This is a genomic window from Streptomyces sp. NPDC051243 (assembly GCF_044455405.1).
Lineage (GTDB): Bacteria > Actinomycetota > Actinomycetes > Streptomycetales > Streptomycetaceae > Streptomyces.
Genome location: NZ_JBITES010000001.1, coordinates 285,759 through 340,170, shown reverse-complemented (window position 1 = coordinate 340,170; position 54,412 = coordinate 285,759). Strand labels below are relative to the sequence as shown.

The window sequence follows — 54,412 nt, the reverse complement described above, 5'->3', positions numbered from 1 at the left end:
ACGACAGGCCGTTCGCCGCGTACGCGGCGGCCGTGCCGAGGAAGCCGACCGTCACACCGGCCAGTGCGGTGCCCACGAGCCGGCCCGCGTTGTGCACCAGCGCGCCGACGCCGATGGCCGAGGGGACGTCCTCCACCGGAACCAGATCGTTGCCGAGCAGGGCGCACGCCGGTCCGTCGACGGTGGCGATCATGCCGGTCACGGCGGCCAGCACCATCAGGGAGGTCATGTCCAGCTGGTCCAGCGCCACCAGCACGGCCGTGGTGAAGGCGACCGCACCGAGCAGCGCCTGACTGACGGCGGCCGTCAGCTTCAGGGGCCAGCGGTCCACGGCCGTGCCGCCCAGCAGGCTCATGAACAGCGCGGGCGCGGCCTGGACCGACATCGACAGACCCGTCGCCACCGCGGAGCCGGTGATCTGGAGGACGAGCAGGTTCTGCACCGTCAGCTGCATCCACGTACCGGCGTTCGACAGGAAGTTGGCGACGGACCACCACCGCATGCTGCGGTACCGCAGCGACCGCCAGGGCGAGCGGGACGCGCCCTTGGACGGGACGGAAGCGGTTTTCGGCGCAGACGGGGGCAGGGCAGGGGTGGTGGAAGACACAGTGCGGTACCCGACAAACCAGGAGGAGTCAGCGGAGTGACCGGGGAACCGGGATCACCGGCTGCGTTGCGCGGCGGGTTCCACCGAGTCGGTCACGGCGCGGACCATCGTTACAGACGAGACCCCCGAGTCGACGACGCCTGCCCTGCGCCGCATCGCCGCTCGGGGGTCAACTGCCCGGGAAACTCCCGTATTTGGTTGATCGAGTGTGGTTGCTCACAGCCCTCGGGCGGCCGGGCCGCACGGCCGTCCGCCCGGGTGGGGTCAGTGCTTCTTGCCGCGTCCCGTCAGCGCGTCGCGCATGCGGTCCACCATGCCGACACCCGGCGCCAGCAGCTTGTTGGCCGGCGGCTTGTCCGGGGCGGACGGGTGCGGGCGGGTCGGCGCCATCTTCTTCGCCTGACGCACCTTGTCGCCCAGCTCGTCGAGGGTGCTCGCGGGACATGCCGCGCGCAGCCTGGGGAAGAGGTTCTCCTCCTCGTCGGCGATGTGCGAGCGGATCTCGTTCATCAGCGTGTCGATGAGCCGGTCGAACTCGGGATCATCGGCGTCGCACCCTTCCAGGTCCTTCATGATCTGCTCGGCCTTGGAGTGATCGTCGATCTCCTTGTCGGCCAGGGCGTCCCCACCCGCGACGTGCTCGCGCACGGCCGGGTACAGATAGGCCTCCTCGGCGACCGAGTGCCGGACCAGCTCGATCGTGACCTGGTCGGCGTACACCTTGCGGTCCTTGTCGCCAGACGGGAGCCCCGCGATCCGGCCGAAGAGCTGCTCGACCTCGCGGTGATCGGTCACCAGCTCGTCGATGACGTTCCCACCATGACCCATGTCCTTCACCTCCACCGTCAACGGCGGTCCGGGCGGATCCGCCGCGGCTCCGAGTGCCCTCGGTCGGCGTGCTCACACGGGGAGTCGCGACTGTCTGCGAACCGTCGCATAGTGGGAATCAACGTGTGAAAACAACTGGCACGGGAACTACTGTCAGGGCGTCGCCGGAACCGGCGGCCCGCCAGAGCGGCCCCGCCGCTCAGCGCACGTCAGCGACATGTTCTTTCACTCTCGTTCATAGCTCCGGGAAACCTCGCCGAAGCTTTCCGCAGCTCTCAGAAACCCTCGTGTGCCGCGCCGTACGCGCGTGCCGGGCGCCGACCGCCTGACGCCTCCGTGCGCGGACGAAGGAAGTCCCATGAACGCACTCTCGTCATGTACATGGCAACGCGCTCTGGTGACAGGCGGCGCCGGCTTCCTCGGCAGTCATCTGTGCGAGCGCCTGCTGGATTCAGACGTCGAAGTCGACTGCGCCGACAACCTGTCCTCCGGGTCGCGCGCCAACATCGCGCAGCTCGAAGGGCGGCGCGGCTTCCGGTTCGTCGAGTGCGACGTCTCGGCGCCCGACGCCCCGCAGCGGCTGCCGGGCCCGTACGACCTGGTCCTGCACTTCGCGTGCCCCGCGTCACCGGTCGACTACCTACGGCTGCCTCTGGAGACGCTCGACGTGGGCAGCCTGGGCACCCGCAACGTACTGGCCGTGGCCGAGCGTGACGGAGCCCGCTTCCTGCTCGCCTCGACGTCCGAGGTCTACGGCGACCCCCTGTGCCATCCGCAGCGGGAGGACTACTGGGGCAACGTTAATCCGGTCGGCCCGCGCAGTGTGTACGACGAGTCCAAGCGCTTCGCCGAGGCGCTGGTCACCGCTCATGTGCGGGAGCGGGACGCGAACGCGGGCATCGTCCGCCTGTTCAACACCTACGGCCCGCGCATGCGGGCACACGACGGACGCGCCGTGCCCACCTTCGTCAGCCAGGCACTGGCCGGCGAACCGCTGACGGTGGCGGGGGACGGCCGTCAGACGCGGTCCCTGTGCTATGTCGACGACACGGTCGACGGTGTCCTGCTGGTCGCGGCGAGCCACTCGGTCCGCCCCGTCAACATCGGCGGCAGCGACGAGGTCACGGTCCGCGAGATCGCCCAGCGCGTGGTCGAACTGACCGGATCCTCCTCCCGCATCGTGTACGTCGACCGCCCCACCGACGACCCGCAGCGCCGCCGCCCCGACACCGGCCTGGCGCGCGAACTGCTCGGCTGGACACCGCGCGTGCCCTGGGAGGAGGGCATCAAGCAGACCATCGCCTACTTCGCCACGGCGCAGTCCGCGGCCGATCCGGCGCCCTAGGCGAGACAGCCCCCCTTCCCCTACGCCGCACGGAGGCAACGCATGCGCGTCCTGGGAATCAACGCCCTCTTCCACGACCCCGCCGCAGCGCTCGTGGTGGACGGAAGGATCGTGGCAGCGGCGGAGGAGGAACGCTTCAGCCGACGCAAGCACGGCAAGCGCCCCGTCCCCTTCTCCGCCTGGGAACTGCCCGAACTGTCCGCCCGATGGTGCCTGGACCGGGCGGGCCTGACCCCGTCCGACCTGGACGCGGTCGCCTACTCGTACGATCCCCGACTGGCCCGTCCCGCCGAGCAGTTGGGTCTGTACGACCCCTGGGACCACCTGCGTCAGGAATACGCTCGCCGCGCCCCCGAGTTCCTCGCCGAGGCGCTGCCCGGACTCGACCCGGACAAGGTCCGCTTCGTCGCCCACCATGTCGCGCACGCCGCCTCCGCCGGGCAGGCCGCCCCGTACCCCGACAGCGCCGTGCTGGTGCTGGACGGCCGCGGCGAGTGCGGCTCCCACCTCGCCGGCCGCTACGCGAACCGCGAACTCACCGTGCTGGGCTCCCAGTCGCTCCCCGATTCGATGGGCCTGTTCTACGAGGACCTCACCCAGCACCTCGGATTCCTGCGCAGCAGCGACGAGTTCAAGGTGATGGCGCTGGCCTCCTACGGCAAGCCCCGCTTCCTCGGCCAACTGCGCCAGTACGTCCACCTGGACGACCAAGGCGGATTCCGGGCCCGCCCCGTCCCCTGGGGGACGATCGTCCCCTCGCGTCTGCCGGGCGGCGCCTGGACGCAGGACCACGCCGACATCGCCGCCAGCGCGCAGGCGTGCCTGGAGGAGGTCCTGCTCGGCCTCGCCCGGTGGCTGCACGACCGTACCGGTGAGGACGTGCTGACGTTCGCCGGCGGTGTGGCGCTCAACTGCGTGGCCAACACCCGGATCCACCGCGAGACGCCCTTCCGCCGCGTGTGGGTACAGCCCGCCGCCGGAGACGCCGGCACCGCGCTCGGCGCCGCGCTCCATGTCGCGAACCAGAAGGAAGCCGTGGAGGCCATGCCGACCGCCGCACTCGGCCGCGGCTGGAGCGACGAGGAACTGCGTGCCTGGCTGGAGCGCGCGGCCGTGCCCTACGAGGAGCCCGACGACATCGCCGAGACCGTCGCCGCCGAACTCGCCGGGGACGGCATCGTGGCCTGGTTCCAGGGCCGCAGCGAGTACGGGCCCCGGGCCCTCGGCCACCGCTCACTGCTCGCCCACCCCGGACGCGCCGACAACCTGGAACGCCTCAACGCCGTGAAGGGCCGCGAGGAGTTCCGCCCCGTCGCGCCCATGGTGCTGGCCGAACGGGCCGCCGACCTCTTCGACGGGCCGCTGCCCAGCCCCTACATGCTCTTCGTGCACGACGTCGCCGAGGAGTGGCGCGACCGCATCCCGGCCGTGGTCCACGTGGACGGCACGGCCCGCATCCAGACCGTGGACCGGCAGGACGAACCCCTCGTCGCGCGCATGATCGACGGATTCGAGCGCCTCACCGGACTGCCCGTCGTGGTCAACACCAGCCTCAACACCGCCGGACGGCCCATGGTCGACGATCCCCGCGACGCCCTGGAGTGCTTCGGCTCCGCGCCCGTGGACCTGCTCGCCCTCGGACCGTTCGCGATCCGGCGGAAGAAGGTGTTCGCATGACCGACGCGCCCGCCTACTCCGTCGTCATCCCGACGATCGGCCGGCCCTGCCTCGCCGACTGCCTGCGCGCGCTCGCCGCGGCCACCGGCCACCCGCCCGACGAGGTGGTCGTGGTCGACGACCGCCCCGATCCGACCGGCGAACTGCCCCTGGAGGCGGCCGGTGAACTACGGGCACGGCTGCGCACCCTGCGCACCGGAGGACGCGGCCCGGCGGCCGCCCGCAACGCCGGCTGGCGCACGGTGCGCACGCCCTGGACCGTCTTCCTCGACGACGACGTCCAGGTGCTGCCCGACTGGTCACACCGCCTGACCGACGACCTCCGTGCGGCCGGCGCCTCCACGGGCGGCATCCAGGGACGCCTGCGCGTCCCCCTGCCCGAGGACCGTCGGCCCACCGACTGGGAACGCGGCACGGCCGGCCTGGAACACGCTGCCTGGGCCACGGCGGACATGGCCTACCGGACCGCGGCACTGGTGGACGTGCAGGGCTTCGACGAGCGCTTCGGCCGGGCCTTCCGCGAGGACGCCGACCTGGCGCTGCGCGTGCGCGAGGCCGGGTGGTCGCTGCACCGGGGAGGGCGTACGACCCTCCACCCGGTGCGGGAGGCCGACCGCTGGGTGTCCGTGCGGGCCCAGCGCGGCAACGCGGACGACGCCCTGATGACCCGGCTGCACGGCCCCGACTGGTGGACACGCGCCCAGGCACCTCGCGGCCGGCTGCCCCGGCACGCTGTCGTGACGTCCATGGCGCTCACGGCACCCGCCCTCGCGCTGGCCGGCCGGCCACGCGCGGCCGGTGTCGCCGGAGCCCTGTGGGCCCTCGGCACGGCGGAGTTCGCCCTGGCCCGCATCCGGCCCGGACCGCGCACCCCACGCGAGATCACCACGATGGTCGCCACCAGCGTGGTCATCCCGCCGCTCGCGATACGCCACTGGCTCGACGGCCTGATCCGCCACCGCCGGGCGACGGCCCTCAGGAGCACGCCGTGACCCCGCGGACCGGTCGGCACACACCGGTCGCCGCCGTCCTGTTCGACCGCGACGGCACCCTCGTCGAGGACGTCCCCTACAACGGCGACCCCGCCCTCGTCCGCCCACTGCCCGGCGCCCGGCGGGCAGTGGAACTGCTGCGCGGTGCCGGTGTCGCGACCGGCGTGGTCAGCAACCAGTCCGGCATCGGCCGCGGACTGCTCACGGAAACCGACGTCCGCCGCGTCAACGACCGAGCGAACACCCTGCTCGGCGGACTGAACACCTGGGTCTACTGCCCGCACACGCCCGAGGCGGACTGCCCCTGCCGCAAACCCCGGCCTGGACTGGTCATCGAAGCCGCACGACGCCTCGGCGTGCCCCCTTCGGAGTGCGTGGTGATCGGCGACATCGCCTCCGACATCCAGGCCGCGCACGCCGCGGGCGCCCGGGGCGTGCTCGTGCCGAACGCGGCCACTCTGCCGGGCGAGGTCGAGTCCGCGCCGAGCACGGCCCCCGATCTGCTCACGGCGGTGCGGCGGATCCTCGCCGAGACGCGGGGTGATCGTCCGTTGGCCGAGACCCGGGGTGATCGCCCGTGAAGGCACTGGTCGTACGCCTCGACAGCTTCGGCGACGTGCTGCTCGCCGGACCCGCGGTCCGGGCCGTGGCGGCGCACTCCTCCCACGTGACGATGCTGTGCGGACCCCGTGGCGAGCCCGCCGCGCGACTCCTGCCCTGCATCGACGACGTGATCGTGTGGGAGGCGCCGTGGGAGGGCTTCGACCCGCCCACCGTCCAGGAGGCCGACACCGACGGTCTCGTACGGCGCCTGAGGGACGAGGCGTTCGACACCGCGCTCGTGCTCACCTCCTTCCACCAAAGCCCGCTGCCCACCGCCCTGTTGCTGCGCCTGGCCGGCGTGCCGCGCATCGGCGCCGACAGCGTGGACCACCCCGGCCGCCTCCTCGACGTACGGCACCGGCGGCTGCCCGGCCGCCACGAGGTCGAGGCCGCCCTGGACACCGCGGCCGCCATGGGCTTCCTGCCGCCCCCCGGGGACGACGGCCGGCTGCGCGTGCTGCCGCCGCCCGACACCATCGCGCTGACAGGCAACGGCCCCTACGTCGTGCTCCACCCGGGCGCCAGCGCCGCCGCCCGGGCCTGGAGCCCCGAACGCTGCGCCGAGACGGTCGAGTTGCTCGCCGACGCGGGACACCGGGTTGTCGTCACGGGAGGTCCCGACGAGACCGAGCTCACCCGGCAGGTCAGCGGCGGCACCGCCGTCGACCTCGGCGGCCGGACCGAACCGCGCACACTCGCCGGAATCCTGCGCACCGCCGACGCCTTGGTGTGCGGCAACACCGGCCCCGCCCATCTCGCCGCCGCCGTCGGCACACCGGTCGTGTCCCTGTTCGCGCCCGTGGTCCCGGCGGAGCGCTGGGCGCCGTACGGCGTACCCGGCGTGCTCCTCGGCGACCAGCACGCGCCCTGCGCGGACACCAGGGCCCGGCACTGTCCCGTACCCGGCCATCCGTGCCTCGACGAGGTCACGGCCCATGACGTCGTGGCCGCGGTGCACAAACTCCTGGGGGAGTCCACATGAACATCCTTGTCTGGCATGTGCACGGTTCCTGGCTGACATCGTTCGTCCAGGGCGCGTACACCTTCCTTGTTCCCGTGACACCCGACCGCGGCCCCGACGGACTGGGGCGGGCCAGAACCTGGCAGTGGCCGTCCACCGTCAAGGAGTTGAGCCCCGCCGAGCTGCGCGAGGCCGACATCGACCTGATGGTGCTGCAACGGCCGCACGAACTCGAACTGGCCCGGCGGTGGACCGGCCGCCGCCCCGGCATCGACGTACCGGCCGTGTACGTCGAGCACAACAGCCCGCACGAGACGCCCGTCGACACCCGTCACCCGCTGGCCGGCCGGTCCGACATCACCCTCGTGCACGTCACCCACTTCAACCGGCTGATGTGGGACAACGGCCGCGCCCCGACCACCGTGATCGAGCACGGCATCATCGACCCCGGACACCTGTGGACCGGCGAGGAACCGCGCGCCGCGGTCGTCGTCAACGAGCCCGTACGGCGCGGCCGTACGACAGGAACCGACCTGCTGCCCGCGTTCGCCCGCGCGGTGCCGCTGGACGTCTTCGGCATGCGCACCGAAGGCCTCGCCGACCACGTCGGACTGCCGCCGGACCGCCTGCGCAGCCGCGATCTGCCGCAGAGCAGGCTGCACCCGGCGATGGCGCGCTGCCGCATGTACCTCCACCCCATCCGGTGGACGTCGCTCGGACTGTCCCTGCTGGAGGCGATGTTCCTCGGGATGCCCGTCGTGGCACTGGACACCACCGAGGTGCGCGAGGCCGTTCCGGAAGGAGCCGGAGTGGTGTCCAACCGGCTCGAGGTACTGCAGGACGCCATGCGCGGATTCCTCGCGGATCCCGTCGACGCCCGGCTGACAGGGGAGGCCGCCAGGGCCGCGGCACAGGCCCGCTACGGAGAGCGGCGCTTCCGGGACGACTGGGAGCGCCTGATCAAGGAGGTCACCCGATGAGCACCAGCCACCCCTCGGCCGGCCTTGTCGCCATGGTCTCCGAGCACGCCAGTCCGCTGGCCGCGCTCGGCGGGCCGGACGCGGGCGGACAGAACGTCTACGTGGCGCAACTCGCCGGGCGACTGGTCCGCCGGGGCCACGAGGTCATCGTGTACACGCGCCGTGACGACCCCCGGCTGCCGGAACGGGTCACCACACCCGACGGATTCCAGGTCGTCCATGTGCCCGCAGGACCGGCGGCACCGATACCGAAGGACGAACTCCCGCCCTACATGCCGGAGTTCGGCGACTTCCTGGCCCGCGAATGGGCGGCGGAGCCACCCGACGTGGTGCACGCCCACTTCTGGATGTCCGGCTGGGCGGCCCTGGCCGGGGCGCGCGGCCTCGGCGTGCCCGTCGTGCAGACCTACCACGCGCTCGGCACCGTCAAGAGGCGCTACCAGGGCGCCGCCGACACCAGCCCGCGCGACCGCACAGCGATCGAGACCGTCGTCGGCCGCGAGTGCAGCCGCATCATCGCCACCTGCAAGGACGAGGTGGCCGAACTCGAGGCCATGGGCCTGTCACGGCGGCACATCTCCGTCGTGCCCTGCGGTGTGGACCCCGACCGGTTCGCCCCGGTCGCCGGGCCCCGCAGGCCACGGTCCGCGCCCCGGCGGCTGCTCGCCGTCGGCCGGCTCGTCCCCCGCAAGGGCTTCGACCGCGCCATCCGCGCCCTGGCCGACGTCCCCGACGCCGAACTCCTCATCGCCGGCGGACCCGAGGCCGCCCTGCTCCTCGCCGAACCCGAGGCCGAGCGGCTGCGCACCATCGCCGACGAGTGCGGTGTCGCCGACCGGGTGACGCTGCTGGGCGGGGTGAGCCGCGAGCAGATGCCGGGGCTGATGTCCAGCGCCGACCTCGTGCTGTCCCTGCCCCGCTACGAGCCGTTCGGCATCGTTCCGGTCGAGGCCATGGCCTGCTGCGCGCCCGTCCTCGCCACGGCCGTCGGCGGGCAGCTCGACACCGTCGTGGACGGCGTCACCGGCGTCCTGGTCCCGGCCGACGACGACCACGACATCAGCGGCACCGTCCGTCGCCTCCTGGACGACCCGGAGCTGCTCGCCCGCTACGGCGCCCAAGGGCGTCGCCGTGTCCTGGCCCGCTACACCTGGGACCGCGTGGCCGAAGGCGTCACCCGCGCCTACAGCGCCGTCTCCAACGTCCCCTCGCTCTCGGGAGCCCTCCGATGAAACTCGCCACCGACGTCACGCACTGCGACGACCTGATGAAGGCACTCGAAGGATTCCGCGGCTACGCCGGGCCCGTGGTCCAGCGCTGGGGCAGCGACCTCGCCGCCCGTCTCGGCACGGGCTCCCGGCTCCTCGTCGCGGGCAACGGCGGCAGCGCGGCACAGGCCCAGCACCTCACCGCCGAACTGGTCGGCCGCTACCGGGACGACCGCCCGCCGTTCTCCGCGCTCGCGCTGCACGCCGACACCTCGTCCACCACCGCGATCGCCAACGACTACGGCGTCCAGGAGATCTTCGCCCGGCAGGTCGCGGCGCACGGGCGTGCCGGGGACGTCCTCGCGCTGCTGTCCACCAGCGGCGCCAGCGCCAACCTGCTCGTCGCGGCGAGCGAGGCCCACCGACTCGGCATGACCGTGCTGGCGTTCACCGGCCCCGCGCCCAACCCGCTGGCGGGCGCCGCCGACGAGGCCCTGTGCGTCGAGGCCGCGACCTCCGCGACAGTGCAGGAACTGCACCTCGTGGCCGTCCACATGCTCTGCGAGGCCTTCGACCAGGCGGTCGAACGCCGGGCGGCATGGGAGCGGCGGCACCCGACCCACGAACGGGCCGACACGACGGAGCGACGCCACCGGCCCCAGGAGCGCTGGGCGTTCCTCACGGAGGAGGGGAGCGCATGACCGCCCAGGCTGCGCTCCTGGTCGTCGGCGACGCCCTGCTCGACCGCGACGTCTGCGGCCGGGTCGAACGGCTGGCCCCCGACGCGCCCGTACCGGTGGTCAGCGGTCCCCGGCGCAGCACCCGCGCCGGTGGTGCGGCGCTGGCCGCCTGGCTCGCCGCGGCCGACGGCCGGCCGGTCACCCTGGTCACCGCGCTGGGCGACGACCCGGACAGCGCGACCCTGCGCAGGCTCCTGTCCGGCCGGGTCGACCTGGTGGAACTCCCGCTCACCGGAGCCCTGTCCAGCAAGACCCGGGTCCTCGCGGACGGCCGCCCCCTGCTGCGCCTGGACGACGGCGAGGGAAGAGCCCGGGAGGGAACGCGGGCGGCGGCCCGGGCGATCGCCGAGGCCACCGCCGTGCTCGTCGCCGACTACGGGCGGGGCACCGCCGAGGTGCTGCGCGAAGAGCTGGCAGCCGCCGCGACGCGGGTACCCGTCGCCTGGGATCCGCATCCCCGTGGCCGGCCACCGGTACCCGGGGTCCGGCTGGCGACGCCCTCCGCCGCCGAAGCGCACGCCTTCGCGGGCCCCGCCGCCGATGCCGAGGAGGCCGAGCACAGCAGCGAGCTGCACAGGGCGGCGCAGGACGCCGGCCGGCTCGTCCGCGCGTGGCGGGCGGCCTCCGTGGCGGTGACGCTCGGCGGGCGCGGGGCGCTGCTGTCACACGGCGCGACACCCCTGCTGGTGCCGACGCCGGTCACGGCCGACGGCGATGCGTGCGGGGCCGGGGACCGGTTCGCGGCGACCGCCGCCGGGCTCCTGGCCGACGGCGAACTCGTCGAGACGGCCGTGCGGGAGGCCGTCCACGCGGCCACCCGCTATGTCGCCGAAGGCGGCGCCCGGTCCCTGGCCATGGACGACCACGCGGCGGCCGAACCGGCGGGGCCGCCGGCCGACGCCCAGCCGACCTCACCGACCGGCCCGCCCTCCCACGCCGAACCCACCGACGACGCCTTGCGCACCGCCGCCCGGGTGCGGGCCGCGGGCGGGACCGTGGTGGCCGCCGGCGGCTGCTTCGACCTGCTGCACGCCGGCCATGTGGCCCTGCTGCAGGCGGCCCGGCGCACCGGCGACTGCCTGGTGGTGTGCGTCAACTCCGACGCGTCAGTGCGCCGGCGCAAAGGCGACGGCCGACCTCTGGTGCCGGAGGCGGACCGGATCCGCGTGCTGCGCGCACTGGAGTGCGTCGACGCGGTCGCCGTGTTCGACGAGGACACCCCGGAACGGCTTCTCGGTGAGCTGCGCCCGCACATCTGGGCCAAGGGCGGCGACTACGCCCTGGCCGGCCTGCCGGAGGCGCCGCTCGTGGAGAGCTGGGGCGGCCAGGTCGTCCTCTTCCCCTACCTCGACGGCCGCTCCACCACGGGCATCGCCGAGCGAGCGGCCCTGGCCCCCCGGACGGCGGACGCACGGCCGAAGGTCGCAGGAGGCGGACGGAGGCCGCGGTGACCGACTTCCGCCGAGCGGACGCAGGCCACGGTGCACGATCCGTGTCGAGCCGAAGGAGGCGACGGTGAGCGATCCGCCCGAGCGGCGCCGCGTGCTGGTGCTGCGGGCGCTTGGCCTCGGCGATCTGCTGGCCGGTGTGCCCGCTCTGCGAGGCGTCCGGCGGGCCTTCGCCCAAGATCACGTCGTACTGGCGCTGCCGCCCGCACTCCGCGAGGCGGCCCTGGCCACCGGAGCCGTCGACCGAGTCCTGGCGGCCGAGGCGCCGGGCCGTGCCGTGCCGGCCCTGGACCACTGGACCGGGCCGCCGCCCGACATCGCCATCGACCTGCACGGCAACGGACCCGAGAGCCGCGACGCCCTGGCCGCCCTCGAACCGCGTCGGCTGCTGGCGTACGCCGAACCGGATGAAGGCCGCGTCCGGCCCCTTGTGTGGCGGCCGGAGGAGCACGAGCGTGAGCGGTGGTGCCGCTTCCTCGGGGCCTACGGCATCCCCGCGGACCCCGACGACGTACGGCTGCCCCCGCCCGCCACGCCCTCCCCGGCGCCGCGCGCCGTCGTCGTCCATCCGGGTGCGGAGTCCGCCTCTCGCCGCTGGCCGGCCGAGCGGTACGCCGTTGTCGTACGGCGGCTGCGAGCCGTCGGCCGTCGCGTCGTCGTCAGCGGAGGGCCCATGGAGGACGCGCTGGTCGAGGACGTCGCCGAACGCGCCGGTCTGCCGCCGGGAGACCTGCTGCGCGGCGGACTGCCGTTCGGGGCGCTGTCGGCGCTCGTCGCCCAGGCCGCGCTCCTGATCAGCGGGGACACCGGCCTGGCGCATCTCGCGGTGGCCCACGGCACGCCGTCCGTGACGCTCTTCGGCCCGGTCTCTCCGCGGCAGTGGGGGCCACCGCGCGCCGAGCGTCACATCGCTCTGTGGAAGCCCGGTCCGCCGGGCGATCCCCACGGCGACGTCCCCGACCCGCAACTGCTGCGGATCGGGGACGAAGAGGTCGCCACCGCCGCGCTGAGACTGCTGCAAGCCGTTCGCCCGACCGCGCAGCCACGGGAAGGAGATGACGTTCGTGGCACATCAGTCCGCTCTTGACGCGCCGCCGGTTCCCGCGGACGGCCCCGACGGGCGTGTCACGGTCGCGGTGATCACCCGCGACCGCCCCGCGAGCGTGCTGCGCACCCTGGACGCCCTGGCCGCCCTGCCCGAGCGGCCCCATGTGATCGTCGTGGACAACGGGTCGGACGACGCGACCTGCGCCGCCGTGCACCGGCATCCCGCGGCGGTCCGGCTCCTCAGGCCCCATGAGAACACCGGTGCCCTCGGCCGCAATCTCGCCGTGCGGCACGCGGACACCCCCTACGTCGCCTTCAGCGACGACGACTCCTGGTGGACCCCCGGTGCGCTGCGGCAGGCGGCCGACCTGCTCGACGCGCATCCCCGCCTCGGCCTGCTGGCCGCCCGCACACTCGTCGGCCCCGACCGGGCCGAGGATCCGCTCAACGCCGTGCTCGCCGCCTCGCCGCTGCCGGACGAGCCCGACCTTCCCGGCCGTCCGGTGCTCGGCTTCCTGGGCTGCGCCTGCGTGGTGCGCCGGGACGCCTTCCTCAAGACGGGCGGCTACCATCCGCTGCTCTTCTTCGGCGGCGAGGAGACCCTGCTCGCCTACGACATGACGGCCGCCGGCTGGGGGGTGACGTACGAACCCTCCCTGACGGCCCGTCACCTTCCCGAGCCCGGCGGCCGCGACGGCCGCAGCCATCTGGTGCGGCGCAACGCGGTGCTGACCCTGTGGCTGCGCCGGCCCCTCCCGGTGGCCCTGCGAGCCAGCGCGCGCCTCGCGGCCTCGGCCGTCGCCGGTGAGCCCGGCGCCCGCCGGGCGTTGCGCGAAGTGCTCGAACGGTGGCCCGCCGCCGTCGCCCGGCGCCGGTGCCTGCCGACCAGCGTCGAGCACGCGGCCCGGTTGCTGGACGCGGACACCCCCGAGCGGGGAGGCAGGCCGTCATGAGCGAGCGTGACACGGCGCCCGCCGGGCCGGACGGCCGTACGACCGTCGTGGTGATCACCCACAACCGGCGCGCGGAACTCCTGCACACCCTCCGGCGCCTGCGGGAGCTGCCCGAGCGGCCCCAGGTCATCGTCACCGACAACGCCTCCACCGACGCAACCGCCGAAGCGGTCCGGCGCGACTTCCCCGACATCGTGCTGCTGCGGCCCGGCCGCAACCTGGGCGCGATCGGACGCAACCTCGCGGTGCGCCGGGTCCGCACCCGCTATGTGGCCTTCTGCGACGACGACACCTGGTGGGAACCCGGCAGCCTGCGGCGGGCGGCGGACCTGCTCGACGAGCGGCCGCGACTCGCGGCGGTCACCGCCCGCATCCTCGTGGAGCCGGACGGCACGGAGGATCCCGTCGTACCGGAACTCAGGGAATCCCCCCTGACCGGGCCCGACTGGCTGCCCGGGCCCGCCCTGGGCTCCTTCCTCGCGGCCGCCACCGTGATGCGCACCGACGCCTTCCGGGCCGGGGGCGGCTTCCACCCGGGCCTGTGGCTGGGCGGCGAGGAGGAACTCCTGGCCACCGATCTGCAGCGGCAGGGCTGGTGGCTGAGCTACGCCGAGGAACTGACGGTTCATCACCGGGCCTCGGTGCTGAGGGACAGCACGGCACGCAGGATCGTGGGGCTGCGCAACACGCTCTGGTTCACCTGGCTGCGCCGCCCGCTGCTGCCGGCCCTGCGGCAGACGGCCCACCTGATGGCCACGGTCCCGCACGACGTGGCCTCCGCCCGGGCCTTCGCCCGCGCGGCGGCCGGCCTGCCCTGGGTGCTGCGGCAACGCGACCCGGTGCCGCCGGAGATCGAGGGCAGGCTGACCGCGCTGCAGCGCGCCCGGCGTTCGTCACCCGCCCGCAGGTACGTCGGGTGACGGCGGTGCCGACGCCTTCAGGCCTCCTTGCCGGGGCCGCCGACGTCCTGGGTGGTTTCGGGGGTGTCGTCGCGCTCGCCCTCCGCCTGGGAGGGCGTCGTGTACTCCGGAGCGGGGTGTTGGGCCCAAGGGGTCTCGGCGTCCTCGCGCTCGCCCTCGGCCTGCGACGGTGTGTGGTGGCTCACGCTCATCGTGGTCCCTCCTGCGCACGGGACGGTCGGCCGGCCCTCCTCGGGGCGGGGGAGGGACCCGGCATGTCGAGCGCAGGACCGGGTACCCCGTCGCCCACCGGTGACACGGTGCCGCCCGCAGGCATTGCCGCCGCACGGCGGGTACCCGTCAGGCCGGGCACGGCGCGGCGGTGGAAAGGCCGGGCGGGGCGCGAGCACCCATACTGTCCCTACGGACGGGCACAGCCCTCGGCCCGTATACCGCTGCCGTGCCGGACCGGCGGCCACCGGAGAGCCACGTGGGTACCGCCCGCCTCCTTCGAACGGGAGTTCCGGATGACGATCAACCAGCACCCGTCGCCCCTCACGCAGGATCTGCGGATCGGCCTGCTCGGCTCGTACGGCGGCTGCAACATGGGTGACGAAGCGATTCTGATGTGTGTGCTGAGCTGCCTGCGCGCCCACCGGCCGCAGGCCCGGCTCGTGGTCTTCAGCCGCAACTCCGACCACACCCGAAGCCATCAGCCCGAGGCCGACGAGGTGGTCGACTGGGAGGGCGTCCCGCAACGGCCCGTCCTCGACGTCCTCGCGGGACTCGACCTGCTCGTGCTCGGCGGTGGCGGAATCCTGTACGACGGGGAGGCGCGGCGCTACCTGCGGCTGGTGAAGGCGGCTCACGAGCGCGGCGTGCCCACCTTCGCCTACGCGATCGGCGCGGGTCCCCTGCGTGACGCGGACGACCGGGAGGCGGTGCGCACCGTGCTGCCGGAGATGACCGATGTCGTGGTACGCGACGAGGAGTCACGGCTCGTCCTGGAGGAGGTCGGCGTCGAGCGTGACCTCACCGTCACCGCCGACCCGGCGCTCACGCTCACCCCGGAACCCTTCACCGAGGACATGATGCGGCGCGAGAGTCTCCCGACCGGTGGCCGGCTGGTCGGGATGTCCGTGCGCGAACCCGGCCGGGCCGCGGAGAAGCTCGACGAGGACGGCTACCACGCGCTGCTCGCCGACGTCGCCGACTTCCTCGCCCGCCGCCTGGACGCACAGGTGGTCTTCGTGCCCATGGAACGCCAGGACGTCCGGCACGCCCACGGTGTGCTGTCCCGGATGAGCGCCCCGGACCGGGGCCGCATCCTGAACAACTCCTACAGCCCCGGCGAGATCCTCGGCTTCATGAGCCACCTGGACATGGTCGTCGGCATGCGCCTGCACGTCGTGATCTTCGCCGCGCTCGCCGGCCTGCCCGTCCTGCCGCTGCCGTACTCCGGCAAGGTCTTCGACTTCGCCCGCCGCACCGGGGCACCGGCGCTGGTCGGGGTGGCGCGGGAACAGGCCGGGCTGCTGCTCGCCGAGGTGGACCGGCTCTGGGACGAGTTCCCGCAGCGGCAGGGCGACCTCAGGGCCCGGGTACGGGAACTGCAGGGCCTGGCCCGGGAGACCTGCGCCCGCTGCGGAGGCCTCCTGGACTCCATCGACGGCGGCGCGCGCGACGAGCGGCGGACCGAGGACGCCCAGCTGATCCTGAGCCGGGCTCCCGGACAGCCGACCTGAGGGACGACACCCGCCGACGGGAGAAGCGATGCCGATCCTGGAACCTCCTCGCCCCGCGCGCACCGTCACCCTGCCACCACGGGCGGCCCGCCACGGCGGCCGCACCGACGTCCTGGTCGTCGGCGGTGGCCCGGCCGGCACCGCGGCCGCCTACGCGGCGGCCGACGCCGGCGCCGACGTCGTCCTCGTGGAGCGCTACGGCTTCCTCGGCGGCAACGCCACGGCGGCACTGGTGATGCCGCTGATGTCGTTCCACAACGAGCAGAAACAGGCCGTGTTCGACGAGGCCGGACACGACACCCGGCTGCTGCCCACGGACCACGGCGAGGGCGACCCGGTGGTGGCCGGATTCCTCTGGCTCCTGCTGGACCGGCTCACCGCACGCGGCGGCTGCATCCCGCCGTCCCCCGACACCGGCTACACCGTGCCCTTCGACCCGGAGATCTACAAACTCGTGCTCCTGGACCTGATGGACCAGGCGGGCGTGCGCATGCTCTTCCACTCCTTCGCCTCCACCGCGCTGCCCCTCGACGACGGCTGGCGGGTCGTCTTCGAGACCAAGTCGGGCCCGGTGGTGATAGACGCCGGTGTCGTCGTCGACGGCACGGGGGACGGCGACATCGCCGCCGCCTGCGGGGCGCCGTACGAGATCGGGAGGCCCGAGGACGGGCTCGTGCAGCCGATGACCCTGATGTTCCGCGTCGTCGACTTCCTGCAACCGCACTTCTCCGAGTACGTCAGCGAGCATCCCGACCAGTGGCGGGGCGTGCACGGCCTGTGGGACCTCGTCCAGGAGGCCACCGAGGCCGGCGAACTGCGCCTGCCCCGCGAGGACATCCTGTTCTTCGGCACCCCGCACCCCCGCGAGGTCAGCGTCAACAGCACCCGGGTCACCCGGGCCCTCGGCACCGACGTCTGGGACCTCAGCCGCGCCGAGTACGTCGCGCGCCGCCAGATGGAGCAGATCGACCGCTTCCTGCGCCGCAAGGTGCCGGGCTTCAAGAAGTCGTACGTGGCACAGAGCGGCGTGCAGATCGGCGTACGGGAGACCCGCCGCATCCTCGGCGACTACCACCTCACCGGCCACGACATCCTCGCGGCGCGCTCCTTCCCGGACGCCGTCGCACACGGCGCCTACCCCGTCGACATCCACAACCCGAGGGGCAGCGGCACCGTCCTCAAACGTGTCCCGCGCGGGCACTTCTACGACATCCCCATGCGCTGCCTGCTGCCCCGGGACACCGACCGCCTGCTCGTCGCCGGGCGCTGCATCTCCGGCTCGCACGTGGCGCACTCGTCCTACCGGGTCATGCCCATCTCCATGGCGACCGGCCAGGCGGCCGGGGTCTGCGCCGCCCTGTCCGTCCGCCTCGGCCGCAGTCCGCGTGAGGTGCCTTACCACTTGGTCCAGCGCGCGCTACGGCGCCAGGGCGCCCACTTGCGCCTCGAACCCCGGGAGCCCATACCGCACCGCCGCTGACGTGCGAAGGTGCGGTTGTGCGACGCCCTCAGGGGGCGCGCGGCTGTATCGATGTGCGGCTCCGCCGCGCGGGCGCGACCAGCCAAGACGCGGCCGCAGTCGCACGACGACAGACGTGGCACCTACGTATCGCGGTACTTCGTCCACCGACCGCCGTCCATGATCAAGAAGCCCTGCGTCTGAGTCCCGGGCCGCTGGTCGTCCCAGGCCCGGTTGTCACTCACCTGCGCTCCCGTGACCGCTGCGGCGATCGTGATCCCGGCACGCGGACCGGAGGAATTCGGCAGCCTGTACACCGAGCCCGCCGCAGGGGTGCCGTCCGTCCAGGCCGTGCCCGCACCCGGGCGCACGGGGGCCAGGCCCAGTCGGTTCGATGTGTTGAAGGTGACCAGCGCGCACTGGCCGCCCACCGACAGCCGCTTGCCCCGGTGCCCGTCCGGCGGCCAGTCGGCGTTCTCGTCGGTCAGGGACAGACTCGTGAAGTGCACGCCCTCGCCACCGCCGGAGGCCGTCGGCGCGGCGCGCCGGCCGTTGTCGCGGATCCGGTTGCCCATGATCGCCGGGTCCCGCAGACCGGCGTCGACACGGATGCCGTCGAGGGCGTTGTCCCGGATGTCGTTGGACTCCAGCACCAGGTCCGTGACCGGCTCCTGGTCGCCGCCGGCGAGATTGTGCTCCCAGTAGCCGTAGCGGCCGTTGTTGCTGACGCGGTTGCCGCGGAAGGCGTAGGGGCCGGGCGTGTTGCCGAACCCGATGCCGTCGCGCACGTTCCCGTCGATCACGCAGCCGGTGACGATGCCGCCGCGTCCGCCGACGCCCGCGGTGCCCTGGGAGGACACGTCGTACCCGGCCTCGTGGTTGGCGACCATCGTCGAGGAGCTGACGATCAGCCCGTCGGCACCCCAGTCGGAGATGCCGAACCGGTTGTCCTCGGCGTGGCAGCCGGTGATGCGGATGCCCCGCGGCGGTGGCCACTCCTCCTGCTGCAACTCCACGAAGATGCCGTTGGTGCCGTTGCCGACGGCGGTGCACGCCGTCAGGGTCAGCCGTTCGACCATGCCCCAGCCGCCGATCCCGATCCCGAGACCGGCGCCGCCCATCCGGTCGCCGGGATCCTGCCGTCCGCAGCGGGCGGCCAGCACGCCCTCCACGACGGTGTCCTGCAGGAAGTCACAGCCGAAGCCGGTCGCCGGGGTGTCGTGGATGTACAGGTCGCTGAAGCGGCCGCGCAGCACGTACTGCAGCCCGAGCCCTTTGGCCAGGGGGTCGTACTCCCGCATCACCACGCCCGAGCCGTCGATCTCGAAGTGCGCGAAGGTGAGGTCCGCGAGGTGGTGGTCCGGGTCGGCGCCATGCAGCTGCGAGGTGAACCAGGCCAGCGGGACCGGTGTCGTCGGGGCGTCGGGATTGCACAGCACGAAGCAGGTGGCGCCCCGCCCGGCACCGATCAGCGACACACCGCTGCGCCATACGACGCCCTGGTCGCGGATCACATAGCGGCCGGGCGGCACGCGGATGACGCGCGGCCGGCCGTCCGCCTCACAGGCCGCCCCCAGCGTGTCCACCAGCTTCGCGAGCGCCGGTCGGTCATTGGTCGTGCCGTCGCCGACCAGACCGTGTTCCTGGGCGTCGACGGTCAACGGCATGGACATCGCGCCGCTCCTCTCTCAGCGGTGGGATCCGGGCGGTGGGGCTCCGCCGGTCCCGGGTACCGGGCATGCGCACGACCATGCGCGCTCCGGCCGGCCCGGTACGGCCCGGTACGGACGAGGCCCGGGCGCTGCCGCTGGGCGGGAGCGGCCTAGGCCGGACACGACCTAGGGTGCGGGCATGACGTCACAGAGGTATCTGTCGGACCTGTTCTCATTGGAAGGCCGTGTCGCCGTCGTGACCGGCGGTAGCTCCGGCATCGGCCGGGCCATCGCCGAGGCCCTCGCCCGCGCGGGTGCGAGTGTCGTGGTCGTGGCCCGTAAGGAGGCCGAACTGGCCGCGACGGTCGGCGAGCTGGAGGCCCACGGCTGCCGGGCCGCCTGGGTGAGCGCCGACCTGAGCACGCGCGACGGCGTGCGCGCGGCGGCCGAGGAGGCGGCCGGGGCGTTCGGCGAGCCCGACATCCTCGTCAACAGCGCCGGGATCAACCTGCGTCCCCCGATGGGCGAGCTGGGCGAGGACGTGTGGGACACCACGATGGCCGTGAACCTGGAGGCGCCCTACCTGCTGGGGCAGCGGTTCGGGCCCGGCATGGCAGGACGGGGCTTCGGGCGGATCATCCACATCACCTCCCAGCAGGCGCACCGGGCGTTCGTCCAGAGCGGCGCCTACGGGGTCTCCAAGGGCGCGCTGGAGTCGCTCGCCCGGTCCCAGGCCGAGGCCTGGTCGCCGTACGGTGTCACCTGCAACACGCTCGTGCCGGGGTTCGTCATGACGCCGCTCAACGCGCGCCTGTCGTCCGACCCCGAGAAGGTGGCCGCGCTGGCGGCACGGACGATGGTCGGGCGCAACGGCCTCGCCGAGGACTTCGCCGGTGCGGCCGTGTTCCTGGCGAGCCCTGCCGCCGCCTACGTCACTGGGCAGGCGATCTTCGTCGACGGCGGGTTCTCCGTTCACTGAACCCGCCGAGGAGGGTCCGTCAGCGCAGGTCGAGCCGCATCAGGATGCGTGGATGACCGGCGAGCACCGAGGTGGTGTCGGCGGCGTGGACGAACCCGGCGCGTTCGAAGTTCTTCCGGAGCCCGGCGTACGCCATCGTCAGGTCGACCCTGGCGGCACCGTTGTCGAGCGGGTACGCCTCGATCACCGGCGCCCCCTCGGCCCGGGCGAACTCGACCGCCCCGGCGATGAGGGCGTGGGTGATCCCCTGCTTCCGGTGGCCGGGGCGCACCCGGATGCACCACAGCGACCACACCGGCAGGTCGTCGACGTGCGGGATCTTGCGGTTGCGTGCGAAGGAGGTGGCCGAACGCGGCGCCACGGCGGCCCAGCCGACCGGCTCGTCCCCGTCGTAGGCGAGCACGCCCGGAGGGGGATCGGCGCGGCACAACTCGGCGACGTACTCGCCGCGGGCGGGCCCGCGCAACTCGTTGTTGAGCTTGGACGGGATCCGGTAGCTCAGGCACCAACAGACGTTCGCCGTGGGCGACTTCGGGCCGATCACCGCACGGACGTCTTCGAAGACCGAAGCCGGGCGAACTTCAATGGGCATGGGTCCACCATGGCACGCGGAAGGCTCGCTCGCGGTTCGCCGCGGACAGCTCGGGTACCCGGCGAGCACTGCACAGAGTGTGAAGCAACAGGGACGGAGGGCCGTGCGGATGCCTCCCCTGACACCGACCGCGGCGACTGATCCCAGGGTGAGCCGCCGTGCCGCCACCCGAACCGCACGCTCGCGCGGCCGGGTCCCCGAGCCCGACGAGGAACCGGATCTGCTCGGCCAGTACCTGGCCCAGATCGCGGCGACCCCCCTGCTCACCGCGCAGGACGAGACCCGGCTGGCCCAGCGCATCGAGACGGGGGTACGGGCGGTCCAGGAACTGCGGCAGGCCGACGCCGAGGCGCGTGACCTGCCGCCGGAGCGGCGCCGGGAACTGGACGCGGCCGCCCGGGACGGCCAGGCGGCCAAGGACCACATGATCCGCGCCAACCTCCGCCTCGTGGTGGCGATGGCCAAGCGGCACGCCCACCGCGGTGTGCCCCTGCTCGACGTCATCCAGGAGGGCAACCTCGGGCTGATCCGGGCCGTGGAGAAGTTCGACCACACCAAGGGCTTCAAGTTCTCGACCTACGCGGTCTGGTGGATCCGCCAGTCGATCGAACGCGGCCTGGCCCAGCAGGCCCGCGCCGTACGGCTGCCGATGCACGTCGTGGAGGAACTGCGCAAGCTCGCCAAGGCCGAACGGCGTCTGCGGCACGAGCTGGGGCGCGAGCCCACCGCCGAGGAGGTCGCCCGGGACAGCGGCTTCGCCGAGGAGCGCGTCGAATGGCTGCGCCGCGTCGGACGCCAGGAGGTCAGCCTGGACACGCCGGTCGACGAAACCGGTGAGACCGTGGTCGGTGACCTCATCCCCGACACCGAGGTGCTGCAGGCCGCGGACGTCGCCGAGTACCAGGCGCTCGCGGCGGACCTGAGGAAGGCCGTCGGCACGCTCGCGCCCCGCGAGGCCATGATCCTCAGCCTCCGTTACGGGCTGCACGACGGGGAACAGCGCACCCTCGAACAGGTCGCCCGGCACGTGGGCCTCACGCGTGAGCGCGTACGGCAGCTGGAGAAGCAGTCCCTGGAGCGGCTGCGGAAGCCGGAGACGGGGCAGCGCCTGTCGGCGTGGGCGAGCTGATGAGCCGAGCCCGCGTGTCACGCCGTCGAGCCCGCGTGTCACGCCGTGGCGTGGAACCTCTGCAGCGTGTCCGTGATCCTCGTGTCGGCGACCTGGCCGAAGTCCTCGTACCACTCGCCGACCGCGTGCAGCGACGGCGGCTGCTCCAGGCACACCACGTCGTCGCACTCGGGGCCGATGGCGGCCGTGGTCCGCGGGCTGCCGACGGGGACCGCCATGATCAGCCGGGCCGGGCCATGGCGGCGCAGGTACCGCAGCGCCGCCGTCGCGGTCAGGCCGGTCGCCAGGCCGTCGTCGACGAGGACGACCGTGCGGCCGTTGACGGACGGCATCGGGCGGCGGCCGCGGTAGACGTACTCGCGGCGGTGCAGTTCGTTGCGTTCGCGCGCCACGACGTCGCCCAGCCGGTCCTCGGACAGATGCATCATGGCCAGGCTCTGCCGGTCGTACAGCGGCGGATCGTCGGCGACGATGGCGCCGATCGCCGTGTGCGGCCGGATCGGGGTGCTGATCTCGCGGGCGACCAGCACGTCCAGCGGGGCGTGCAGAGCACCGGCCACCTCCGCGGCGACGGGAACGCCGCCGGGCGGCAGGGCCAGCACGAGCACATTGAGCAGGTCGCCGGAGTCGGCCCACTCGACCAGCCGCAGGGCGAGTTCCTGCCCGGCGTGGGTACGGTCACGGAACGGCACGGCTCTCCTCCCTCGACTTCGGCGCAGCCGCCGGGTTCCCGGCCCCCGCACGGCGAAACGCGGCACGGCCGCCACCCGGGGGCCGCCAGGCGCGCACATGAGAAACGCCGGATCGGGTACCCGAAGCGACCGGCGTATACCGCGAGAAGCAGGTGCGGACCGGAAGAACAGGCACGACAACGGTGACGGGACGAACCATGACCAACCCCCACTTCGAGAGCGATGCCTCCGCGACCCAGCAGGCCCTGCGCACGGTCGCCGAGAAGGGCGCGGACGAGAGCGCACTCAGCACGCTGGCGCACAGCGAGGTACTGGTGCCCACCGCGACGGACGCGATGGGGCCGGCTCCCACGGCGCTGACGCTTCCCGTGTTCGAGCAGGAGGACGGGACCGAACTGGTGCCGGTCTTCACCACGCGGGAACGCATGGAGCAGGCCATGCCGCGGATGCGGCGCCACCGCAGCGTGCTGCTCGGCGCCCTGGCCCACGACTGGCCCTCCGAGAACCTGTCCCTGATCATCGACGCCGGCACCCCCGAGCAGCTGGCGCTGACGGCACACGGCGTCAAGGCACTCCTGGACCGGGGCGACATCTGACACCCGGTGATCGGAACCTGGTGATCGAAACTCGGTGATCGAAACTCGGTGATCGAAACCCGGTGATCGCCCCGGCGATCGGAACCCGGCGACCGGAACCCGGTGGTCGACACCCGCGTTCGACATCCGGCGATCGAGCGGTGCGCGGCGGCGATGCGGCTGCGCCGGGGCCGCGGCTTTTCGTCCGGGGCACGGCGGGAACCCGGTCACGGCACGTGCCCGCCCAGCGTTCAGGAGGCCGTTGTGACCGACCCCCAGCACACCCGGCAGGACCCGACCACCCAGCATCCGCAGCCGGAATTCCCCGCACAGGACCAGCCCCACCCCGGTTGGACCGGCCCGATGGACCCGCCGCCCGATCACGGCGAGGAGAGCTACCGGGGCACCGGCCGGCTGGAGGGCCGCAGGACCGTCATCACCGGCGGCGACTCCGGTATTGGGCGGGCGGTGGCCCTGGCCTTCGCCCGGGAGGGCGCCGACGTGCTGTTCACCCACCTGCGGGAGGAGGCGGACGAGGCACGCGAGACGGCCCGGCTCGTCGAGGACGCCGGGCGCAAGGCGATCGCCGTCGCCTGTGACATCCGCGAGGAGGACAACTGCCGCGCCCTGATCGAGCGAGCGGTCGCGGAGTTCGGCGGCATCGACGTCCTGGTGAACAACGCCGCCTACCAGATGTCCCAGCCGGACGGCATCGAGGCGATCACCACCGAGCAGTTCGACCGCGTCATGCGCACCAACCTCTATGGCATGTTCTGGCTGACGAAGTTCGCCCTGCCGCACATGCCCAAGGGCGCCAGCGTCATCAACTCCACGTCGGTGCAGGCGTACAAGCCCAGTCCGCACCTGCTGGACTACGCCATGACGAAGGGCGCGATCGTGACCTTCACACAGGGGCTGGCCCAGATGGTCATCGACCGCGGAATCCGCGTCAACGCGGTGGCGCCCGGGCCGGTGTGGACGCCGCTGATCCCCGCGACGATGCCCGACACCGTCGAGTTCGGCAAACAGAGCCCACTGGGCCGGCCGGCCCAGCCCGCCGAGATGGCACCCGCGTACGTCTACCTCGCCTCCCAGGAGGCCAGCTTCGTCACCGCGGAGATCCTGAACGCGACGGGCGGGACACCCCTTCCGTAGAAGCCGGCGGTCCACCCACGGACGCACCGGGCACCTCGGTGCAGCGGCCGTCGGCGACCAGCGTCGCGAGGCGCCGTCCCCGGCGGGCAGAGCTGAACTCGGGTACGTCCATCTCGTGCGGCGGATCTCGGCCGCCCGCGCACCCGGGCAGCTCCAGCGGCTGCGCGCGGGTCCACTCGCCATCGGTGTCCCACGGCACGTCTCCCGGATCGGTTGTGCGCAACCCTGGTTCCCCGCCTGCCGGTCGGCTGACTCGCGGCCGGAACGCCTGCCCGGCGCCGTGTGTGGCCCGCGCCCGTGTGGGTACTGCGGCGCGCATGACCGGCATCGAACTCAACAGCTCCGCGTTCAACGATCACGCGATGATCCCGCGCCGATACGCCCTGGAGGGGGACAACGTCTCCCCGCCCCTGACCTGGTCCGGAGTCCCGGACGAGGCCGCGGAACTGGCCCTGCTGTGCGAGGACCCGGACGCCCCGTCGGGGACCTTCGTCCACTGGCTGGTGACCGGTATCGATCCGCACACGGACGGGGTGCCGGCGGGCAGGGCGGCCCCGGGCAGTCACCCGCACCAGAACGGCTACGGGGAGTCCGGGTGGGGCGGCCCCCAGCCGCCACGCGGCGACGACGCGCACCGGTACTTCTTCCGCCTCTACGCCCTCCCCGGCCCCGTCTCCATCCCGGAGGCGGCGACGGCCGACGAGGCACACCGGGTCCTGGACCAGCAGCAGTTGGCGAGCGGAACCCTCGTCGGGCTCTACCAACGCTGACGGTGATCCTGATCACCGGAAGGTGTGCAGAGCGCGTCGAGCAGCCCCTCCGTGCCGTCCCCGGGCGTTCCTTCGAGGAACTCCCGCTGACGGCTCCGGGCCGTTTCACGACCGCAGGTCAGGCACCAGTTCCACCAGCGGTCCAGCTCACCGGTGTCGAGCCGCTCTGCTGGGACGAGGGCCGGCCAGTGGCACGCGCGCGCCTGCGCGGTGACCTTGGCGCCGCCGACGACCGGATCGACGGCGAGTACCGGAGTCCCGGCGCGCAGCGCGAGCACGAGCCCGTGCAGGCGGTCGGTGACGACACAGTCCAACCGGGGCAGGACGGACTGGAACTGGTCGGCCGTCGTGTTCAGCCGCCAGTCACGGGAGTCGAGCCGCGTCTCCAGCTCGACCGGCGCGCAGTCCAGCCGGCCGAGCCAGCGTGTCACGGTGTCGGCGACCTCCTCGTGCCGGCGACGCCCGCCGTACTCCCGCTGGCCGTGCGTGAGGATCACCCCGACGACGGGGGAGGGGGCGATCTTGGAGGCGCTCGCGGAGAGGTCGCGCACCGGGGCTCCGCCGGGCGTGTCCCGGGCCAGGACGCGGTGGAATCCGGTGACGGCCGGATCCGCCGGGTCCACCACGGACGTGCCGACCGCGATGCGCCGGCACCGGGCGAACCGCCGGTGCAGCCGCGCCACCTGGGAGCCGTGCAGGGGACCGCACACGAACAGCAGATGCGAGTACGTCTCCGGGCGGACGTCCTCCAGGTGCAGCGCTTCAGGGAGGTATCCGGGACTCCACACCGTGTCATACGCGAGGCCCGCCCCGGCCAGCAGGTCCTGGACCCGCCTCAGGGCCAGCACATCACCGGCCGTGACCTCCCCGTCCTGGAAGCTGAACCACCCCGTGAGCAGGATCCTTCGCATTCGGTCACGCCTCGGTACCCGTGCGGTCATCGACGCCGCGAGTACCCGTGCCGCCGCGGGGCATGCGACCGACGAGAGGCAGCGGCCCGTACGCCGGGCTGCGTACAGGCCGGGCAGAGCGCATGGTGGTGGCATGAGCACGCGTCCCCCCGTGGTGGTGCTGCCGCCCGCGTCGGACGGCGGGCGTCAGGTGACCATCCACGGCAAGCCCGCGGGCACCGCGTACAGCCTGTTCGACGTGCTGGACCTGGTGCACCGAGCCGACCTGCCCGCCGAGGACCGGGCCATCGACGACCCCGAGCTGATCGAGTGGCGCGGCGGCGGTCCGTACGACTGGAACGAGGCCGGCACGTCCGACACGGCGGGCGGATGAGGGCAGGCGCCCCCGCGTGTCCCGGGCGCCACCCTCGTAAGTCCGAGGTTCCCGTCTGAGCGCCGCTGACCTTGACTTGGAGCAGCAACTCCGAACGGAACCACTACCTCACGGGGACACGCATGAACCGCAGGAAGAGCGTCTTCGCAGTCGGCCTGGCCACCACCGTCTCGGCCCTGGCCCTCACCGTCGGCGGCATGGCCGCCCCGGCGCAGGCGGCGGGCACCGTCGACTGCGACGGCCGGGTGCACCACAACAACCCGGACCACGGCATCGTGGGCTGCAAGAACAACAGCGACCGCACCGTCACCTTCCGGGCCGAGATCGTCTGCGGCCGCGCCCCGGACGTCTCCGGCCAGTGGGTGACCATCGCCCCCGGCCAGTACGACGAGTCGTCCGGCGTCTGCGCCTTCTACAGCTCGGGCGTCGGCAGCGTCGGCTGGACCATTGAGTAGGTCGATTCAGTAGTCCGATGCACCAGTCCGAATCACCAGGTCCGCTCAGTGGCTCCGGAAGCCCGGTGCCCGTTCCGGGTCCCGGATGGAACAGCGGGTGCAAGCTCTCCGGCGGTGCCAGGTAGGTGACCGGCAGCCCACGGGTGTCGACGACGATCTGATCGACGACGATGCCCGGGTCGACCATGAACAGCCGGAGCACATGCTCGCCGGGCTCGGTCACCGTCACCGCCGCGGTCAGCTGGTCGTCGAGCGCCAGGGCCAGCCGGCGGTGGCCGCGCTCGTCGAGGGAGGGTAGCCGGAAGACGGTGACCGGGAAGCGGCCGGCGCCTGCGAAGCGCACCCGGTACCCCAACTCCGGTGCCCTGTCGGCGAATTCGGCGGTCACCGGGGCAGCCGTCGAGGGCACCGCCTCCATGGCGCCGGTGTGCCGGCCCAGCCCGCGCAGCACACAAGGACAGGCCAGAAAGCGCTTGCTGACTCGTGGCCCTAGGACAGGCCCGTCCGACAGGTCGAGACCCGTGCGCCGCGCAGGACAGAGACCCGTGCGCCGCGCAAGACAGGCGAACCCCGTGGTGTGTCCGGGGCCGGTGGGCGGGGTACGCGGCCACGGACGGAAGGGGAGACCCATGCAGTTCCGAGACCGCGAGGAGGCCGGGCGGGAGCTGGCGGAGCAGCTGCGCATCCGGCACGACAAGGGCATCCTTCCGCACCCCGTCGTCCTCGCGCTGCCCCGGGGCGGTGTCGCGGTCGCCCGGGAGATCGCCCGGGAGCTGGACGCCCCGCTGGACGTGCTCGTCGTACGCAAGATCGGCGCACCGTTCCACGAGGAGTTCGGGGTCGGCGCGCTCGCGGGCGACGAGCCGCCGCTGCTCGACGAGGCGTCGCTGTACCGGCTGGGGCTGAGCGAGGCCGATCTGGCGCCGGTGGTCGAGCGGGAGCGGAAGGAGCTGCGGCGGCGCGAGGAGCGCTATCGGCAGGGCCGGCCCGCGCCGGAGCTGGGCGGCCGTACCGCCATCGTGGTCGACGACGGCGTCGCGACCGGCTCGACGGCACGCGTCGCACTGCGCGCCGTACGCAACCGGAACCCCGAGCGCCTGGTGCTGGCCGTGCCGGTCTGTGCGCCGGAGGCGGCCGAGGAACTGCGCCGGGAGGTCGACGAGTTCGTCTGCCTGCACGAGCCGAGGCTGTTCAGCGCGGTCGGCGAGTGGTACCAGGATTTCGGTCAGCTGACCGACGCCGATGTGCTGGAGGCGCTGCGCGGCGAATGAGATCCGGCGCGGACCGCTCCGGGCAGCCGCAGCGAGTAGGTGCGGCCCTCGACGCCCCACTCACCGGCCGGCGGCGTGAGCCCGGCGTCGATCGCCCGAATGCTGGGCCACCCGATGTGGGCGTACACCAGGCGCCGCACCCCGTGCCGTATGGCCTCCTCGGCCACGGCGTGCACATCGGCGTGACCGCCGACGCCGCCCCGGAACCGTATCGGCCGGTTCCAGGCGGCGGCCTCGGCGAACATCAGATCCGCCCCGGCGGCCCAAGCCGGGAACTCCCAGAACTCCGGTGCCCACACCACGAGCAGCTCACCGGCCTCGACGCGATAGCCGTACGCCGCGTGCGAGGTGTGCACCACGGGACGGCAGCGCACCCGCACCTCGCCGAGGTCCAGGTCACCGGCACGTATCACGACGCCTCGCCCGGCCGCGCTCGCGCAGTGGCGACCGCAGCTCCGCCTGCTCGTCGGTGACCAGCCAGGCGGCCGGCCGCCCCGGTGGCGGTTCGGCGCCGGGGCCGCCGTCGAAGGCGACGCGGTGCCCCGTGCAGCGCAGCAGCAGTCCGGCCGGGGCGAAACGGGGCGAGTTCATCGCGCCGACGCCCAGCAGGGTCAGCCGGAGCCGGCGGTTCACGGGGTGGCTCCGGTCGTGTGCTGGGTCAGGGTGAGCGCGCCTTCCGCGTCGAGGGCGAGGTGGGCGCCGTAGCTGATGCGGTCGAGGGTGGCCTGCAGCCAGGCGCGGTCCTCGGGCGGCGCCGGTTCCAGACGCATACGGCGGGCGAGCAGGGGCGACATGCGCAGGCCGGTGAGCGCGCCCGTGTCCGCCGCCACCGTCACGAAGTAGGCGATGCGCAGGTCGTCGCGGTACGCCTCATAGCCCGGGATCCCCTCGTAGTCGTCGACGAAGTCGCCGCAGCCGTGCAGGATCAGCCGGTTCCGGTAGACCTCGACCGGGCGGGGGTGGTGCGAGGAGTGGCCGTGGACGACGTCGGCTCCGCCGTCCACCAGGGCGTGCGCGAAGCGGCGTTGGTCGCGCGGGACGAGGTAACCCCAGTTGGAGCCCCAGTGCACGGACACCACCACGATGTCGCCGGCCCGCTTCACCTGCCGTATGTGCCGCACCGCGGCGGCGGCCGTGGCGGGCGACAGCTCGGGCACGTAGGCGACACCGGGCCGGTCCGCCCTCGCCGCCCAGCCCGCGGGGATGCCGCTGTTGCTCACACCCAGGGCGAAGACGAGCAGGCGGCCGCCGTGGGGGAGGGGGACCGCCACGGGCGCGTACGCCTCCTCGGCGCTCCGCCCCGCACCCGCCGTCCGCAGACCGGCACCGTGCAGCACGTCGAGCGTCTCCTCCAGGCCCGCGCGGCCGAAGTCCTGTACGTGGTTGTTGGCCAGGACGGTGACATCGGGCCGGGCCACCGTGAGGGCGGGCAGGTTGGCCGGATGCATGCGGTAGTGGACCGCCTTGCCGGGCTCGAAGGTGTCACTGCCCGTGACGGAGGTCTCCAGGTTGACGATCCGGACGTCCGGCGCGCTCGCCTCCAGCAGCCCGAGTGCCTCGCCCCACGGCCAGGACGGGTCGACAGGGGCGGGGATCGCACCGCTCACCGCCTCCGCCATGCTCACGTAGGAGCGGGCGTCCGTGACATAGCCCTCCCGCAGCGCCGGGTCGCCGGGCCGGGCCAGGATCTGGTCGACGCCGCGTCCGAGCATCACGTCGCCGCAGACGAACAGCGTGACCGTGCCGCCGGAGCCGCTGTGCCCCACCATCTCCGGATCTCCCGTTCCGTGGACCGGACTCGTTCCGCGTACCCATCGGACACGGGCCTGCACGCCCACGGGCCGCGCTCGCGTGCCGTCGGGTGCCCGCTGCGATACGGACGCCCCCGAGGGGGTACCCCGACGTGCGTACGCCGGGCGCGGGAGGCTGTCATGGAACTGGTCCAGGAAGCTCCCCACCGCTTCCGTATCGACCCGCACGGCCCCATGCGGGTGCCGGGCGTGGTGTTCGCGTCCAGGGCGTTGCTGAGGGACGCCGAGAAATCGCTGGAGCAGGTGGCCAACGTCGCCACGCTGCCCGGCATCGTCGGCGCGTCGTACGCCATGCCGGACATCCACTGGGGCTACGGCTTCCCCATCGGCGGCGTCGCCGCCACCGACGTGGCCGACGGCGGGGTCGTCTCGCCGGGCGGGGTCGGCTTCGACATCTCGTGCGGGGTACGGCTGCTGGCCGCCGACAGCGACGCGACGGCGCTGGAGTCGGCCCTGCCCGCGGTGATGGACGGCCTCGACCGGGCGATCCCGCGCGGCGCCGGTCCCGGCGGCGTATGGCACCTGACCGGCCCCGGCCAGCTGGAGCGGATCCTGCGCGGCGGCTCCCGCTACGCGGTGGAGGAGGGCCACGGCGAGGAGCGTGACCTGAGGCGGTGCGAGGACGGCGGGGCGGTCGCCGACGCCGACGTGGACCAGGTCAGCGCGCGGGCGCGGGAGCGCGGCCTCGGCCAGGTCGGCTCCCTCGGGTCCGCCAACCACTTCCTGGAGGTGCAGCGCGTCGACGAGGTGTACGACGAGACGGCCGCGGCCGCGTTCGGCCTCACCGCCGGCCAGGTGTGCGTGATGATCCACTGCGGTTCCCGCGGCCTCGGCCACCAGATCTGCACCGATCACGTCCGGCTGATGGACCAGGCGATGACCCGGTACGGCATCACGGTTCCCGACCGGCAGCTCGCCTGCACGCCGGTCGAGTCGCCGGAGGGGCGGCGGTACCTCGGCGCGATGGCCGCCGCGGCCAACTACGGCCGCGCCAACCGCCAGTTGCTGTCCGACGCGGCCCGCCAGGTCTTCCGGCGCACCGCGGGCACCCGGCTGTCGCTGGTGTACGACGTCTCCCACAACCTCGCCAAGATCGAGACCCATCCGGTGAACGGCGCCCGCCGCACCCTCTGCGTCCACCGCAAGGGCGCGACCCGGGCCTTCCCGCCCGGCCATCCGGACCTGCCCGGCGACCTGCGCGAGGTCGGCCAGCCGGTGCTGATCCCCGGGACGATGGGCACCGCCTCGTACGTCCTGGTCGGCGTGGCCGGCGGCGACGCGTTCTCCTCCACCTGCCACGGCGCCGGCCGGGTCCTCAGCCGCCACCGGGCCGCCCGCGCGGTGGGCGGCCGGGAACTGCGGGCCCGCCTGGAGGCGGCGGGGATCGCGGTGCGCCCACGCTCGCTGCGCGGCCTGGCGGAGGAGACGCCCGAGGCGTACAAGGACGTCAGCGAGGTGGTCGCCGCGAGCGAGGGCGCCGGACTGTGCCGGACGGTGGCCAGGCTGGTGCCGCTGGGGGTGGTGAAGGGCTGAGCTCGCGAGGGCGCGCGTGTGCCCTGCGCGGCGGGTGCACGGTCGTACGGCCGTGACGGAGGCCGCACGGTCGTATGGCCTTCACGGCGGCTGCACGGCCGTAGGACGGTTTTCACGGCGGCTGCACGGCCGTACCCGTCACGCGTCTCACACGTCCACGGTCACCGCGCACGACCACCCGTACGGACCGGGACCGATGTGCAGCCCGTGCCAGGAGATGCCCTTCGGGCTGGCGCCGGTGACCTCCACGTCCGCGAGGTCGGCGAGCGCGAGCCGCACGTCGAGGTCGCCGTCCGTGGTGTCGGCCTCCAGGTCGACGGGGACCCGGCCGTCCACGTCGAGGCGGAAGACGACCTCGTCCAGGAGTGCGGTCAGCAGCTCCTCGTCGCTGTCCTCCGCGAACCGCACCCGCTCCACCGAGGTCGGCCGTACCGCTGTGACGTCCGCGAAGCACTCCACCATCCCGAGCGCGGCCTCCACCAGGCAGCGCTCGCGGCTCACGGCCCACGCCTCGATCCGCACGTCGGCCGTGTGCGGCACCGCCCGATGGCCGCTGCCGCCGCTGCGACGTGTCTGGATGTCGTCGTCCGGGTCTCCGACCATCGGCACCACCTGATCCGCCGAGTCATCCCCCGAAGAGGGCGTTACACGGATAGGGGTACCCGAGTCGGGGCACGCCGTACCGCCAGGACCGAAGGAGCCGTCATGCCGGACATGGCGCAGGGCGAGGCACGCGTCCGGTTCGCCGGGGCAGCCGTCGCACGGCTGGCGACGGTCGACCCCGAGGGCCGTCCGCATCTGGTGCCGGTCGTGTTCGCGGTGCGCGGCGACGAGATCGTCACCGCCGTGGACGGCAAGCCGAAGCGGTCGCGGCGGCTCAGGCGGCTGCACAACATCGCGGTGAGCCCGGCCGTCTGTCTGCTGGCGGACGAGTACGACGACGACTGGGACCGTCTGTGGTGGGTCAGGGCCGACGGGGGCGCCCGCATCCTTCCGCCAGGCCCGCCCGACGCAGGCGAAACACTCGATGAATCCGGCGCGTACGCCTCCGCGATCGAACTCCTGCGGCGGAAGTACCCCCGGTACGAGCGGCAACCGCCGGACGGGCCGGTGATCGTGATCACCGTCCTGCACTGGAGGGGCTGGCAGGCCTCCGAGTCGGCCGGCGACTGAATCCACGGGCGCGGATCCATTGACCTTTCTCCGTCCTCATTGCAGACAGCGTCTTCACACTCTTTGCAGACAGCGTCTTCATATGAGGATCTCATTCAGGTAACTGAACGGAAGCGGCCGACGTTCATAAGGAGAACCGGCATATGCCGCTCATGGTGGTCGGATCAGTGTCCTGGTCCTGCTCGTCCTGATGTCAGAGGGCGAAGACGCGGCGGGCGTTGCCGTGCAGGAACAGCTCCCGCGTCTCCTCGTCCAGCTTCAGAACGTCCAGGTGCTCCAGAGCCCGACTCGGCGTGATCATGGGGTAGTTGGAGCCGAACAGGACCTTGCGGCGCCCCCGGCCGCGCAGGTACTCCACCAGTTCCGGCGGATAGCGGTGGGCGGTGTAGGCGCTGGTGTCGACGAAGACGTTCTCGTGCTTGTCGGCGACCGCGATCATCTCGGTCGTCCACGGGTAGCCGATGTGCCCGCACACGATCGTGAGCTCGGGGAAGTCCAACGCGACCTGGTCGATGTACGGGATCGGCCGCCCCGTCTCCGACGGCCGCAGCGGGCCGGTGTGGCCGACCTGCGTGCAGAACGGCACGCCCAGGTCCACGCAGGCCGCGTACAGCGGGTAGTACAGCCGGTCGGTGGGCGGCAGCCCCCACAGCCACGGGATGACGCGCAGCGCCACGAAACCCAACTCGTCGACGGTGCGCCGCAGTTCCCGTACAGCGGCCATGGGCCGGGCGAGATCGGCGCCCGCCACTCCGCGCAGCCGCCCGCCGGACTGCGCGACGAAGGCGGCCACCTCGTCGTTGTCGATCAGCGTGCCCTGCGGCCCGTACCAGGCCGCCGCGAGCCCGACCTCCACGTCCGCGGCCTCCAGCGCGGCCACCGTGACCTCGACGGGCAGCGGCTCGTCGAGCGTCCGCATGCCGGTCCAGCGGCGCAGCGACTCGAACATCTCATGATTGGCGTGGCGCGGCGTCGGATGCTGCATCCAGGCGTCGATGACGGGCACGTGTTCCGCCTCTCTGCGCGGTGGGGGAGCGGTCGGGGCCCCGTCCACATCGTCTCGTGGCGCCCTCGGTTCACCAAGCGGGCGCATCGCCTACTGGCCCACTGGGAAGCCCCGGGACGCGAACACGTTCCCTGGCGTCCGGTCTGCCCGGCTGCGTTCCCGATGTCGTGGCCGAGCAGGACAACGAGACCGGGAAGCGGATGGCGCCGGCGAACCCCGCCCGGCTCGGCGTGACCGGAAACTGATCGGCAACCTCGAAGCGGTCGGCGGCGACTGCGGGTCGAGGGGTCTTCCCGCCTCCCCCCCCCCGAGACCGAACGAGAGCCATCGCATGAACACCGGAACGCCTTCGCGCAGGCGCAGTCAGCGCCGTAGGAGACCCGACCGCCGCCCCCTGCTGATCGGCGCGCTGACCATCACCGTGGTCACGGCCGCCGTACTGCTGCCGGCCAGGCCCGACTCGGGAGCGGGCACCGCGAAGGGCGGGAACCCGACGCTCCTGGAGGCGGGCAGCCCCGACCCGACCCCGTCCTCGACATCCACCTCTGCCTCCGCCTCCCCGTCGCCGACCAAGTCGTCGACGTCTCCCTCCCCCTCGAAGGCGTCGCCCCGCAGGAGCGCGGACCCCTCCGCGAAGCCGACCGCCGCCGCCCGTCCCGCCACCGGCTTCGCCGCCTGGCCGAGCCCTACCACCGACCGGCCGGTGACCGCCACCATCCAGGTCACCGGCAGCTACGACGGCGGCCTCCAGCGGCTCCACGGCTCCGGCGCCCTCGGCCGCGACGGTCAGGACGAGGACCAGGACCCGCTCTTCGAACTCGCCGACGGGGCGGTTCTGAAGAACGTGGTCCTGGGCGCCCCGGCCGCCGACGGAGTGCACTGCCTGGGCAGTTGCACCCTGCAGAACGTGTGGTGGGAGGACGTGGGCGAGGACGCGGCGACCTTCAAGGGCGAGTCCGCGTCGGCGACGTACCGCGTCCTCGGCGGCGGTGCCCGGCACGCGGACGACAAGGTCTTCCAGCACAACGGCGCCGGGACCGTGACCATCCGCGACTTCCAGGTCGCGGACTTCGGCAAGCTCTACCGCTCCTGCGGCAACTGCGACACCCAGTACGAACGCCACGTGGTCATCAGCGGGGTCAAGGTGACGGGCCCGGCCGGCACCATCGCCGGGGTCAACGCCAACTACGGCGACACGGCCACCCTCTCCGGCGTGACCATCAGCGGGGACGGCGGCAGGGACATCGCCGTCTGCGACCGCTTCCAGGGCAACGACAACGGGGACGAGCCGAGCAGGACCGGCAGCGGACCCGACGGCGTGTACTGCCGGTACAGCGCGTCGGACGTCACCTATAGCTGATCTTTGCCTGGGGTTCGCCGGGCGTACGAAAGCGCTCGCTTGCATCGGTGTATGGATACCGAACTGTTGTCAGGGCTGCGCGTCGACTACACCGATCAGGACGACCCCGTCCTGATCAGGCCGGACGGCAGCCCCGTCGACACCTGGCGGGAGAACTACCCGTACGAGCAGCGCATGGAGCGCCCCGAGTACGAATGGCACAAGCGGCTCCAGCAGATCGAGCTGCTGAAGCTGCAGAGCTGGATCAAGGAGAGCGGCCGGCGTCTCGTCATCGTCTTCGAGGGACGGGACGCGGCCGGCAAGGGCGGCACGATCAAGCGCTTCACGGAGCACCTCAACCCGCGCGGCGCCCGCGTCGTGGCGCTGGAGAAGCCGACCGAGCGGGAGCGCGGGCAGTGGTACTTCCAGCGGTACGTCGAGCATCTGCCGACCGCGGGTGAGATCGTGCTGTTCGACCGGTCCTGGTACAACCGGGCCGGCGTGGAGCGCGTGATGGGCTTCTGCAGCGACGACGAGTACCGGCGCTTCATGCGGCAGGCCCCCGCCTTCGAGCGGATGCTCGTCGACGACGGCGTCGACCTGGTCAAGTTCTGGTTCTCGGTGTCCCAGGGCGAGCAGCGCACCCGGTTCACCATCCGCCAGGTCGACCCCGTACGCCAGTGGAAGCTCAGCCCCATGGACCTGGCCTCACTGGACCGCTGGGACGACTACACCGCCGCCAAGGTCGCCATGTTCCGTGAGACGGACACCGAGCACGCGCCCTGGACGGTGGTCAAGAGCAACGACAAGAAGCGGGCCCGCGTCGAGGCCATGCGCAGTGTGCTGGCCCGTTTCGACTACTCCGACAAGGACGAGGAGGTCGTCGGCACCCCCGATCCCCGGATCGTCGGCGCGGCGGCGGGACTGCTGGAGGCGGGGGAGGACGACTCCGCGGACGAGCGCTGACCGCCGGACGTCCCGGCGCCAGGACCGGGACCGGACACGACCTAGCCCCGGGGCAGCACCGTCACGCGACGGAAGTTGCACTCGTCCCCTGCCGGGTGCCCGGCAGGGGACGGCCGGTTCTGATGGGCCTTGAGGGCCGCGCTGACCAGGCTCATCAGCAGATCGACGTCCGTGTCGCAGTCGAGGTGGACGGTCACCCAGTTCGAGCCCGGGACCAGCCGTATCGCGGTCGACTCCTGCAGGTCGTCGTGGAACCGCTGGATGGCCGAGACCGTCAGGTGCAGATCCACGTCCCGGTCGGAGTGGAAGTGCACGATCTCGCTGTGGACGGTGCGCAGTGCCCGCCCTGCACCGCAACTGGCCGCGCCCGCGTTCAGATCGGGCCAGAGTTCCAGTTGTTCCATGGCGCGCTGGGCCAGTGTCATGCCCCCATAGTCACCCGATCACCGCGCCGCAACCAGAGGTTGAGCGAACTGTAACCGGGGCGTGAGGTACCTCTCGGCCACCCTGGCTCATTCGGGAGGTGTCGGGGTGTCGTGCGTGCGGTACATCGCCTGTACGTCCAGCTCCAGCTGGACCGTGGGACCGACCACCGCGATACCGCGCGCGAGCATGCTGCGCCAGTTCAGCGTGTAGTCCTCCCGGTGGAGCTCCGCCTTGGCCAGGGCCGCGCAGCGCAGCTCCTCGCCGTAGCCGCCGTTGACCGACCCCAGGTAGGTGGTGTCCAGCTCGACGGAACGGCTGATCCCGTGCATGGTCAGGCTGCCGTACAGCGTCCACTTGGTGCCGCCCCGGAACGCGAACCGCGTGCTGGTGAAGTCGATGTACGGGTAGCGCTCGACGTCCAGGAAGTCGCCGGAGCGCAGGTGGTTGTCGCGGGTGTTGTTGCCCGTGGTGATGCTCGCGGCCTCGATGCGCACCGACACCCGGGAGGCGGTCATGTCGGGTTCCACGTGTATGCCGCCGGTGAACCGCTCGAAACGGCCGTGGACGTGGGCCATGCCGACGTGCTTGGCGATGAAACGGATCGCCGTGTGCGGCGGGTCGAACAGCCAGGTGCCCGGCGCGGGGAGGTCCAGCTGGCGTCCCGACAGCAGCTGGACCCGCGCGGTGGGGGGCGTAGTACCGCCGACGACGTCCAGGGTTTCCTGGTGTGGTGTGAGGCCCTCCGCCGTGATCCGCATGCCGTAGCGGCCGGGCGGAAGCGCGGCGAAGAACAGCCCGTACGGATCCGTGGTGCCCCGCACCACGACCTCGTGCGAGTCCATCGCGGTCACCGTGACGTCGGCGCCCCGCATCGGCAGCCCCACCGGATCCACGACCTCGCGGGCCACGCCGCCCGCGCCGGACGGCACGGGAAACCCTGCGGCGGGCACCCCCCGGGAGCGTCGACTCCTGAGCAGTCCGAGGGGCATGGCGATCACCTTTCTTCGGGAGTGGGGGAATGTGAGTGGGGGGTGGAGGGGCTTGCCGAACAGAAGGGCTTGCCGAATGGAGGGCCTTACGGAGCGGCGGCCGTCGGCGGTGCGCCCTCGTACGCGGCGCGCAGCAGCGCGAGCACGCCGTCGGCCGTGACCGGGCGGGGGTTGGCGTAGGCCTGGCCCGCGGTCCGCGCGGCGGCCGTGGCCAAGTCGGCCTCCTTGAGGCCGAGTTCGGCGAGGGAGCGGGGGGCGCCGAGGCGTCCGGCCAGTTCCCACAGGGCCGCCGGCGCGTCCTCGGCGTCCAGGGCGCGGGCCACGGTGGCGGCCGCGTCCGGTGCGGCGGGGGCATTGTGGGCCAGCGCGTACGGCAGGACGACCGTGTGCGTCTCGGAGTGCGGCAGGCCGAAGGTGCCGCCCAGGACATGGCACAGCTTGTGGTGCAGGCCCATGGTGGTGGCGCCCAGGCAGGACCCGCACAGCCAGGCGCCGTACAGCGCACGGCCGCGCGCCGCCACGGACGCCGGCTGCGCGGCCACCTCCGGCAGGGCACGCGCCATCGCCCGTACGCCCTCCTCGGCCATCAGCGCCACCAGGGGCGAGGTGTCCGGCGCGTACAGTGCCTCGACGGCGTGCGCCATGGCGTTGACTCCGCTGGTCACGGAGAGCGGCACGGGCAGGGAGAGGGTGAGCTCGGGGTCGTAGACGACGCTTCTGGGCAGCACCTTCGGGTCGCGGCCGGTGCGCTTGGCGCCGTGCTCGGTCAGGCCCCAGACGTCCGTCATCTCCGAGCCGGAGTAGGTGGACGGCACCGCGATCAGCGGCAGCCCGGTGCGCAGCGCGATCGCCTTGCCCAGCCCGATCGACGAGCCGCCGCCGACCGCCACGCACCCGTCGGCCCCGGCCGCCCGGGCCACCTCGACGGCCCGGTCGGCGACCTCCACGGGCACATGCATCCGAGCCCCGTCGTGCAGCTCCGCGCAGGCCGGGCCCAACGCGTCCGCGACCGCCCGGGCCGTGTCCGCCCCACGCGCCCCGCACACCACCAACAGCCGCCGCAGACCGAGGCGTTCGGCCTCAACGGGCGTCGCCGACACGGCCGCACCCGGCCGGAGGACGACCCGCCCGGGCCGACTCTCGTACGAGAAGTCGAGGAAGTCCGTCACGCCCGCTCCAGCACGAGGTCGAACCGGGCGTGCCGGAAGGGGTTGCCGACGCCGAACTCCCCGGCCCGTGACGGATCGTCGATCTCCTGGAAGTCCTGCACCAGGCTCGGCTTGACGGCGAACACGGCGTCGGAGTCCAGGTACTCGCTGCCCGCCACGAAGATGTGCGTGGTCACCGGAGTGTGGCCGGCGGCCGAGGCGATGAAGTGGATGTGGGCCGGGCGGTACGGGTGCCGTCCGGTGGCCCGCAGCAGGTCGCCGACCGGGCCGTCCGTCGGGATCGGGTACGGGCTCGGCACACAGGTACGGAACCAGAAGCGGCCCTCGGCGTCCGCCGTGAACAGGCCCCGGCCGTTGCCCGGCGGCTGTACGTCCGGGCGCTGCACGTCGTAGAAGCCGTGCCCGTCGGCCTGCCACACGTCGACCTTCGCGCCGGGCAGCGGACCGCCGTCCGGGGACAGCACCCGTCCGCTGACCACGCACGGCTCGCCGTCACCGACCAGGTCGATGGTCGCGCCGAGCTCGCGGACGGGGGACTCGGTCATGTGGAACGGGCCCAGCACCGTCGACTCGGTGGCGCCCGGGCCCTGGCGCTCGTTGATGGTCTCCACCAGCATCGACAGCCCGAGCACGTCCGACAGCAGGATGAACTCCTGCCGGGTGTCCGTGCACGCCTGCCCGGTCGCGGTCAGGAACCCGATCGCCCGCTCCCACTCCTCCTGCGTCAGCCCGGTCTCCCGCGCGAAGGCGTGCAGATGCCGGATCAGGCCGGTCAGCAGCTCCCGCAGACGGGGATCGGCGGTCCCGCGCAGACTGGCGACGGCCTCTTCGGTGACTGTCGGCTCGCCGGTCATGTCGGCTCCTTCCCCGGCGTCCTGTTCCCCGGTTTCGTGGGCGCACATCTCAACCGTGCCCTCTCAACCGTGCCCGAGAATCCGCCGCAGCGCGTCCGTGAGCAACCGCTCGGCGTCCTCGGCCGAGGACGCGTCGGCGTACCGGAACGCCACATACCCGTCGGGGCGTACGAGGAGGGCGCCCGCGTCGGAGATCTCGCGGAGGTTCGCCCAGTCGCCGTACGGGTCCTCGTACTCCTGCCCCGGTCCGATCACCACGGCGGCGATGTCGAGGGGCTGGGCCGCGGCAGCCCGCACCCAGGCGTCGCCGCCGATGCCGGTGAGCAGCGTGAAGCGGCCCTTGCCGACGGTGTCGAGGGTGGACAGGGTCCGGGTCCCGGAGGTGATCCAGGCATGGGGGAGCTTGGCGCCGGGGCGTGAGGTGGGCTGGTGGTACAGCTCCGGGTCGCGGGTGAAGCCGGGATCGGGAGTGCCGTCGGGGACGACCGCGTCGGAGGCGTAGCGCTGGTTGAGGTCGACGCCGTGCGCGTTGAACTCGTACGCCTTGAAGGCGATCGCCTCGCGCAGCGCGGTCCGCTGCTTCTCGGCGGCCTCCGTGGCGTCCTTTCGGGCGGCGATGTTGGCCCACAGCTGCTCGGGTGTCTGCGGCGAGAGCCCGTCCAGTGCCTCGAAGATCGGGGCGGTCTCGGCGATCGACTTGTTGGCGCGGGTCACGATCTGCTTCCCGACCGGAGCCCGCTCGGCGTCGTACGTGTCGAGCAGCTTCGGCGACGCCACGCCGTCGAGCACGAGCTTCAGCTTCCACGCCAGGTTGTAGGAGTCCTGGATGGAGGTGTTGGAGCCGAGCCCGTTGGACGGCGGGTGGCGGTGCACGGCGTCACCGGCGCAGAAGACCCGGCCGTTGGCGTACGTCTCGGCGTACATCTCGTTCACCGTCCACGCCGAGGACGACTTGACGGTCACCGGGATCTCGTCGTCGCCGACCAGTTGCCGTACGACGGACAGCGCGTACTCCTCCGTGAGGTCGGGAGCGCCCGCGGTCACGTCGTACCCCCAGACGATCAGCCACTCGTTCCAGGGCCGCACACAGCGCACGAGGCCCGCGCCGATGCCGCCGACCGTGGCGCCCGGCGCGAGCACCCAGTAGAGGGTGGAGGGGCGGTGGGCCGTGTACTTGGTCAGATCCGCGTCGAAGACGATGTTGATGCTGCCCGCGACACCCATCTGACCGCCCATCGGCAGCCCGGCGTCCTCGGCGACCTTCGAACGGCCGCCGTCGGCGCCGATCAGGTACTTGGCGCGGATCGTGTACTCGTCGCCGCGCAGCCGGTCCTCGACCGTGACCGTGACGCCGCCCTCGTCCTGGACGAAGGACCGGTACACCGTGCTGAAGCGGAAGTCGGTGCCGCGGGCGATGGCCGCGTTCACCAGCACCGGCTCCATCAGGTGCTGCGGCATGTCGCACATACGGGTCGGGCTGGCGAGGTCGTGCGCGGCCTGCACGAGCGGATCGTTGCCCCAGGAGCGGACCCGGCCCAGCTCCTCGCCGGCCAGGCTGGTGCAGAACGTCGTGTTGCCCATCAGCTGCTGGGGCGTGGCCTGGGCGACCACGTCCTCCTCGACGCCCAGATCGCGCAGCACCTCCATGGTCCGCTGGTTGGTGATGTGCGCGCGGGGGGTGTCGGCGAGACTCGCGTACCGGGTGACGACCATGTTGCGCACGCCGTAGGTGCTCAGGGCGAGCGCGGCCGACGCGCCCGCCGGGCCGCTGCCCACGATCAGTACATCGGTCTCGACGACGGTGTGCACGACAGAACGCTCCAGGAGATGAGACAGGGGAGGGGGACGGACCCGACCTTTCAAGATCATGGAGCTGGGCGTCCGGTCGTGGGTGTCTCATTACGAGACAGCCCGCCATCGCCGCGTGTGCGACGCCCCCGATACGGTGAGGAACGCCATGACCACCGCGGAACATCCCCCTGCCCTCGCCCCTCTCCGTCAGGCCCGACAGCGGTTCCTGACGGGGCGCCCGCTCCCGGACGGTGTACCGGACGACGTCGTCGCCGCCTGGCGGCGCGCACGGTTCTTCGGCGTACGGCCCGATCTCGAGGGCCCGATACGGGAGTCGGTGGCCGACCCTGTCGACTCGCCGCTGCTTCAGGCGGCGCGTCCGGCGCTCACCCGCCTCGCCCCGGCCCTCGACGTCGAACGGTCGGCACTGGTCCTCACCGACGAGCGGCTGAGGGTGCTGTGGTCGACGGGCAGCGCACCCGGCGACGACACCTGCCGCGACCTGTCCGAGCGCGAGGTCGGCCACAACAGCGCCGCGCTCGCCCTGCGCACGCGACGCCGGGCCGAGGTGCACGGTCCCGAGCACTTCCTCGACATGTGGCAGGACGTCTCCGCGGTCAGCGTGCCGCTGCTCTCCCCGCAGACGGGAAAAGCCCTCGGCACGGTGACGGTCGCTTCCGGCCTGTGCGCGGGGCGCCGTCCGCACCCCGGCGCCGCCCTCGCCGAGGCGGCGGCCACGGCGGTGGAGGCGGAACTGCGGGCACGCGCGCGTACCGCGGAACGCGCGCTGCTCGACGCCTACGAGCGGGCCGCGCGCGGGCGTGAGCGGGCGGTCGTCGCGCTGGACGGCCGTAACCGGCTGGTCAGCGAGGCGGCGGTGCGTCTCGCGTCGCCTCAGGTGCTGGAGGCCCTGGAGCGGCGGGCGCGAGCCTGGGGGACGGGAGCCGGTGCGGGTAAAGGCGCCGGGGAGGGGACGGGCGCCGAGGAGGGGACAGTCGCCGGTGAGAGGAGCGGGCTGGATGAGTCGTACCGGATCCCGCTGCCTGAGGACGCCGGGTGCACGGTCGAGATCACTCCGGTACGGCATGAAGGCCGCGTTCTCGGGCTGGTCGCGGTGCTCGAACCACGCTCCGTGGAGCCGGCGCCCTCGCCGCCGCGTCCGCTGAGCTCACTGGTGGGCGGCTCGGTGCCGTGGCGGCACGCTGTCGCGCGAGCGGCGGCGCTGGCCCGTACGGCGGGACCCCTGCTGGTGGTGGGCGAGCGGGGAACCGGCAAGACCACGCTCGGCCTCGAACTCCTCGACGGCACGGCCCCGTTGGTGGTGGACGCCGCCGAGTCACCCGAACCCGGCCTCGACGACGACGACGGGCGTGGCGAGACTGGCGTCCCCGCGGCCGAAAGCCGGTGGAGGGCAGGCGACCGCCCGCTGCTGCTGCGCCACGCCGAACGGCTCGCCCAGCCGGACGTCGCCGCCCTCAACTCCCTCCTGGACGAGCGTCCGGACGCCCGTCTCATCGTCACGTACACGCCCGGAACCTCGCCCGGCCCCTGCCTCCAGCGCCTCCTCGACACCCTCGCGGCCCGCTCGGTGACACTGCCCGCCCTGCGGGAACGCCCCGAGGACATCCGGGAGTTGCTCCCCGCGCTGGCGCCCGGGCCGGCCCCCGGCAGCCCTCCGCTGACCTGGACCCTGGACGCGTTGCGGGCGCTGGAACAGCATCCCTGGCCCGGAAACGTCACCGAACTCGCCCATCTCGTGAGGGCCCTCGCGAGCCAGCGCCGGTTCAGCGGACCGGTGCGGCGCGGCGAACTGCCGGATCCTGTCCGGGAGGGACCCGCGGGACGGAGCCTGAGCCCCATGGAGCTCGCCGAACGGGCCGCGATCCTGGAGGCGTTGCGCCGCCACGGCGGCAACAAGGCACGCGCCGCGGCGGCGTTGGGGATCGCCCGGGCGACCCTTTACCGGAAGCTGCGGGAGTACCAGGGGCGGGACGCCCTGACCGCCCCGCAGCCCTGATCACAGCGACTCCGTCAGGGCCTCAGCGTGCCCCGGTCCAGTTGCGCGCGACGTCCACCACGACCCGGTCGGGGGCCACCCACACGCGGAACGGCAGCCGCGCCCGGACGCCGAGCCCGATCTGCGTGTCCCCTTCGAAGCTGCCGGCGAACCGGGCGTCCCGGAAGGTGCGGTAACCCGTGAGGTCCACGCCCGGCAGACGCTGACCGGCCCGCACGGGATACGTGGGCTTCCCGGTGTCGGGGTCGTAAGCCGGGGCGGCCACCCGCACCTCGATGACGGCTCCGCCGCCGACCGGGATGTGGTTGCCCGAACCGTCCTGGTGGAGGCGGCTGACGTACCTGACGGAATAGCCGAGGGCGCTGGTGCCCGCGCCGGGGACGTCGACGACCATGCGGTCGAAGCAGGCGTGCCGGCCGGTCCTGATGTTCGTCACCGACTCCGACGTGGCGGCGGAGCGGGTCTTGGCCTGACTGCCCCAGCCGGTGGGGCAGGCCGTGGCCCGGGTGGTGGCCGTGGTGGCGCCGGCCGGAACCGCCGCGACACCCAAGGTGGCGGCCATGAGCGCGACGGTCGTCGCCCAGGCCACTCGCTTTCGTCCCATTACGTCCCCCTGGAGGTGATGTGCCTGATATTAGAGGAGACATTCGGGTTGCCGGAATGGTTGCATGCATTCCGGTTCGGTGTACCGGTTCGGTGCGGCGGTCGGGGTGCCCGCTCGGGAACCCGGGCCGGACCTGGGACGTTCCACGAAGGACGGCGGCGACCGGCAGGGGCCGCACGCGCGTTCAAGGGGGGCGATGTGACGCGGTTGATTGTCGTAGGGGGCGGGATCGCCGGCGCGGGCGCAGCGCTCGCCCTGCACAAGGCCGGATTCGACGTCGCCGTGTACGAGGCGCATCCGGACTCCGCCGAGGACATCGGCGCGTTCCTCACCCTCGCGAGCAACGGCATGCGGGCGCTCGCGGAGGTCGACGCCTCGGACGCGGTCACCGCCATCGGCTTTCCGCTCACCTCGATGCGGGTCCTCGACGACACGGGCGCCGAGGTGGCCCAGGTGCCGCTGGGCGAGGCGGGCACCGCACACCTGCGGTACCGGTGCCTGCGGCGCGGCGACCTCAACGCCGCCTTACAGGCCGAGGTCGCGCGCCGGGGCATCGGCATCCGGCACGGCGCCCGCCTGATGTCGGTCGAGGACGGCCCGGACGGTGTGACCGCCCGCTTCGCCGACGGCAGCACGGCCACCGGCGACCTGCTCATCGGCGCCGACGGCCTCAACTCCACCGTCCGCCGCCTCATCGCCCCGGACGCCCGCCCGGAGTACGCCGGTCAGTACGTCTTCTACGGCTATACGGACACCGCCCCCGAGGCCGCCGGGGCCGAGACGATCACCATGGTGCGCGGCAGCTCGGTCGCCTTCGGCTACGCTCTGTCGCCCGCGGGGGAGACGTACTGGTTCGCACGCGTCACCGACGCACCCCTGGCCGCCGACGCCCTCGCGGACGGCACCCCGGCCCGCTGGCGCGACCTGCTGCTGCCCCTGCTGCGCAAGGACGCCACTCCGGCCGCGGACCTCGTCGCGGCGACCCCCGACCGGCTCATGGTCACCAACGCCTGCGAACTCCCCACCGGGACGCCCTGGCGCTCCGGCCGCACCCTGGTCATCGGCGACGCGGCCCACGCGGCTTCCCCCGCCACCGGGCAGGGCGCGTCCATGGCGCTGGAGGACGCCGTGATCCTGGCCAAGTCCCTGCGGGACGCGCCGGACACGGACGTCGCGCTCACCCTGTACGAGTCCCTTCGCCGCCCTCGCGTGGAACACAACATCACGGTCAGCGGCGGCATTTCCCGCGGCACCCACGCCCCGTCCGGTCCCGGCGCACGGGGCGGCAGCGGGAACCGGCAGGGCGAGGACGAGCTGGTGCGACACCTGGAGTGGGGCACCGACCTCTCCCGCCTCGGCCCGTAGATCGATGCAGCGGCCAACCGGCGCAACCCCGGCGCGCACCCGCCCCTCATACAGGTCGAACCACCCCGGGTTCTCGGAGAGGAGCGTCTGTTGGCCAGTCAGTTGTCCCGCAGGCAGTTCGTGGTGTACTCGCTCGCGGCGACCACCCTGACCGTCGCGGCACCGCTCGGCTGCGACGGCTCGACCGCGCAGGGCGCCGAGGAAGCCGCGGCCGACGGCCGCGCCGCCTCCGACGTCCTGGTCACCGGCACCGACGAGGAAATGCTGGTCCTGGAGATCACCCCGGCCAACAGGGTCGTCGTACGGCTGCCGCGCGTCGAGGTCGGCCAGGGCGTCACCACCGCCGTCGCGATGATGATCGCCGAGGAGCTGGACGCCCGCCTCGCCGACGTCGACATCCCGCTCGCGGACGCCCGCGGCAAGGGCAACCAGTTCACCGGCGGCTCGAACTCGGTCAGTTCGCTGTACGGACCGGCCCGGCAACTGGCCGCCACCGCCCGCGCCAAGCTGGTGACGGCGGCGGCCCGGCAATGGCACGTCCCCGCGCGGACCCTGCGCACCCGGGGCACCCGGGTCTTCGCACCGGACGGCCGCTCGGCCGCCTTCGGAACGCTGACCAGAGCCGCCGCCCGGATCACACGCCCGGCCGTGTCGACCGACCCCAAGCCCGCGTCCAAGCACCGCCTGATCGGCCGGCCGACGACCCGCATCGACGCCCGCGACATCGTCACCGGCAAGGCGAAGTACACCGGAGACCTCGCGGTGGCCGGCGCCAAGCCGACCGTGGTGGCCCGGCCGCCGACGATCGGCGGCAAGGTCGTCTCGGTCGACTCCGCGGCCGCACGCACCATGCCCGGCGTGCACGCGGTCGTCCGGATCGACGGCGGTGTCGCCGTGGTCGCCGACACCTTCCACCACGCCTTCCAGGCCCGGGACGCGCTCCGGATCAAGTGGGCGCCGGGCCCGCTGGCCAACCTCTCCGACGCCGGGATCCGCTCCCGGCTGCGTGCCGCCGTGCCGAAACTGGAGACCCCGCCGCGCGGATCGGCGCAGACGGAGGCCGAGTTCGAGTTCGCCTTCGTCAGCCACGCGCCGATGGAGGTGCTCACCGCCGTGGCGGACGTACGCGCCCAGCGCGCCGAGATCTGGTTCTCCTCCCAGACACCGCAGTCGGCGCGCGAGGAGATCGCCTCGACGATCGGCCTGCCGGTGTCGAAGGTCCGGGTCCATGTCCTGCGCGGCGGCGGCTCGTTCGGACGCCGGCTGAACTACGACGCCGCGATCGAGGCGGCCCTGATCTCCAAGAAGGCGCGCCGGCCGGTGAAGCTGATGTGGAGCCGGGCCGACGACATCCGGCACGGCCGCATGCGCCCGGCCTCCCACCACCGGATCCGGGCCAGCCATGCCCGGGGCAGGGTGGTGGCCTTCGCCCATGCGACGGCCTCGGTCAACGAGTCCCTCGGCAAGCAGGGCCTGTCCACCCAGGGCGGCGTGGGCTCGGCCGTACGTGCCGCCCCCGCGGCGGCCCCGCTCCCCAGCGACAGCGGCCTGTACAACTTCGGCCGGCTCTCCGGTGATTCGGGCTCGGTGGACCTCGCGATTCCCCTCGGCGCCTGGCGTTCGGTGGACTCCGGCACGGTGCGCACCGCCGAGGAGATCGTCGTCGACGAGGTCGCCCGCAGCCTCGGCAAGGACCCGGTCGCCTTCCGCCGTACGACCCTGCGGAGCAAGGCCGTCAAAGCCGTACTGGACAAGGTCGCCAGGGCGGGGGACTGGGGCCGGACCATGCCCCGGGGCCACGCCCAGGGTGTCGCCGTGCACGAGGAGTACGGCTCCTGTGTGGCCTGCCTGGTCGAGATCGACGCCGCCGATCCGAAGAACCCCCGGGTGACCAAGGTGGTGATGGCGGCGGACGTCGGAACGGCCGTCAACCCGCGCGGACTCGAGGCCCAGCTGATGGGCACCGCGGTCGACGGGATCTCCACGGTCCTGCGGGCCGGGCTGCACATCGACAAGGGCGCCGTTCGCGAGAGCAGCTTCGCCGACTTCCACTACGCCCGCCAGCGGCACGCCCCGCAGCACTTCGAGGCGCACATCATGCCCGCAAAGGGCGATCCCGGCGGAGCCGGCGAACTCGGCGTCCCCGCCGCGGCGGGCGCCGTCGCCAACGCCTACGCCCGGGCCACCGGCACCAAGCCGCGCCGCTTCCCCCTCAATTTCTGAGCCTTCGAGAAGGTACCGATGCCGTCCTACTCCTTCACCCTCAACGGCAAGCGCGTCACCGTCGAGGCACCCGCCGACATGCCCCTGCTGTGGGTGCTGCGCGACCTGCTGAACGTCACCGGCCCCAAGTACGGCTGTGGTGTCGGCGCCTGCCGCGCCTGCACCAGCCATCTCGACGGCGACGAGATCCAGCCCTGTGTCGTCCCCGTCGCCGACTGCGCCGGCCGTGAGGTCACCACCATCGAGGGCCTGGCCGACGGCGACCGGCTGCACCCCGTGCAACAGGCCTGGCTCGACTGCGACGTCGCCCAGTGCGGCTTCTGCCAGCCGGGCCAGATCATGGCCACGGCCGCTCTCCTGAAGAAGACGCCCCGGCCGACGGACGCCGACATCGACCGGATCGAGAACGTCTGCCGCTGCGGCACCTACTCCCGGATCCGTGAGGCGATCAAGAAGGCGGCGGCCGGTAGTTGACCCGGGTGACGTCGCCGACCGGCCGACTTCAGTGCCGCCGGGGCCCGCCGTAACCTGATGCCCGTGCACAACTCCTTCGACGGCCCGAGCGCCGCGGCCGCGCGGTTCACCGGTCTGCCCGCCATCGGTGAACGCCGGCTCTCCGGGGCGCTCGCGGAAGTGACCCTCGACGGCGGCCGGGTGGTGATGGTCAAGCGCGGCGACGACCGAGCCGCACAGGCCGAGGCGGCGGGACTGCGCTGGCTGGCCGACGCCGGCACGGTCCGCATCCCGGCCGTGCACGGTCACGACGGGCGGTGGCTGGTCACCGACCGGGTGGCCACCGGCCGGCCCGGCGCCGCGGCTGCGGAGCGCCTCGGCCGCGAACTGGCCGCCCTGCACGCCACCGGCGCACCCGCGTTCGGCGCCCCACCGCCCGGCGGCCCCGAGGACGCGTACATCGGCCTCGCCCCGATGCGCAACGTCACCGGCCCCGACTGGCCCCGCTGGTACGCGGAGCACCGGGTGCTGCCTTATCTGCGCCGCGCGGTCGACGAAGGCACGCTGCGCAGCGCCGAAGCATCCGTCATCGAGCGGGTGTGCGAGCGTCTGCCCGAACTGGCGGGCCCTGCCGAGCCGCCCGCCCGGCTGCACGGCGACCTGTGGAACGGCAACGTCCTGTGGGGCGCCGACGGGCACGCCTGGCTCATCGACCCGGCCGCGCACGGCGGCCACCGCGAGACAGACCTGGCCATGCTCCACCTCTTCGGCTGCCCCCACCTGGACCGGATCCTGGACGGCTACCGGGCGCTCGCGCCCCTCGCCGACGGCTGGCGCGACCGCATCGCCCTGCACCAGCTCTTCCCCCTCCTGGTGCACGCCGTGCTCTTCGGCCGCGGCTACGCCGAACAGGCCCTGGCGGTGGCCGAGTCGGCCCTGACGGCGTGAGCTGCGGCCCGCCTCGCTCCACCCGAGACCGCGCCGCTTCCTCTGGCCGCTGATGTGGTCTCCGACAGCGCCCGGTGCACCCCTGGTGCCTCGCCCGCAGCTCGAAGGCCTGTCCAAGGCCACCCCGGGTCCTGTCCCTGGCGTGCCGTCGCGGAACCCACTCACGGCGGCGCGGCCTTCTCCCGCCCCGGAGAACCGGGGATATGAAGGTCCTTCAGCCACGGTGAGTGGCCGGCGGGAATCGTCAGCGCCAGCTGGGGGACGGCCCCGTGAGGTTGCCGTGCGGCACCGGACGGCCCGTGAACGCGTCCAGCAGTATCCGGTCGCCGAGTGGACGGTCCAGCTCGACCCTCACCTCCTTGACGCGCAGGTCGGAGGTGCAGATGCCGTCCCGCGCGCCGACGACGTAGGCGGACAGGACCACGCTGCCGTCCGTCTCCAGCACGTCCACGGCGGGTCCGTCGTCGCAGGACCCGTGGTAGCCGTGCACGGTGACGGACCGGTAGTCCTCGGCCACCGCGACCAGCTCGGCGAGCTCCCCCACACCGTTGGCCGGAGTGTCCCCGACCGGCCCGATGGGCGGCTCGGGAAGCTTCGACGGTTCGAGGGCGACGCGCTTGAGCGGGGTGTCGTAGCCCTCGATCGTGAACAGCCACGCCGGGACGGTGGCCGGACCGCGACTCGTGGCCAGCGTCGTCTCACCCAGCTTCGCCCCGGTCACGGTGAGATACGGTCCCGGCCCGCTGCTGCGGCCCACGCTCTCGTACGCCTGCCGCGCGCCCATGAGCGGCAGCGTGAGCGCGCCGCCGCGCTCCCAGGTCACCTCGGCGTCCTCGCGCGGAGAGTCGGGGAGTTCGCCGCGCAGCCGGAAGTTCTCCGTGATGTACGCCTCCTTGTCGGCGTCGTTGTGGAAGGCGTCCTCCGGCAGCTGGACCGCGTCCGCCATCGGGTAGTAGCCCTTGCGCCATGTCTCGGCGGCCGGTGAGCCGTCCCAGGCCTCGGCCACCTCGAGGGCGCGGGGCCTGGTGTCCGGCGCCGGCTCGGATTCGCCCGAGCCTGTCGCGCCTGAGCCTGAGCCTGCGCCGCATGCGGCGGTGAACAGGCCCAGGGCGGTGAGCAGCTGGACGGTGCGTGAAGCGGTCGTACGCATGGATCCCCCCGAACGGGCGGCGACGGGCACGGCAGGGGCGGGTGTCGCGCTCGCCCCGACACTGTGACGTACGAAGGGCCCGAAACGTTGGGGTCACACCTCGGGCTGTGTGCCGAGCACGGCGACCAGCGCGAGGCGTTCGACGTCCGCGATGCCCGGTTCGGCCGTGTAGACCATGAGGCGCAGATCGCTGCCGGCCACGGTGAGGATGTCGCAGTTCAGGGTCAGGGCAGGGACCTGCGGTTGCTCGACGACCTTGCGGCCGGCCTCGTGGCGACCGACTTCGGCGTCGTGCGTGTCACCCACGCCTTACTGCCGCTGCTGCAGCGGTCCCCGGCGCTGGTCGTGGTGAACGTGAGCAGCGGCCTCGGTGGAGCCGGGCTTCACCGCCACCGACCTCAACGGGCGGACGGGTACGCAGCCCTAGACAACGGCGTCCGCGCGCAGAGCCGCGATCTCCTCTCCGGTACGCCCGAGTTGGGCGAGGATCGCCTCCGTGTGCTCGCCCACCTCGGGAACCGGGTCCATGCGCGCGGGCACTCCCGCGAGGTCGGCCGGCGGAAGCAGGGCCCGCGCCGTCGCGCCGCCCGGCACCGCGACCTCGCGCCAGCGGCCGCGGGCGGCAAGGACGGGGTGGTCGAGGAACGCGGCGACGTCATTGACCCCGGCACAGGCGATGCTGACGGCCTCCAGGTCCTTCAGGATCTCCTCGGCATCGGAGCGGGCACAGCGCTCGGCGACGACGGCGTTGAGCTCGTCGCGGTGGGCCACACGGGCGGAGCTCGTGGCGAAGCGCGGGTCGTCCGTGAGCTCCGGCCGGCCCAGGAACTCGGCGCACAGGACGGCCCACTCGCGCTCGTTCTGGATGGAGAACAGCACTTCCTTGCCGTCGGCGGCGGTGAAGGCGCCGTACGGAGCGAGGGTCGGGTGCTGGGTGCCCAGACGCGGCGGCTGCGTGCCTCCGTACTGCGTGTAGTAGGCGGGCTGCCCCATCCACTCGGCCAGCGCCTCGAACAGGGACACCTCCACCGGATGGGCCGTACCGGTGGTGGCGCGCGTGTAGAGGGCGGTGAGGATGCCGCTGTACGCGTACATCCCGGCGGCGATGTCGGCGACGGAGATGCCGACGCGCGCGGTCTCGTCGGGGGTTCCGCTCAGCGACACGAGCCCGGTCTGGCACTGGACCAGCAGGTCGTAGGACTTCCGGTCGGCCCACGGCCCGGAGGTGCCGTACCCGGAGATCGTGCACGGAACCAGCCGCGGCCACCGCTCCCGCAGCGCCTCGACACCCAGACCGAGGCGGTCGGCGGCACCGGGCGCCAGATTCTGTACGAACACGTCGGCACCGTCGAGGAGTTGGTGCAGGATTTCCCGGCCCCGGGGAGCCTTCAGATCCAGCGTGAGCGACTCCTTGGACCGGTTGAGCCAGACGAAATAGCTGGACTGCCCGTGCACCGTCGTGTCGTACCGGCGGGCGAAGTCCCCGTCCCCGGGCCGCTCGACCTTGATCACGCGCGCGCCGAGGTCGGCGAGCTGCCGGGTGGCGTACGGGGCGGCCACTGCCTGTTCGAGGCTGACCACGGTGATGCCGGACAAGGGGAGACTGGGCGCGCTCATGCGGGCCATTAGTACGTGTCCGTGCGAGGAGCCGTCAACGGCAGCCCGGACCGATGCGACAGCGCACCGGTCGCCGGGCCGGCTCAGACAGGGACGCGGAGGGTCTCCACGGCTCGTACCAGTGGGGCCAGTTCGGGATTCTTGGCGGCTTCGTCGAGGGCTTCGCGCAGCGCGGCCTCGTTGGTGGGGCGGGCTTCTTCGAGGAGTTCGAGGCCGGCTTCGGTGACGTCGGTGTAGATGCCTCGGCGGTCGGTGGGGCAGAGGTAGCGGGAGAGCAGGCCGCGGTCCTCGAGTCGGGTGACGAGGCGGGTGGTGGCGCTCTGGCTGAGGACGACCGCGTCGGCGACCTGTTTCATCTGCAGGTGGCCGCCTTCGCCGTTGTGCTGGCGGCTGAGGACGTCGAGCAGGGAGTACTCGCGCACGCTCAGGTCGTGCCCGGTCTGCAGGGCGCGCTCGATGTGCGCCTCGATCCTGCCGTGCAGCAGGGAAAGTGCGCACCAGCCCTGGGCGAGGGCGGTGAGCGCGGGGTCCGTGGCGGTCATGGCGCCGGTGTCCTCCGTCCCGGTGTGAAGTGTCCTCCAGGATAGGGCATCCGTGAAATTTCCAGCGAATGCGTGTAGAGCGCGCGTGCATGTACTTCCGGAAACCGCGTGCAGGGCCGGAAACCGCGTGCAGGGCCGGAAACCGCGTGCAGCGCCGAACTCCGCGCGCAACCCCGGCCGGAAACCCGTGGCCGTCGCACCGGCCGCCTGGGTATCGTCGTCGCCCATGATCAGCACGCCCCGGACCACCACACTCTGGCGACCGACCGGCCCCAAGGAGCTGGACCTGGTCCGCGAGCTGCAGTGGCGTGCCTGGCCGCCGAGGCTCCCCGAGCAGCCGATCTTCTACCCGGTGCTCAACGAGGACTACGCGGTGAGGATCGCCCGGGACTGGAACGTCAAGTACGACGGCGCCGGCTTCGTGACCCGGTTCGAGGTCGACTCCGACTTCCTGAGCCGGTATCCCGTCCAGCGGGCGGGCGGCGAGACGATCCTCGAACTGTGGGTGCCGGCCGAGGAGCTCGACGAGTTCAACACCCACATCGTCGGCACGATCGAGGTCGTGCACGAGTTCCGCTGACCGCGGCCGGCGCCCTCAGGGCCGCGCCAGATGCCGCATCGCCAGGGCCAGGCCCAGCCGGAACCTGCCCTGCGGTGTGCGCAGCGGCCAGCCCAGCAGGTGCTCGGCCTGTGCCAGCCGCTCCTGGAGGGTGGAGTGGTGGACGTTGATCTCGGCCGCCGCCGCCCGCAGGCTCACCGTCGAGGCGACGGCGTGCAGCGTGGCGAGCAGCCAGGGCGCGGCCGCCGCGGCCGACTCCAGAGCCTGTACGTCGGGCTGCGGCTCGGCGCCCGGTACGACGAGGTCGGCGAGGAGGGCTACGCAGCCCAGCTCGTCGGCGTGGACGACGCCCGGACCGGGGTCCTGCGCGGTGCCCTCGGCCGTGAAGCGGAGCGCGACGCGGGCCTGCGCCCAGGAGCGGGGAAGGTCGAGCACCGGGACGGCGGGGCCCACGCCCACCCGGCCGTCGGGCGGCTCGGGCTCCGGGTGAGCGGGGACTATGCGGGGGCGGCCGTCCAGCGGGGCGAGGACGCGGGCCGGTGCGGCGGGATCGAGCCCCAGCCGACGGGCCGCGTGCAGGCGCGCCGCCTCCGGGGCCGTGGCGTCGAGGAGGGTCTCGACCAGCGCCGGGTCGTCGGCCGGCGCCCGCCCGCGCGTCCGGTCCAGCACGAGCCGTACGGCACCGGCGGCCCGCTCCAGGATCACCGCGTCGACCACGCTGGGCTCCGCCGCCTCGGCCCGCTCCAGCCACAGTGCCGGAGCGCCGCCCGGCGTCAGCGCGGCGGAGGGCCAGGCGGGATCCGGGGGCGCCTCGCTCTCCCGGCGGGTCCCGTCGGCCTCGACCCGGACACGCACCCGCCGGTCCGCGTCCACCAGCCGCGCCGGCACCCCGGCCAGCACGGCGGCCCCGCGCACCAGCGTCTCCAGCCCGGCCCGAGCCTCGGCGAGCCGATCGAAGTAGGCGATGACCCGGACGGCGGCACCGGCGTCCGGATCGAGCGCGGTCAGGCGCCCGGCCAGCTCTTTCATAGGCCCATGGTGCGGTACGGCGTCAAGAGGCGGGGCCGTCACCGGCCTGAAGGGGGTGCGGGCCGCGTTCCCATGCGGCGCGCCGCGAGGGCGCGACAAGCCGCAGACGACCGCACCCGCGTGACAACAGGCCGGCGGACGATCAGGCGTGCGGCGACGTCACTGACCCAACAGCCGCCTGAGCCAAGCCAGCTGCGCCCCCCGGCAAGCCTGCGACAACGCCGCCTGAGGCGCGAACCCGTCGAAGCCGTGGAAACCGCCGGGCCACACATGCAGCTCGGCCACCCCACCCGCCTGCCAGATCCGGGACGCATAGGCCACGACCTCGTCGCGGAAGGTCTCCGCGGAGCCGACGTCGAGGAACGCCGGGGGCAGCCCGGTCAGGTCCTGCGCGCGGGCCGGCGCCGCGTACGCGGGCACGTCGGGGCCGCCACGGCGCTCACCGAGCAGCGCCGTCCAGCCGGTCTCGTTGGCCGTACGGTCCCAGATGCCGAGGCCCGCCATCTGATGGACGGACGGGGTGTCGTTGCGGTCGTCCAGCATCGGGCACATCAGCAGCTGACCGATCAGCTCCGGGCCCCGGCGGTCCCGGGTCAGCAGCGCGAGCGCCGCGGACAGTCCGCCACCCGCGCTGGCACCGGCGACGACGATCCGCTGCGGGTCGCCGCCCAGCTCGCCCGCGTGCTTCGCGGTCCACTCCAGGCCGGCGTAAACGTCCTCGATCTGCGCCGGGTACGGGTGCTCGGGCGCGAGGCGGTACTCCACGGACACCACGACCGCGTCCACCTCTTTCGCCCAGGCC

At 72.9% G+C, this 54,412-nt stretch carries 55 protein-coding genes and 3 pseudogenes (2 of these 58 only partly in view); 32 read left to right on the top strand and 26 right to left on the bottom strand.

From position 1 onward, the window contains the following. A protein-coding gene (locus tag ACIBAG_RS01535; RefSeq protein WP_399099693.1) for an MFS transporter crosses the window boundary here: on the bottom strand, positions 1–502 show its 5' portion. The gene continues 761 nt to the left of window position 1, outside the view; the window shows 502 of its 1,263 coding nt (coding positions 1–502); the start codon lies at positions 500–502; the stop codon falls past the left edge of the window. Between the two features lie 369 nt (positions 503–871). Continuing rightward, positions 872–1,435, bottom strand: a complete 564-nt coding sequence (locus ACIBAG_RS01530) for a hemerythrin domain-containing protein (RefSeq protein ID WP_399099691.1) — start codon at positions 1,433–1,435, stop codon at positions 872–874. A gap of 358 nt (positions 1,436–1,793) precedes the next feature. On the opposite strand from ACIBAG_RS01530, the gene ACIBAG_RS01525 reads away from it, so the two are divergent. From ACIBAG_RS01525 to ACIBAG_RS01470, 12 genes are all read left to right on the top strand, one after another. After that, on the top strand, positions 1,794–2,780 hold the full coding sequence (locus tag ACIBAG_RS01525) for an NAD-dependent epimerase/dehydratase family protein (protein ID WP_399099689.1): 987 nt from the start codon (positions 1,794–1,796) through the stop codon (positions 2,778–2,780). Between the two features lie 42 nt (positions 2,781–2,822). Continuing rightward, entirely contained in the window at positions 2,823–4,457 is a 1,635-nt protein-coding gene (locus ACIBAG_RS01520; protein WP_399099687.1) for a carbamoyltransferase, read from the top strand. After that, complete coding sequence (locus ACIBAG_RS01515) at positions 4,454–5,449, top strand: glycosyltransferase family 2 protein (protein ID WP_399099684.1); 996 nt, start codon at positions 4,454–4,456, stop codon at positions 5,447–5,449. The genes ACIBAG_RS01520 and ACIBAG_RS01515 overlap by 4 nt, the downstream gene beginning before the upstream one ends. Next, the gene (locus ACIBAG_RS01510) at positions 5,446–6,030 is read left to right on the top strand and encodes a D-glycero-alpha-D-manno-heptose-1,7-bisphosphate 7-phosphatase (RefSeq protein ID WP_399099682.1); all 585 of its coding nucleotides are present in this window, start codon (positions 5,446–5,448) and stop codon (positions 6,028–6,030) included. Before ACIBAG_RS01515 ends, ACIBAG_RS01510 begins: the two co-directional genes overlap by 4 nt. Then, on the top strand, positions 6,027–7,034 hold the full coding sequence (locus tag ACIBAG_RS01505) for a glycosyltransferase family 9 protein (protein ID WP_399099680.1): 1,008 nt from the start codon (positions 6,027–6,029) through the stop codon (positions 7,032–7,034). The genes ACIBAG_RS01510 and ACIBAG_RS01505 overlap by 4 nt, the downstream gene beginning before the upstream one ends. Next, positions 7,031–7,993, top strand: coding sequence for a glycosyltransferase (locus tag ACIBAG_RS01500; protein ID WP_399099677.1), 963 nt, complete (start codon positions 7,031–7,033; stop codon positions 7,991–7,993). Before ACIBAG_RS01505 ends, ACIBAG_RS01500 begins: the two co-directional genes overlap by 4 nt. Further along, the gene (locus tag ACIBAG_RS01495; protein WP_399099675.1) at positions 7,990–9,225 is read left to right on the top strand and encodes a glycosyltransferase; all 1,236 of its coding nucleotides are present in this window, start codon (positions 7,990–7,992) and stop codon (positions 9,223–9,225) included. Before ACIBAG_RS01500 ends, ACIBAG_RS01495 begins: the two co-directional genes overlap by 4 nt. Then, positions 9,222–9,902, top strand: a complete 681-nt coding sequence (locus ACIBAG_RS01490; RefSeq protein WP_399099673.1) for an SIS domain-containing protein — start codon at positions 9,222–9,224, stop codon at positions 9,900–9,902. The genes ACIBAG_RS01495 and ACIBAG_RS01490 overlap by 4 nt, the downstream gene beginning before the upstream one ends. Then, positions 9,899–11,392, top strand: a complete 1,494-nt coding sequence (rfaE2, locus tag ACIBAG_RS01485) for a D-glycero-beta-D-manno-heptose 1-phosphate adenylyltransferase (protein ID WP_399099671.1) — start codon at positions 9,899–9,901, stop codon at positions 11,390–11,392. The genes ACIBAG_RS01490 and rfaE2 overlap by 4 nt, the downstream gene beginning before the upstream one ends. Positions 11,393–11,456: 64 nt before the next feature. Further along, positions 11,457–12,476 carry a glycosyltransferase family 9 protein gene (locus tag ACIBAG_RS01480; RefSeq protein WP_399099669.1) on the top strand — a complete coding sequence of 340 codons (1,020 nt, stop codon included), beginning with the start codon at positions 11,457–11,459 and terminating at the stop codon, positions 12,474–12,476. Next, entirely contained in the window at positions 12,445–13,389 is a 945-nt protein-coding gene (locus ACIBAG_RS01475; RefSeq protein WP_399099667.1) for a glycosyltransferase family 2 protein, read from the top strand. The genes ACIBAG_RS01480 and ACIBAG_RS01475 overlap by 32 nt, the downstream gene beginning before the upstream one ends. After that, positions 13,386–14,309 carry a glycosyltransferase family 2 protein gene (locus ACIBAG_RS01470; protein WP_399099665.1) on the top strand — a complete coding sequence of 308 codons (924 nt, stop codon included), beginning with the start codon at positions 13,386–13,388 and terminating at the stop codon, positions 14,307–14,309. Before ACIBAG_RS01475 ends, ACIBAG_RS01470 begins: the two co-directional genes overlap by 4 nt. Before the next feature lie 17 nt (positions 14,310–14,326). On the opposite strand, the gene ACIBAG_RS01465 is transcribed toward ACIBAG_RS01470, so the two are convergent. Then, positions 14,327–14,500 (bottom strand): hypothetical protein, encoded by a 174-nt coding sequence (locus ACIBAG_RS01465; protein WP_399099663.1) that lies wholly within the window; start codon positions 14,498–14,500, stop codon positions 14,327–14,329. Positions 14,501–14,815: 315 nt separating this feature from the next. Between ACIBAG_RS01465 and ACIBAG_RS01460 the strand changes: the two genes are divergently transcribed. Together ACIBAG_RS01460 and ACIBAG_RS01455 are read left to right on the top strand one after the other, a co-directional pair. Continuing rightward, positions 14,816–16,033 (top strand): polysaccharide pyruvyl transferase family protein, encoded by a 1,218-nt coding sequence (locus ACIBAG_RS01460; protein ID WP_399099661.1) that lies wholly within the window; start codon positions 14,816–14,818, stop codon positions 16,031–16,033. Between the two features lie 28 nt (positions 16,034–16,061). Then, on the top strand, positions 16,062–17,513 hold the full coding sequence (locus ACIBAG_RS01455) for an FAD-dependent oxidoreductase (RefSeq protein WP_399099659.1): 1,452 nt from the start codon (positions 16,062–16,064) through the stop codon (positions 17,511–17,513). A 122-nt stretch (positions 17,514–17,635) separates the two neighbouring features. Here the strand turns inward: ACIBAG_RS01455 and ACIBAG_RS01450 are convergent, their stop codons facing one another. Then, entirely contained in the window at positions 17,636–19,165 is a 1,530-nt protein-coding gene (locus ACIBAG_RS01450; protein ID WP_399099657.1) for a right-handed parallel beta-helix repeat-containing protein, read from the bottom strand. A 178-nt stretch (positions 19,166–19,343) separates the two neighbouring features. Here ACIBAG_RS01450 and ACIBAG_RS01445 point away from each other — a divergent pair, with 178 nt between their 5' ends. Continuing rightward, entirely contained in the window at positions 19,344–20,123 is a 780-nt protein-coding gene (locus tag ACIBAG_RS01445; RefSeq protein ID WP_399099655.1) for an SDR family NAD(P)-dependent oxidoreductase, read from the top strand. A gap of 19 nt (positions 20,124–20,142) precedes the next feature. On the opposite strand, the gene ACIBAG_RS01440 is transcribed toward ACIBAG_RS01445, so the two are convergent. After that, positions 20,143–20,715, bottom strand: a complete 573-nt coding sequence (locus tag ACIBAG_RS01440) for a GNAT family N-acetyltransferase (RefSeq protein WP_399099653.1) — start codon at positions 20,713–20,715, stop codon at positions 20,143–20,145. A gap of 109 nt (positions 20,716–20,824) precedes the next feature. On the opposite strand from ACIBAG_RS01440, the gene ACIBAG_RS01435 reads away from it, so the two are divergent. Further along, positions 20,825–21,844 carry an RNA polymerase sigma factor RpoD/SigA gene (locus tag ACIBAG_RS01435; RefSeq protein ID WP_399099651.1) on the top strand — a complete coding sequence of 340 codons (1,020 nt, stop codon included), beginning with the start codon at positions 20,825–20,827 and terminating at the stop codon, positions 21,842–21,844. Positions 21,845–21,882: 38 nt separating this feature from the next. On the opposite strand, the gene ACIBAG_RS01430 is transcribed toward ACIBAG_RS01435, so the two are convergent. Further along, positions 21,883–22,536 (bottom strand): phosphoribosyltransferase, encoded by a 654-nt coding sequence (locus ACIBAG_RS01430; RefSeq protein WP_399099649.1) that lies wholly within the window; start codon positions 22,534–22,536, stop codon positions 21,883–21,885. A gap of 197 nt (positions 22,537–22,733) precedes the next feature. Here ACIBAG_RS01430 and ACIBAG_RS01425 point away from each other — a divergent pair, with 197 nt between their 5' ends. The 3 genes from ACIBAG_RS01425 (at position 22,734) to ACIBAG_RS01415 (ending at position 25,036) form a co-directional block, all read left to right on the top strand. Continuing rightward, positions 22,734–23,132, top strand: coding sequence for an SseB family protein (locus ACIBAG_RS01425; RefSeq protein ID WP_399099647.1), 399 nt, complete (start codon positions 22,734–22,736; stop codon positions 23,130–23,132). A 243-nt stretch (positions 23,133–23,375) separates the two neighbouring features. Then, complete coding sequence (locus tag ACIBAG_RS01420; protein ID WP_399099645.1) at positions 23,376–24,266, top strand: SDR family oxidoreductase; 891 nt, start codon at positions 23,376–23,378, stop codon at positions 24,264–24,266. Positions 24,267–24,583: 317 nt separating this feature from the next. Next, positions 24,584–25,036 (top strand): YbhB/YbcL family Raf kinase inhibitor-like protein, encoded by a 453-nt coding sequence (locus ACIBAG_RS01415; RefSeq protein WP_399099643.1) that lies wholly within the window; start codon positions 24,584–24,586, stop codon positions 25,034–25,036. Here ACIBAG_RS01415 and ACIBAG_RS01410 read toward each other — a convergent pair. After that, positions 25,024–25,947: a polysaccharide pyruvyl transferase family protein gene (locus tag ACIBAG_RS01410; RefSeq protein ID WP_399099641.1), complete on the bottom strand. Its 924-nt coding sequence runs from the start codon at positions 25,945–25,947 to the stop codon at positions 25,024–25,026. The two genes, ACIBAG_RS01415 and ACIBAG_RS01410, sit on opposite strands and share 13 nt — an antisense overlap. Positions 25,948–26,080: 133 nt before the next feature. Here ACIBAG_RS01410 and ACIBAG_RS01405 point away from each other — a divergent pair, with 133 nt between their 5' ends. Both ACIBAG_RS01405 and ACIBAG_RS01400 read left to right on the top strand, forming a co-directional pair. Next, positions 26,081–26,320, top strand: a complete 240-nt coding sequence (locus ACIBAG_RS01405; RefSeq protein WP_399099639.1) for a hypothetical protein — start codon at positions 26,081–26,083, stop codon at positions 26,318–26,320. Positions 26,321–26,442: 122 nt separating this feature from the next. Continuing rightward, positions 26,443–26,775, top strand: a complete 333-nt coding sequence (locus tag ACIBAG_RS01400; protein WP_399099637.1) for a hypothetical protein — start codon at positions 26,443–26,445, stop codon at positions 26,773–26,775. 166 nt (positions 26,776–26,941) lie between these two features. Here ACIBAG_RS01400 and ACIBAG_RS01395 read toward each other — a convergent pair. Continuing rightward, positions 26,942–27,193 (bottom strand): annotated as a pseudogene (locus ACIBAG_RS01395) (hypothetical protein); the annotation flags it as partial. Between the two features lie 211 nt (positions 27,194–27,404). Between ACIBAG_RS01395 and ACIBAG_RS01390 the strand changes: the two are divergent. Further along, positions 27,405–28,046, top strand: coding sequence for a phosphoribosyltransferase (locus ACIBAG_RS01390; RefSeq protein ID WP_399099635.1), 642 nt, complete (start codon positions 27,405–27,407; stop codon positions 28,044–28,046). On the opposite strand, the gene ACIBAG_RS01385 is transcribed toward ACIBAG_RS01390, so the two are convergent. Genes ACIBAG_RS01385 through ACIBAG_RS01375 form a run of 3 tightly spaced genes read right to left on the bottom strand, consistent with a single transcriptional unit; the run spans position 28,001 to position 29,815 of the window. Further along, positions 28,001–28,459 (bottom strand): hypothetical protein, encoded by a 459-nt coding sequence (locus ACIBAG_RS01385; RefSeq protein WP_399099633.1) that lies wholly within the window; start codon positions 28,457–28,459, stop codon positions 28,001–28,003. The genes ACIBAG_RS01390 and ACIBAG_RS01385 overlap by 46 nt on opposite strands. Next, on the bottom strand, positions 28,443–28,679 hold the full coding sequence (locus ACIBAG_RS01380) for a hypothetical protein (protein ID WP_399099631.1): 237 nt from the start codon (positions 28,677–28,679) through the stop codon (positions 28,443–28,445). The genes ACIBAG_RS01385 and ACIBAG_RS01380 overlap by 17 nt, the downstream gene beginning before the upstream one ends. Beyond that, complete coding sequence (locus tag ACIBAG_RS01375) at positions 28,676–29,815, bottom strand: CapA family protein (RefSeq protein ID WP_399099629.1); 1,140 nt, start codon at positions 29,813–29,815, stop codon at positions 28,676–28,678. The genes ACIBAG_RS01380 and ACIBAG_RS01375 overlap by 4 nt, the downstream gene beginning before the upstream one ends. 162 nt (positions 29,816–29,977) lie before the next feature. Between ACIBAG_RS01375 and ACIBAG_RS01370 the strand changes: the two genes are divergently transcribed. Then, complete coding sequence (locus tag ACIBAG_RS01370; protein ID WP_399099627.1) at positions 29,978–31,390, top strand: RtcB family protein; 1,413 nt, start codon at positions 29,978–29,980, stop codon at positions 31,388–31,390. Positions 31,391–31,537: 147 nt separating this feature from the next. Here ACIBAG_RS01370 and ACIBAG_RS01365 read toward each other — a convergent pair whose 3' ends face one another. Beyond that, on the bottom strand, positions 31,538–31,993 hold the full coding sequence (locus ACIBAG_RS01365; RefSeq protein WP_399099625.1) for an archease: 456 nt from the start codon (positions 31,991–31,993) through the stop codon (positions 31,538–31,540). 102 nt (positions 31,994–32,095) lie between these two features. On the opposite strand from ACIBAG_RS01365, the gene ACIBAG_RS01360 reads away from it, so the two are divergent. Next, complete coding sequence (locus tag ACIBAG_RS01360) at positions 32,096–32,563, top strand: TIGR03668 family PPOX class F420-dependent oxidoreductase (RefSeq protein ID WP_399099623.1); 468 nt, start codon at positions 32,096–32,098, stop codon at positions 32,561–32,563. Between the two features lie 193 nt (positions 32,564–32,756). Here the strand turns inward: ACIBAG_RS01360 and ACIBAG_RS01355 are convergent, their stop codons facing one another. Next, entirely contained in the window at positions 32,757–33,569 is an 813-nt protein-coding gene (locus tag ACIBAG_RS01355) for an amidohydrolase family protein (RefSeq protein ID WP_399099620.1), read from the bottom strand. A 363-nt stretch (positions 33,570–33,932) separates the two neighbouring features. Further along, a complete protein-coding gene (locus tag ACIBAG_RS01350; protein WP_399100581.1) occupies positions 33,933–34,286 on the bottom strand; it encodes a hypothetical protein in 354 nt (117 codons plus the stop codon). Between ACIBAG_RS01350 and ACIBAG_RS01345 the strand changes: the two are divergent. Together ACIBAG_RS01345 and ppk2 are read left to right on the top strand one after the other, a co-directional pair. Continuing rightward, a pseudogene (locus tag ACIBAG_RS01345) lies at positions 34,210–34,929 on the top strand (pectate lyase); the annotation flags it as partial. The gene ACIBAG_RS01350 and the pseudogene ACIBAG_RS01345 sit on opposite strands and share 77 nt — an antisense overlap. 51 nt (positions 34,930–34,980) lie before the next feature. Continuing rightward, on the top strand, positions 34,981–35,874 hold the full coding sequence (gene ppk2, locus ACIBAG_RS01340) for a polyphosphate kinase 2 (protein WP_399099618.1): 894 nt from the start codon (positions 34,981–34,983) through the stop codon (positions 35,872–35,874). A 41-nt stretch (positions 35,875–35,915) separates the two neighbouring features. Here the strand turns inward: ppk2 and ACIBAG_RS01335 are convergent, their stop codons facing one another. From ACIBAG_RS01335 to ACIBAG_RS01315, 5 genes are all read right to left on the bottom strand, one after another. Continuing rightward, positions 35,916–36,299 carry a luciferase family protein gene (locus ACIBAG_RS01335; RefSeq protein ID WP_399099616.1) on the bottom strand — a complete coding sequence of 128 codons (384 nt, stop codon included), beginning with the start codon at positions 36,297–36,299 and terminating at the stop codon, positions 35,916–35,918. Positions 36,300–36,386: 87 nt separating this feature from the next. After that, a complete protein-coding gene (locus tag ACIBAG_RS01330; protein WP_399099614.1) occupies positions 36,387–37,289 on the bottom strand; it encodes a YceI family protein in 903 nt (300 codons plus the stop codon). Positions 37,290–37,375: 86 nt separating this feature from the next. Continuing rightward, positions 37,376–38,458, bottom strand: coding sequence for a maleylacetate reductase (locus tag ACIBAG_RS01325; protein ID WP_399099613.1), 1,083 nt, complete (start codon positions 38,456–38,458; stop codon positions 37,376–37,378). Continuing rightward, on the bottom strand, positions 38,455–39,312 hold the full coding sequence (locus ACIBAG_RS01320; protein WP_399099610.1) for an intradiol ring-cleavage dioxygenase: 858 nt from the start codon (positions 39,310–39,312) through the stop codon (positions 38,455–38,457). Before ACIBAG_RS01320 ends, ACIBAG_RS01325 begins: the two co-directional genes overlap by 4 nt. 63 nt (positions 39,313–39,375) lie before the next feature. After that, entirely contained in the window at positions 39,376–41,121 is a 1,746-nt protein-coding gene (locus ACIBAG_RS01315; RefSeq protein WP_399099608.1) for an FAD-dependent monooxygenase, read from the bottom strand. Positions 41,122–41,269: 148 nt separating this feature from the next. Here ACIBAG_RS01315 and ACIBAG_RS01310 point away from each other — a divergent pair, with 148 nt between their 5' ends. After that, positions 41,270–43,120: a helix-turn-helix domain-containing protein gene (locus ACIBAG_RS01310; RefSeq protein WP_399099606.1), complete on the top strand. Its 1,851-nt coding sequence runs from the start codon at positions 41,270–41,272 to the stop codon at positions 43,118–43,120. A gap of 22 nt (positions 43,121–43,142) precedes the next feature. Here ACIBAG_RS01310 and ACIBAG_RS01305 read toward each other — a convergent pair whose 3' ends face one another. Beyond that, positions 43,143–43,724, bottom strand: coding sequence for a hypothetical protein (locus ACIBAG_RS01305; protein WP_399099603.1), 582 nt, complete (start codon positions 43,722–43,724; stop codon positions 43,143–43,145). Positions 43,725–43,922: 198 nt separating this feature from the next. Between ACIBAG_RS01305 and ACIBAG_RS01300 the strand changes: the two genes are divergently transcribed. From ACIBAG_RS01300 to ACIBAG_RS01285, 4 genes are all read left to right on the top strand, one after another. After that, positions 43,923–45,089, top strand: coding sequence for an FAD-dependent oxidoreductase (locus tag ACIBAG_RS01300; protein ID WP_399099601.1), 1,167 nt, complete (start codon positions 43,923–43,925; stop codon positions 45,087–45,089). 120 nt (positions 45,090–45,209) lie between these two features. Then, the gene (locus tag ACIBAG_RS01295; protein WP_399100540.1) at positions 45,210–47,312 is read left to right on the top strand and encodes a molybdopterin cofactor-binding domain-containing protein; all 2,103 of its coding nucleotides are present in this window, start codon (positions 45,210–45,212) and stop codon (positions 47,310–47,312) included. 18 nt (positions 47,313–47,330) lie between these two features. After that, positions 47,331–47,786 carry a (2Fe-2S)-binding protein gene (locus ACIBAG_RS01290; RefSeq protein WP_399099599.1) on the top strand — a complete coding sequence of 152 codons (456 nt, stop codon included), beginning with the start codon at positions 47,331–47,333 and terminating at the stop codon, positions 47,784–47,786. 63 nt (positions 47,787–47,849) lie between these two features. Then, positions 47,850–48,713 (top strand): fructosamine kinase family protein, encoded by an 864-nt coding sequence (locus ACIBAG_RS01285; RefSeq protein ID WP_399099597.1) that lies wholly within the window; start codon positions 47,850–47,852, stop codon positions 48,711–48,713. A 244-nt stretch (positions 48,714–48,957) separates the two neighbouring features. Here ACIBAG_RS01285 and ACIBAG_RS01280 read toward each other — a convergent pair whose 3' ends face one another. From ACIBAG_RS01280 to ACIBAG_RS01265, 4 genes and pseudogenes are all read right to left on the bottom strand, one after another. Next, on the bottom strand, positions 48,958–49,863 hold the full coding sequence (locus ACIBAG_RS01280) for a hypothetical protein (RefSeq protein ID WP_399099595.1): 906 nt from the start codon (positions 49,861–49,863) through the stop codon (positions 48,958–48,960). A gap of 93 nt (positions 49,864–49,956) precedes the next feature. Continuing rightward, positions 49,957–50,145 (bottom strand): annotated as a pseudogene (locus tag ACIBAG_RS01275) (transcriptional regulator); the annotation flags it as partial. A gap of 141 nt (positions 50,146–50,286) precedes the next feature. After that, positions 50,287–51,480, bottom strand: a complete 1,194-nt coding sequence (locus ACIBAG_RS01270; protein ID WP_399099593.1) for a CaiB/BaiF CoA transferase family protein — start codon at positions 51,478–51,480, stop codon at positions 50,287–50,289. Between the two features lie 83 nt (positions 51,481–51,563). Then, the gene (locus tag ACIBAG_RS01265; protein WP_399099591.1) at positions 51,564–52,022 is read right to left on the bottom strand and encodes a MarR family winged helix-turn-helix transcriptional regulator; all 459 of its coding nucleotides are present in this window, start codon (positions 52,020–52,022) and stop codon (positions 51,564–51,566) included. Between the two features lie 226 nt (positions 52,023–52,248). Here ACIBAG_RS01265 and ACIBAG_RS01260 point away from each other — a divergent pair, with 226 nt between their 5' ends. Beyond that, the gene (locus ACIBAG_RS01260) at positions 52,249–52,602 is read left to right on the top strand and encodes a hypothetical protein (RefSeq protein ID WP_399099589.1); all 354 of its coding nucleotides are present in this window, start codon (positions 52,249–52,251) and stop codon (positions 52,600–52,602) included. Positions 52,603–52,617: 15 nt separating this feature from the next. Here the strand turns inward: ACIBAG_RS01260 and ACIBAG_RS01255 are convergent, their stop codons facing one another. Continuing rightward, the gene (locus ACIBAG_RS01255; RefSeq protein WP_399099587.1) at positions 52,618–53,610 is read right to left on the bottom strand and encodes a helix-turn-helix domain-containing protein; all 993 of its coding nucleotides are present in this window, start codon (positions 53,608–53,610) and stop codon (positions 52,618–52,620) included. A gap of 159 nt (positions 53,611–53,769) precedes the next feature. Continuing rightward, positions 53,770–54,412, bottom strand: partial view of an alpha/beta hydrolase gene (locus ACIBAG_RS01250; RefSeq protein WP_399099585.1) — the 3' portion only. It continues 332 nt past the right edge of the window; only the last 643 of its 975 coding nucleotides appear in the window; its start codon lies beyond the right edge, outside the window; it ends in the stop codon at positions 53,770–53,772.

Excerpts from the sequence above, each read along its gene's own strand:
- ACIBAG_RS01530 (WP_399099691.1), bottom strand. The coding sequence starts at position 1,435 with ATGGGTCATGGTGGGAACGTCATCGACGAGCTGGTGACCGATCACCGC.
- ACIBAG_RS01525 (WP_399099689.1), top strand. The coding sequence starts at position 1,794 with ATGAACGCACTCTCGTCATGTACATGGCAACGCGCTCTGGTGACAGGC.
- ACIBAG_RS01520 (WP_399099687.1), top strand. The coding sequence starts at position 2,823 with ATGCGCGTCCTGGGAATCAACGCCCTCTTCCACGACCCCGCCGCAGCG.
- ACIBAG_RS01515 (WP_399099684.1), top strand. The coding sequence starts at position 4,454 with ATGACCGACGCGCCCGCCTACTCCGTCGTCATCCCGACGATCGGCCGG.
- ACIBAG_RS01500 (WP_399099677.1), top strand. The coding sequence starts at position 7,031 with ATGAACATCCTTGTCTGGCATGTGCACGGTTCCTGGCTGACATCGTTC.
- ACIBAG_RS01495 (WP_399099675.1), top strand. The coding sequence starts at position 7,990 with ATGAGCACCAGCCACCCCTCGGCCGGCCTTGTCGCCATGGTCTCCGAG.
- ACIBAG_RS01490 (WP_399099673.1), top strand. The coding sequence starts at position 9,222 with ATGAAACTCGCCACCGACGTCACGCACTGCGACGACCTGATGAAGGCA.
- rfaE2 (WP_399099671.1), top strand. The coding sequence starts at position 9,899 with ATGACCGCCCAGGCTGCGCTCCTGGTCGTCGGCGACGCCCTGCTCGAC.
- ACIBAG_RS01475 (WP_399099667.1), top strand. The coding sequence starts at position 12,445 with ATGACGTTCGTGGCACATCAGTCCGCTCTTGACGCGCCGCCGGTTCCC.
- ACIBAG_RS01470 (WP_399099665.1), top strand. The coding sequence starts at position 13,386 with ATGAGCGAGCGTGACACGGCGCCCGCCGGGCCGGACGGCCGTACGACC.
- ACIBAG_RS01465 (WP_399099663.1), bottom strand. The coding sequence starts at position 14,500 with ATGAGCGTGAGCCACCACACACCGTCGCAGGCCGAGGGCGAGCGCGAG.
- ACIBAG_RS01460 (WP_399099661.1), top strand. The coding sequence starts at position 14,816 with ATGACGATCAACCAGCACCCGTCGCCCCTCACGCAGGATCTGCGGATC.
- ACIBAG_RS01455 (WP_399099659.1), top strand. The coding sequence starts at position 16,062 with ATGCCGATCCTGGAACCTCCTCGCCCCGCGCGCACCGTCACCCTGCCA.
- ACIBAG_RS01450 (WP_399099657.1), bottom strand. The coding sequence starts at position 19,165 with ATGTCCATGCCGTTGACCGTCGACGCCCAGGAACACGGTCTGGTCGGC.
- ACIBAG_RS01445 (WP_399099655.1), top strand. The coding sequence starts at position 19,344 with ATGACGTCACAGAGGTATCTGTCGGACCTGTTCTCATTGGAAGGCCGT.
- ACIBAG_RS01440 (WP_399099653.1), bottom strand. The coding sequence starts at position 20,715 with ATGCCCATTGAAGTTCGCCCGGCTTCGGTCTTCGAAGACGTCCGTGCG.
- ACIBAG_RS01435 (WP_399099651.1), top strand. The coding sequence starts at position 20,825 with ATGCCTCCCCTGACACCGACCGCGGCGACTGATCCCAGGGTGAGCCGC.
- ACIBAG_RS01425 (WP_399099647.1), top strand. The coding sequence starts at position 22,734 with ATGACCAACCCCCACTTCGAGAGCGATGCCTCCGCGACCCAGCAGGCC.
- ACIBAG_RS01415 (WP_399099643.1), top strand. The coding sequence starts at position 24,584 with ATGACCGGCATCGAACTCAACAGCTCCGCGTTCAACGATCACGCGATG.
- ACIBAG_RS01410 (WP_399099641.1), bottom strand. The coding sequence starts at position 25,947 with ATGCGAAGGATCCTGCTCACGGGGTGGTTCAGCTTCCAGGACGGGGAG.
- ACIBAG_RS01405 (WP_399099639.1), top strand. The coding sequence starts at position 26,081 with ATGAGCACGCGTCCCCCCGTGGTGGTGCTGCCGCCCGCGTCGGACGGC.
- ACIBAG_RS01400 (WP_399099637.1), top strand. The coding sequence starts at position 26,443 with ATGAACCGCAGGAAGAGCGTCTTCGCAGTCGGCCTGGCCACCACCGTC.
- ACIBAG_RS01390 (WP_399099635.1), top strand. The coding sequence starts at position 27,405 with ATGCAGTTCCGAGACCGCGAGGAGGCCGGGCGGGAGCTGGCGGAGCAG.
- ACIBAG_RS01375 (WP_399099629.1), bottom strand. The coding sequence starts at position 29,815 with ATGGTGGGGCACAGCGGCTCCGGCGGCACGGTCACGCTGTTCGTCTGC.
- ACIBAG_RS01370 (WP_399099627.1), top strand. The coding sequence starts at position 29,978 with ATGGAACTGGTCCAGGAAGCTCCCCACCGCTTCCGTATCGACCCGCAC.
- ACIBAG_RS01365 (WP_399099625.1), bottom strand. The coding sequence starts at position 31,993 with ATGGTCGGAGACCCGGACGACGACATCCAGACACGTCGCAGCGGCGGC.
- ACIBAG_RS01360 (WP_399099623.1), top strand. The coding sequence starts at position 32,096 with ATGCCGGACATGGCGCAGGGCGAGGCACGCGTCCGGTTCGCCGGGGCA.
- ACIBAG_RS01350 (WP_399100581.1), bottom strand. The coding sequence starts at position 34,286 with ATGGTGGCGGTCACCGGCCGGTCGGTGGTAGGGCTCGGCCAGGCGGCG.
- ppk2 (WP_399099618.1), top strand. The coding sequence starts at position 34,981 with ATGGATACCGAACTGTTGTCAGGGCTGCGCGTCGACTACACCGATCAG.
- ACIBAG_RS01335 (WP_399099616.1), bottom strand. The coding sequence starts at position 36,299 with ATGACACTGGCCCAGCGCGCCATGGAACAACTGGAACTCTGGCCCGAT.
- ACIBAG_RS01330 (WP_399099614.1), bottom strand. The coding sequence starts at position 37,289 with ATGCCCCTCGGACTGCTCAGGAGTCGACGCTCCCGGGGGGTGCCCGCC.
- ACIBAG_RS01320 (WP_399099610.1), bottom strand. The coding sequence starts at position 39,312 with ATGACCGGCGAGCCGACAGTCACCGAAGAGGCCGTCGCCAGTCTGCGC.
- ACIBAG_RS01310 (WP_399099606.1), top strand. The coding sequence starts at position 41,270 with ATGACCACCGCGGAACATCCCCCTGCCCTCGCCCCTCTCCGTCAGGCC.
- ACIBAG_RS01305 (WP_399099603.1), bottom strand. The coding sequence starts at position 43,724 with ATGGGACGAAAGCGAGTGGCCTGGGCGACGACCGTCGCGCTCATGGCC.
- ACIBAG_RS01290 (WP_399099599.1), top strand. The coding sequence starts at position 47,331 with ATGCCGTCCTACTCCTTCACCCTCAACGGCAAGCGCGTCACCGTCGAG.
- ACIBAG_RS01280 (WP_399099595.1), bottom strand. The coding sequence starts at position 49,863 with ATGCGTACGACCGCTTCACGCACCGTCCAGCTGCTCACCGCCCTGGGC.
- ACIBAG_RS01270 (WP_399099593.1), bottom strand. The coding sequence starts at position 51,480 with ATGAGCGCGCCCAGTCTCCCCTTGTCCGGCATCACCGTGGTCAGCCTC.
- ACIBAG_RS01265 (WP_399099591.1), bottom strand. The coding sequence starts at position 52,022 with ATGACCGCCACGGACCCCGCGCTCACCGCCCTCGCCCAGGGCTGGTGC.
- ACIBAG_RS01260 (WP_399099589.1), top strand. The coding sequence starts at position 52,249 with ATGATCAGCACGCCCCGGACCACCACACTCTGGCGACCGACCGGCCCC.
- ACIBAG_RS01255 (WP_399099587.1), bottom strand. The coding sequence starts at position 53,610 with ATGAAAGAGCTGGCCGGGCGCCTGACCGCGCTCGATCCGGACGCCGGT.